This window comes from Actinomadura sp. NPDC048955 (assembly GCF_040649435.1).
GTDB lineage: Bacteria > Actinomycetota > Actinomycetes > Streptosporangiales > Streptosporangiaceae > Spirillospora > Spirillospora luteofluorescens.
This window is the reverse complement of sequence record NZ_JBEZJI010000018.1, coordinates 55,935-112,455: the sequence shown is the minus strand read 5'-3', so window position 1 is coordinate 112,455 and position 56,521 is coordinate 55,935. Positions and strand designations below refer to the sequence as shown.

General features: G+C 72.3%; 49 protein-coding genes (2 of these 49 only partly in view). 18 read left to right on the top strand and 31 right to left on the bottom strand.

From position 1 onward, the window contains the following. The 7 genes from AB0C84_RS19505 to AB0C84_RS19475 all read right to left on the bottom strand — a co-directional run. On the bottom strand, positions 1 to 286 hold the 5' portion of the coding sequence (locus tag AB0C84_RS19505; RefSeq protein ID WP_361067930.1) for a hypothetical protein. 302 nt of this gene lie to the left of the window's left edge; the window shows 286 of its 588 coding nt (coding positions 1-286); it begins with the start codon at positions 284 to 286; the stop codon falls past the left edge of the window. Between the two features lie 4 nt (positions 287 to 290). Beyond that, positions 291 to 2,078, bottom strand: coding sequence for a tetratricopeptide repeat protein (locus AB0C84_RS19500; protein WP_361067927.1), 1,788 nt, complete (start codon positions 2,076 to 2,078; stop codon positions 291 to 293). An 85-nt stretch (positions 2,079 to 2,163) separates the two neighbouring features. After that, complete coding sequence (locus tag AB0C84_RS19495) at positions 2,164 to 2,910, bottom strand: arginase family protein (protein ID WP_361067924.1); 747 nt, start codon at positions 2,908 to 2,910, stop codon at positions 2,164 to 2,166. A 72-nt stretch (positions 2,911 to 2,982) separates the two neighbouring features. After that, positions 2,983 to 3,735: a succinate dehydrogenase/fumarate reductase iron-sulfur subunit gene (locus AB0C84_RS19490; RefSeq protein WP_179843866.1), complete on the bottom strand. Its 753-nt coding sequence runs from the start codon at positions 3,733 to 3,735 to the stop codon at positions 2,983 to 2,985. A gap of 2 nt (positions 3,736 to 3,737) precedes the next feature. Next, positions 3,738 to 5,690 carry a fumarate reductase/succinate dehydrogenase flavoprotein subunit gene (locus AB0C84_RS19485; RefSeq protein WP_361067921.1) on the bottom strand — a complete coding sequence of 651 codons (1,953 nt, stop codon included), beginning with the start codon at positions 5,688 to 5,690 and terminating at the stop codon, positions 3,738 to 3,740. Positions 5,691 to 5,693: 3 nt separating this feature from the next. Further along, the gene (locus AB0C84_RS19480; RefSeq protein ID WP_179843865.1) at positions 5,694 to 6,383 is read right to left on the bottom strand and encodes a succinate dehydrogenase cytochrome b subunit; all 690 of its coding nucleotides are present in this window, start codon (positions 6,381 to 6,383) and stop codon (positions 5,694 to 5,696) included. A 201-nt stretch (positions 6,384 to 6,584) separates the two neighbouring features. Further along, a complete protein-coding gene (locus AB0C84_RS19475) occupies positions 6,585 to 7,817 on the bottom strand; it encodes a SpoIIE family protein phosphatase (RefSeq protein WP_361067917.1) in 1,233 nt (410 codons plus the stop codon). A gap of 303 nt (positions 7,818 to 8,120) precedes the next feature. On the opposite strand from AB0C84_RS19475, the gene AB0C84_RS19470 reads away from it, so the two are divergent. Then, positions 8,121 to 9,875: an ABC transporter ATP-binding protein gene (locus tag AB0C84_RS19470; RefSeq protein WP_361067914.1), complete on the top strand. Its 1,755-nt coding sequence runs from the start codon at positions 8,121 to 8,123 to the stop codon at positions 9,873 to 9,875. Then, positions 9,872 to 11,596: an ABC transporter ATP-binding protein gene (locus AB0C84_RS19465; RefSeq protein ID WP_361067911.1), complete on the top strand. Its 1,725-nt coding sequence runs from the start codon at positions 9,872 to 9,874 to the stop codon at positions 11,594 to 11,596. The genes AB0C84_RS19470 and AB0C84_RS19465 overlap by 4 nt, the downstream gene beginning before the upstream one ends. A 14-nt stretch (positions 11,597 to 11,610) precedes the next feature. Here the strand turns inward: AB0C84_RS19465 and AB0C84_RS19460 are convergent, their stop codons facing one another. Continuing rightward, positions 11,611 to 13,695 carry a prolyl oligopeptidase family serine peptidase gene (locus AB0C84_RS19460; RefSeq protein ID WP_361067908.1) on the bottom strand — a complete coding sequence of 695 codons (2,085 nt, stop codon included), beginning with the start codon at positions 13,693 to 13,695 and terminating at the stop codon, positions 11,611 to 11,613. Positions 13,696 to 13,866: 171 nt separating this feature from the next. On the opposite strand from AB0C84_RS19460, the gene AB0C84_RS19455 reads away from it, so the two are divergent. The 3 genes from AB0C84_RS19455 (at position 13,867) to AB0C84_RS19445 (ending at position 16,925) form a co-directional block, all read left to right on the top strand. Continuing rightward, positions 13,867 to 15,330 carry a serine/threonine-protein kinase gene (locus AB0C84_RS19455; RefSeq protein ID WP_361067905.1) on the top strand — a complete coding sequence of 488 codons (1,464 nt, stop codon included), beginning with the start codon at positions 13,867 to 13,869 and terminating at the stop codon, positions 15,328 to 15,330. A gap of 84 nt (positions 15,331 to 15,414) precedes the next feature. After that, positions 15,415 to 16,314 carry an N-acetyl-1-D-myo-inositol-2-amino-2-deoxy-alpha-D-glucopyranoside deacetylase gene (gene mshB, locus AB0C84_RS19450; RefSeq protein ID WP_361067902.1) on the top strand — a complete coding sequence of 300 codons (900 nt, stop codon included), beginning with the start codon at positions 15,415 to 15,417 and terminating at the stop codon, positions 16,312 to 16,314. 23 nt (positions 16,315 to 16,337) lie between these two features. Beyond that, positions 16,338 to 16,925 (top strand): DUF6113 family protein, encoded by a 588-nt coding sequence (locus AB0C84_RS19445; RefSeq protein ID WP_361067899.1) that lies wholly within the window; start codon positions 16,338 to 16,340, stop codon positions 16,923 to 16,925. 7 nt (positions 16,926 to 16,932) lie between these two features. On the opposite strand, the gene AB0C84_RS19440 is transcribed toward AB0C84_RS19445, so the two are convergent. The 4 genes from AB0C84_RS19440 to rocD form a co-directional block, all read right to left on the bottom strand. Next, on the bottom strand, positions 16,933 to 18,546 hold the full coding sequence (locus tag AB0C84_RS19440; protein ID WP_361067896.1) for a DHA2 family efflux MFS transporter permease subunit: 1,614 nt from the start codon (positions 18,544 to 18,546) through the stop codon (positions 16,933 to 16,935). Next, complete coding sequence (locus tag AB0C84_RS19435) at positions 18,546 to 19,172, bottom strand: PadR family transcriptional regulator (RefSeq protein WP_179843857.1); 627 nt, start codon at positions 19,170 to 19,172, stop codon at positions 18,546 to 18,548. The genes AB0C84_RS19440 and AB0C84_RS19435 overlap by 1 nt, the downstream gene beginning before the upstream one ends. Before the next feature lie 99 nt (positions 19,173 to 19,271). After that, a complete protein-coding gene (locus tag AB0C84_RS19430; RefSeq protein ID WP_361067893.1) occupies positions 19,272 to 20,240 on the bottom strand; it encodes an LCP family protein in 969 nt (322 codons plus the stop codon). A gap of 168 nt (positions 20,241 to 20,408) precedes the next feature. Continuing rightward, positions 20,409 to 21,575, bottom strand: coding sequence for an ornithine--oxo-acid transaminase (gene rocD / locus AB0C84_RS19425; protein ID WP_179849343.1), 1,167 nt, complete (start codon positions 21,573 to 21,575; stop codon positions 20,409 to 20,411). 207 nt (positions 21,576 to 21,782) lie between these two features. On the opposite strand from rocD, the gene AB0C84_RS19420 reads away from it, so the two are divergent. From AB0C84_RS19420 to AB0C84_RS19405, 4 genes are all read left to right on the top strand, one after another. Beyond that, a complete protein-coding gene (locus tag AB0C84_RS19420) occupies positions 21,783 to 22,238 on the top strand; it encodes an Lrp/AsnC family transcriptional regulator (protein ID WP_179843855.1) in 456 nt (151 codons plus the stop codon). 27 nt (positions 22,239 to 22,265) lie between these two features. Beyond that, on the top strand, positions 22,266 to 22,748 hold the full coding sequence (gene rraA / locus AB0C84_RS19415; RefSeq protein WP_361067889.1) for a ribonuclease E activity regulator RraA: 483 nt from the start codon (positions 22,266 to 22,268) through the stop codon (positions 22,746 to 22,748). Positions 22,749 to 22,867: 119 nt separating this feature from the next. Continuing rightward, positions 22,868 to 24,934, top strand: a complete 2,067-nt coding sequence (locus AB0C84_RS19410) for a M6 family metalloprotease domain-containing protein (protein WP_361067886.1) — start codon at positions 22,868 to 22,870, stop codon at positions 24,932 to 24,934. Positions 24,935 to 25,109: 175 nt separating this feature from the next. After that, the gene (locus AB0C84_RS19405; protein ID WP_361067883.1) at positions 25,110 to 26,348 is read left to right on the top strand and encodes a hypothetical protein; all 1,239 of its coding nucleotides are present in this window, start codon (positions 25,110 to 25,112) and stop codon (positions 26,346 to 26,348) included. A 12-nt stretch (positions 26,349 to 26,360) separates the two neighbouring features. Here the strand turns inward: AB0C84_RS19405 and AB0C84_RS19400 are convergent, their stop codons facing one another. From AB0C84_RS19400 to AB0C84_RS19375, 6 genes are all read right to left on the bottom strand, one after another. Next, the gene (locus AB0C84_RS19400) at positions 26,361 to 27,560 is read right to left on the bottom strand and encodes a Cmx/CmrA family chloramphenicol efflux MFS transporter (RefSeq protein WP_361067880.1); all 1,200 of its coding nucleotides are present in this window, start codon (positions 27,558 to 27,560) and stop codon (positions 26,361 to 26,363) included. 71 nt (positions 27,561 to 27,631) lie between these two features. Then, positions 27,632 to 28,207: a TetR/AcrR family transcriptional regulator gene (locus tag AB0C84_RS19395; RefSeq protein WP_361067877.1), complete on the bottom strand. Its 576-nt coding sequence runs from the start codon at positions 28,205 to 28,207 to the stop codon at positions 27,632 to 27,634. Positions 28,208 to 28,246: 39 nt separating this feature from the next. Then, positions 28,247 to 32,890, bottom strand: coding sequence for an SAV_2336 N-terminal domain-related protein (locus AB0C84_RS19390; protein WP_361067874.1), 4,644 nt, complete (start codon positions 32,888 to 32,890; stop codon positions 28,247 to 28,249). After that, on the bottom strand, positions 32,880 to 33,866 hold the full coding sequence (locus AB0C84_RS19385) for a MoxR family ATPase (RefSeq protein WP_361067871.1): 987 nt from the start codon (positions 33,864 to 33,866) through the stop codon (positions 32,880 to 32,882). The genes AB0C84_RS19390 and AB0C84_RS19385 overlap by 11 nt, the downstream gene beginning before the upstream one ends. Then, the gene (locus tag AB0C84_RS19380) at positions 33,867 to 35,537 is read right to left on the bottom strand and encodes a trypsin-like peptidase domain-containing protein (RefSeq protein WP_361067868.1); all 1,671 of its coding nucleotides are present in this window, start codon (positions 35,535 to 35,537) and stop codon (positions 33,867 to 33,869) included. Positions 35,538 to 35,544: 7 nt separating this feature from the next. Next, positions 35,545 to 35,877, bottom strand: coding sequence for a CU044_2847 family protein (locus tag AB0C84_RS19375; RefSeq protein ID WP_361067865.1), 333 nt, complete (start codon positions 35,875 to 35,877; stop codon positions 35,545 to 35,547). Positions 35,878 to 35,947: 70 nt separating this feature from the next. Between AB0C84_RS19375 and AB0C84_RS19370 the strand changes: the two genes are divergently transcribed. Further along, positions 35,948 to 36,298 (top strand): MmcQ/YjbR family DNA-binding protein, encoded by a 351-nt coding sequence (locus tag AB0C84_RS19370; protein ID WP_179843846.1) that lies wholly within the window; start codon positions 35,948 to 35,950, stop codon positions 36,296 to 36,298. A 10-nt stretch (positions 36,299 to 36,308) separates the two neighbouring features. On the opposite strand, the gene AB0C84_RS19365 is transcribed toward AB0C84_RS19370, so the two are convergent. Together AB0C84_RS19365 and AB0C84_RS19360 are read right to left on the bottom strand one after the other, a co-directional pair. Continuing rightward, a complete protein-coding gene (locus AB0C84_RS19365; RefSeq protein WP_361067862.1) occupies positions 36,309 to 37,046 on the bottom strand; it encodes a hypothetical protein in 738 nt (245 codons plus the stop codon). A 59-nt stretch (positions 37,047 to 37,105) separates the two neighbouring features. Beyond that, a complete protein-coding gene (locus AB0C84_RS19360; protein WP_361067859.1) occupies positions 37,106 to 38,545 on the bottom strand; it encodes a hypothetical protein in 1,440 nt (479 codons plus the stop codon). Between the two features lie 402 nt (positions 38,546 to 38,947). Here AB0C84_RS19360 and AB0C84_RS19355 point away from each other — a divergent pair, with 402 nt between their 5' ends. Next, positions 38,948 to 39,253 carry a hypothetical protein gene (locus AB0C84_RS19355; protein WP_361067856.1) on the top strand — a complete coding sequence of 102 codons (306 nt, stop codon included), beginning with the start codon at positions 38,948 to 38,950 and terminating at the stop codon, positions 39,251 to 39,253. A 24-nt stretch (positions 39,254 to 39,277) separates the two neighbouring features. On the opposite strand, the gene AB0C84_RS19350 is transcribed toward AB0C84_RS19355, so the two are convergent. Further along, complete coding sequence (locus AB0C84_RS19350) at positions 39,278 to 40,561, bottom strand: erythromycin esterase family protein (RefSeq protein ID WP_361067853.1); 1,284 nt, start codon at positions 40,559 to 40,561, stop codon at positions 39,278 to 39,280. A 44-nt stretch (positions 40,562 to 40,605) separates the two neighbouring features. After that, complete coding sequence (locus AB0C84_RS19345; protein ID WP_361067850.1) at positions 40,606 to 41,253, bottom strand: CatB-related O-acetyltransferase; 648 nt, start codon at positions 41,251 to 41,253, stop codon at positions 40,606 to 40,608. Between the two features lie 105 nt (positions 41,254 to 41,358). On the opposite strand from AB0C84_RS19345, the gene AB0C84_RS19340 reads away from it, so the two are divergent. Beyond that, positions 41,359 to 41,988, top strand: a complete 630-nt coding sequence (locus AB0C84_RS19340; RefSeq protein WP_361067847.1) for a TetR/AcrR family transcriptional regulator — start codon at positions 41,359 to 41,361, stop codon at positions 41,986 to 41,988. A 7-nt stretch (positions 41,989 to 41,995) separates the two neighbouring features. On the opposite strand, the gene AB0C84_RS19335 is transcribed toward AB0C84_RS19340, so the two are convergent. Next, positions 41,996 to 43,195: a HAMP domain-containing sensor histidine kinase gene (locus tag AB0C84_RS19335; protein ID WP_361067844.1), complete on the bottom strand. Its 1,200-nt coding sequence runs from the start codon at positions 43,193 to 43,195 to the stop codon at positions 41,996 to 41,998. A gap of 194 nt (positions 43,196 to 43,389) precedes the next feature. Between AB0C84_RS19335 and AB0C84_RS19330 the strand changes: the two genes are divergently transcribed. Together AB0C84_RS19330 and AB0C84_RS19325 are read left to right on the top strand one after the other, a co-directional pair. Next, the gene (locus AB0C84_RS19330) at positions 43,390 to 44,478 is read left to right on the top strand and encodes an endonuclease/exonuclease/phosphatase family protein (RefSeq protein ID WP_361067840.1); all 1,089 of its coding nucleotides are present in this window, start codon (positions 43,390 to 43,392) and stop codon (positions 44,476 to 44,478) included. Between the two features lie 96 nt (positions 44,479 to 44,574). Next, positions 44,575 to 45,831 carry a serine hydrolase domain-containing protein gene (locus AB0C84_RS19325; RefSeq protein WP_361067837.1) on the top strand — a complete coding sequence of 419 codons (1,257 nt, stop codon included), beginning with the start codon at positions 44,575 to 44,577 and terminating at the stop codon, positions 45,829 to 45,831. A 5-nt stretch (positions 45,832 to 45,836) separates the two neighbouring features. On the opposite strand, the gene AB0C84_RS19320 is transcribed toward AB0C84_RS19325, so the two are convergent. Both AB0C84_RS19320 and AB0C84_RS19315 read right to left on the bottom strand, forming a co-directional pair. Continuing rightward, complete coding sequence (locus AB0C84_RS19320; RefSeq protein ID WP_361067834.1) at positions 45,837 to 49,862, bottom strand: hypothetical protein; 4,026 nt, start codon at positions 49,860 to 49,862, stop codon at positions 45,837 to 45,839. A gap of 211 nt (positions 49,863 to 50,073) precedes the next feature. Further along, complete coding sequence (locus AB0C84_RS19315) at positions 50,074 to 50,892, bottom strand: NAD(P)H-binding protein (protein ID WP_361067831.1); 819 nt, start codon at positions 50,890 to 50,892, stop codon at positions 50,074 to 50,076. A gap of 87 nt (positions 50,893 to 50,979) precedes the next feature. On the opposite strand from AB0C84_RS19315, the gene AB0C84_RS19310 reads away from it, so the two are divergent. Further along, positions 50,980 to 51,402 carry a helix-turn-helix domain-containing protein gene (locus tag AB0C84_RS19310; RefSeq protein WP_361067827.1) on the top strand — a complete coding sequence of 141 codons (423 nt, stop codon included), beginning with the start codon at positions 50,980 to 50,982 and terminating at the stop codon, positions 51,400 to 51,402. Positions 51,403 to 51,445: 43 nt separating this feature from the next. Here the strand turns inward: AB0C84_RS19310 and AB0C84_RS19305 are convergent, their stop codons facing one another. After that, positions 51,446 to 51,898 carry a pyridoxamine 5'-phosphate oxidase family protein gene (locus tag AB0C84_RS19305; RefSeq protein WP_361067824.1) on the bottom strand — a complete coding sequence of 151 codons (453 nt, stop codon included), beginning with the start codon at positions 51,896 to 51,898 and terminating at the stop codon, positions 51,446 to 51,448. On the opposite strand from AB0C84_RS19305, the gene AB0C84_RS19300 reads away from it, so the two are divergent. Beyond that, complete coding sequence (locus AB0C84_RS19300; RefSeq protein WP_361067821.1) at positions 51,897 to 52,184, top strand: ACT domain-containing protein; 288 nt, start codon at positions 51,897 to 51,899, stop codon at positions 52,182 to 52,184. The two genes, AB0C84_RS19305 and AB0C84_RS19300, sit on opposite strands and share 2 nt — an antisense overlap. A gap of 314 nt (positions 52,185 to 52,498) precedes the next feature. Here the strand turns inward: AB0C84_RS19300 and AB0C84_RS19295 are convergent, their stop codons facing one another. Beyond that, positions 52,499 to 52,888, bottom strand: coding sequence for a hypothetical protein (locus AB0C84_RS19295; RefSeq protein WP_361067818.1), 390 nt, complete (start codon positions 52,886 to 52,888; stop codon positions 52,499 to 52,501). Between the two features lie 258 nt (positions 52,889 to 53,146). On the opposite strand from AB0C84_RS19295, the gene AB0C84_RS19290 reads away from it, so the two are divergent. Continuing rightward, a complete protein-coding gene (locus AB0C84_RS19290) occupies positions 53,147 to 53,542 on the top strand; it encodes a GNAT family N-acetyltransferase (RefSeq protein WP_361067815.1) in 396 nt (131 codons plus the stop codon). A gap of 102 nt (positions 53,543 to 53,644) precedes the next feature. Here AB0C84_RS19290 and AB0C84_RS19285 read toward each other — a convergent pair whose 3' ends face one another. Both AB0C84_RS19285 and AB0C84_RS19280 read right to left on the bottom strand, forming a co-directional pair. Next, positions 53,645 to 53,815, bottom strand: a complete 171-nt coding sequence (locus AB0C84_RS19285; protein ID WP_361068016.1) for a DUF397 domain-containing protein — start codon at positions 53,813 to 53,815, stop codon at positions 53,645 to 53,647. Continuing rightward, positions 53,812 to 54,594, bottom strand: a complete 783-nt coding sequence (locus tag AB0C84_RS19280) for a helix-turn-helix transcriptional regulator (protein WP_361067812.1) — start codon at positions 54,592 to 54,594, stop codon at positions 53,812 to 53,814. The genes AB0C84_RS19285 and AB0C84_RS19280 overlap by 4 nt, the downstream gene beginning before the upstream one ends. A gap of 137 nt (positions 54,595 to 54,731) precedes the next feature. Here AB0C84_RS19280 and AB0C84_RS19275 point away from each other — a divergent pair, with 137 nt between their 5' ends. After that, positions 54,732 to 55,112, top strand: a complete 381-nt coding sequence (locus AB0C84_RS19275; RefSeq protein ID WP_361067809.1) for an ATP-binding protein — start codon at positions 54,732 to 54,734, stop codon at positions 55,110 to 55,112. Between the two features lie 606 nt (positions 55,113 to 55,718). Here the strand turns inward: AB0C84_RS19275 and AB0C84_RS19270 are convergent. Further along, the gene (locus tag AB0C84_RS19270; RefSeq protein WP_361067806.1) at positions 55,719 to 55,877 is read right to left on the bottom strand and encodes a hypothetical protein; all 159 of its coding nucleotides are present in this window, start codon (positions 55,875 to 55,877) and stop codon (positions 55,719 to 55,721) included. Positions 55,878 to 56,319: 442 nt separating this feature from the next. Then, positions 56,320 to 56,521 carry the 3' portion of a hypothetical protein gene (locus AB0C84_RS19265; RefSeq protein ID WP_361067803.1) on the bottom strand. It continues 29 nt past the right edge of the window, so 202 of the gene's 231 nt are visible here — the last part of the coding sequence; its start codon lies off the right edge, out of view; its stop codon occupies positions 56,320 to 56,322.

Sequence of the window (56,521 nt, the reverse complement as noted above, 5' to 3'; positions counted from 1 at the left end):
GGTGGTGGCCCGCCGGGGCTGACTCCTCCAGCAGCATGTAGGCGTAGCTCCACCGCACCTCCAGCGGGTCCGCGGAGGAGCCTTCGAGGTTCTGCCGGACGTTGCTCTCGGTGTTGTAGCCGATCGCCATGTACGGGTCGTAGGGGTAGTCCCAGAGTTCGTTGACGGTCGAGAACTCGCCGTGCGAGATCCGGAGCGAGATGACGTAGATGTCGGGGCGGAGGGCCTCGGGGAACGCGTGCAGGGAGTCCTCGGCGGCCCGGCGCATGTGCTGCTGGAGGGTCATCCCTTCATGATCGCGGATCGAGGGAGCGCAGGCGCGCGAGGACGCCGGCGGTGTGCGGGGTCTGGAGGTCCTCGAAGATGGCGAGGGCGCGCAGCCAGCAGTCGCGGGCGGCGTCCGGGCGGGACATCTGCATGTGGGCGCGGCCGAGGTTGTAGAGGGTCTCGCCCTGGCCGGAGCGGTCGCCGAACTCGCGGAAGACGTCCAGCGCCTTCTCGTAGTGGACGATGGCGGTGTGCAGGCGGCGCAGGCCGTGGTGGGCGTAGCCGAGGCCGTGCAGGGTCCAGCCGAGGGTCCGCCCGTCGGCCTCCAGCGCGATGCCGTGGGCCTGCTCGAAGTGGTCGAGGGACGAGCCGAAGTCGGAGAGCCCGGCGTAGGCGTAGCCGAGGGCCGTCAGGGCGCGCCCGGTGTTGCGGCGGTCGCCCACCGCGGCGGCCAGCAGCACCGACCGGCGGTGGTGGGCGACGGCCTCGCGGTACCGCTGGAGGCGGCGGCAGGCGTAGCCGAGCCCGTGCAGGGCCCATGCCTCGCCCCGGACGTCGCCGAGCCGGGAGAACACCTCGCACGCCGTGGTGAACAGCTCGGCGGACTCTTGGAAACGCCACCGGTTCTGGCTGGCGTAGCCGAGGCCGCCGAGCACGTAGGCGATGCCGCGCTCGTCGCCGAGGAGGCGCGCGGACGCCAGGCCGCTGCGCAGCGCCTCGCTCCAGTCGGTCCGGGGGCCGCGGAGGAAGAAGAACGCCCACAGGGCGAGGGGGAGCCGCCAGGCGATGTCGTGGTGGCCTTCGGCCGCGGCGGCGCGGGCGGCGGCGACGAGGTTGAGCCGCTCGGTCTCGCACCAGTGCCGGGCCTCGTCGGCGGTGGCGAACCGGAGGGCGCGGCGCGGTCCGTCCGGCAGCGGCGGGGCGGTGATGCGGTCGGGGCAGAGCAGGCGGCGCGCGTTGTCGGCGGTGCCGAGATACCAGCCGAGGAGGCGGCGGACGGCGGCCGAGCGCTCCTGCGGCGCGAGCCCCGAGCCGGGGTCTGGGTCGGGCACGCCGTACCGGCCCTCGGCGCGTTCCACCACGCCGAGGTCGCCGAGCAGGAGCCGCGCCTCGGCGTCGGGGACGTCCATGAGGGCGGCCGCGGCGGGGACGGAGATCTCCGCGCCGGGGTGCAGGGCGAGCAGCCGGAGGGCGCGGGCGGTGTCCTCTTGCGGCCAGGTGTCCGGCGGCCGCATCCAGGCCCGCTCCCGGAGCTCCTTGACCGCGACCTGCGCGGGACGGAAGGCGGCCGCGCGGCACGCGGGGTTCTGCCGCACGACCTCCTCGAAGAACCAGCCGGAGGTGATCAGCGCGAGGACGCCGGGGGAGGTGCGCAGCGCGTCCCTGAGGGGGTCGGCGGCCAGCAGCCGGAACGCCGTGTTGATCGCGGTTCCGGCGACGCCGTGGTCGTCGTGGTGGATCTCGCCGGCGTGCACGGCGACGCGGACCCTGATGCGGGCGTCCGGCGGGGCGCCGCCGTTGTGCCGCTCCAGCAGGGCGGCCAGCCGCGCCGGGAACCGGCCGGCCACCCGTTCCTTCGGCACGTCCGGCCGGATGAGGATCATGGCCCCGTCGCCCCGGTCCTCGCAGTAGCAGGAGGCCGCGGGCACGCCGGACTCGTCGAGGGCCCGCCGCAGGGCGCGGTATAAGCCCGCGCGGACGGCGAGCTGGTCCCCGTTCGTGCGGCGCCCGTAGCCCTCGACGTCCAGGCACAGGATCGTCCGGTGCACCGCCGGGCCGGCGCCGCCTGCACAGTGCATTAGCTCGTGCATATGCACCCCCTCATGCATGTGCGGCGCATGTTACGGCAAGATCAGCACCTGTCGAAGCGCTTGAGCGGACCGGCCGGCGGCCGGATCAGGCGGTCAGGAGATCCTTGAGCAGCCGGGCGCGGACGGCGTCGTCGCCGTCCCGCGGCGGATGCCAGGGGCAGGCGACGTCCAGGGCGGCCACGCGGCCGGTGGCCATGATCCGGCGGACGGACGCGACGACCGCGTCAAGGGACGGCCCGCCGCCGACGGGGAACTTCAGCCCGGGCAGCTCCGCGGCGTCGATGACGTCCACGTCGATGTGCAGCAGCAGGGGCCCCGGAGGCAGCTCGACGTCGTCGACCGGGCAGCGCCCCACCTGCGAGGACGCGAGGAACTCCGCCTCGGCCGGGTCGAGGTCGCGGGCGTCCACCAGGACGGCGCGCTCCTCCGGCAGCGTGCGCAGGCCCAGCCGGTCGGGCAGGAGCGCGGCGTCGGCGCCGAGGATCTGCCGGAGCGGCATCCCGCCGATGTAGCCGGACGTCGAGCTGTCCACCGTGTGGACGTCGCCGTGCGCGTCGAACCACACCACGGAGGCGTCCACCCCGGCCTTCTGCACGCCCGCGAGGACGGCCTCGGCGGTCAGGCAGTCGCCCGACACCACGCGCGGCATCGAACCGCCGTCGATCTGGCGGGCGACCTCGTCGACGACCGGCGCGAACAGCGCCGCGACGCGCTGCCACACGTCGCCGCCGGGGAGCTCCGGCGTGACGGCGACGACGTCGAGGCCGGAGAGGGGGAAGGACGCGCCGGGGAGGCGTTCGTCCTGGTGGTAGGGCAGGAGTGTGACCGTCATGCGGACACATTAGAACGGTCCCGCCCGGTACTCCGGGCGGGACCGAGAACAAGGGGTGCCCGCGGGCGCCTTCTACCGCTTCTTCCCTCCGGCGGTCGCCTTCAGGTAGTCGTGGTTCAGCCGTCCGATGACGTCCAGCGGAATGCCCTTCGGGCACGCGACGGTGCACTCGCCGGTGTTGGTGCAGCCGCCGAAGCCCTCCTCGTCATGGGTGTCCAGCATGGACACGACGCGGTCCCAGCGCTCGGGCTGGCCCTGCGGCATCAGGCCGAGGTGGGTGACCTTGGCGCCGAGGAACAGGGCGGCCGAGCCGTTCGGGCAGGCCGCGACGCAGGCGCCGCAGCCGATGCACTCGGCGGCCTCGAACGCCCGGTCGGCGTCGGGCTTCGGGACGGGCGTCGCGTGCGCCTCGGGGGCGGTGCCGGTCGGCGCGGTGATGTAGCCGCCCGCCTGGATCATCCGGTCGAACGCCGACCGGTCGACGACCAGGTCCTTGACGACCGGGAACGCCTTGGCCCGCCACGGCTCGACGTCGATGACCTCGCCGTCCTTGAACTTGCGCATGTGGAGCTGGCACGTGGTGGTGGCGCGCTCCGGGCCGTGCGGGGTGCCGTTGATGACCAGCGAGCACATGCCGCAGATGCCCTCGCGGCAGTCGTGGTCGAACGCGACCGGCTCCTCGCCGGACGCGATGAGCTTCTCGTTGAGGACGTCCAGCATCTCCAGGAACGAGGCGTCGGGGGAGACGTCGTCGAGCTTGTACTCGACCATCCCGCCCTTGTCCTGCGGGCCGCTCTGGCGCCAGACGCGCAGTGTGAGCTTCATGATTACTTGTACGACCTCTGCGTGGGCTTGACGTACTCGAAGTTGAGGGCCTCCTTGTGGAGGACGGGCTGCGCGTCCTCCCCGGCCCATTCCCAGGCGGCGACGTAGCCGAAGTTGTCGTCGTCGCGCTTGGCCTCGCCGTCCTCGTCCTGGCTCTCGGCCCGGAAGTGGCCGCCGCAGGACTCGGCGCGGTGCAGCGCGTCGACGACCATCAGCTCGGCCAGCTCGAAGAAGTCGGCGACGCGGCCCGCCTTCTCCAGCTGCTGGTTCAGCTCCTCGCCCTTGCCGGTGACCTTGACGCGCGTCCAGAACTCCTCGCGCAGCGCCGGGATGAGGTCCAGCGCCTTGCGCAGCCCCTCCTCGGTGCGCTCCATGCCGCAGTACTCCCACATGATGTGGCCGAGCTCGCGGTGGAAGGAGTCGACGGAGCGGTCGCCGTCGATCGACAGCAGCCGCTCGATGCGCGTCCGCACCCGCTCCCGCGCCTCGCCGATCGCCGTCTCGGCGACCGGGGGGAGGCTGTTGCGGGCGATGTAGTCGCCGATGGTGTTCGGCAGGACGAAGTAGCCGTCGGCCAGGCCCTGCATCAGCGCGGAGGCGCCCAGCCGGTTCGCGCCGTGGTCGGAGAAGTTCGCCTCGCCGATGACGAACAGGCCCGGGACCGTGGACTCCAGGTCGTAGTCCACCCACAGGCCGCCCATCGTGTAGTGGACGGCGGGGTAGATGCGCATCGGCGTGTCGTAGGGGTTCTCGCCGGTGATGCGCTCGTACATCTCGAAGAGGTTGCCGTACTTGGCCTCGACCTTGTCCCGGCCGAGGCGCGCGATCGCGTCGGCGAAGTCGAGGTAGACGCCGAGGCCGCCGGGGCCGACGCCGCGCCCCTCGTCGCACACGTTCTTGGCCGCGCGGGAGGCGATGTCGCGCGGGACGAGGTTGCCGAACGACGGGTAGATGCGCTCCAGGTAGTAGTCGCGCTCGTCCTCGGGGATGTCGTAGGGCCTGCGGGTGTCGCCGGCCTTCTTCGGCACCCACACGCGGCCGTCGTTGCGCAGCGACTCCGACATCAGCGTCAGCTTCGACTGGTGGTCGCCGCTGACCGGGATGCACGTCGGGTGGATCTGGGTGTAGCAGGGGTTGGCGAACAGGGCGCCGTGCCGGTGGGCGCGCCAGGACGCGGTGACGTTCGAGCCCATCGCGTTCGTGGACAGGAAGTACACGTTGCCGTAGCCGCCGGACGCCAGCACCACCGCGTCCGCCGTGTAGTGCTTGATCTCGCCGTCGATGAGGTTCCGGACGACGACGCCGCGCGCCCGCCCGTCCTCCATGATCAGGTCGAGCATCTCGTGCCGCGGGTACAGCTCCACGTTCCCGGCGTCCACCTGCCGCATCAGCGCCTGGTAGGCGCCGAGGAGCAGCTGCTGGCCCGTCTGGCCGCGCGCGTAGAAGGTCCGGGAGACCTGCGTGCCGCCGAAGGAGCGGTTGTCGAGCAGGCCGCCGTACTCGCGGGCGAACGGGACGCCCTGCGCGACGCACTGGTCGATGATCTGCCGGGAGATGTCGGCGAGCCGGTACACGTTGGACTCGCGGGACCGGAAGTCGCCGCCCTTGACCGTCTCGTAGAACAGCCGGTACACGCTGTCGCCGTCGTTGCGGTAGTTCTTGGCGGCGTTGATGCCGCCCTGCGCGGCGATCGAGTGGGCGCGGCGCGGGGAGTCCTGGAAGCAGAACTGCTGGACGTGGTAGCCGGCCTCGCCGAGGGTGGCCCCGGCCGAGCCGCCGGCCAGCCCCGTGCCGATGATGATGATCTTCTTCTTGCGCTTGTTGGCCGGGTTGACCTGCTTGGCCTCGAACTTGCGGGTCGTCCAGCGCTCCTCGATGGCGCCGGCCGGGGACTTGGCGTCGGCGATCGGCTCGCCGGAGGTGTAGTAGCCGTGGGTCATGTCGTCAGCTGCCATGGATCAGCTCACCCATCCGAACGTGATGGAGACGGGGACGGCGACGAAGCCGAGCGTGACGAGCGCGGCGGTGGTCGCGGCGAGGCCCCGCAGGGCGTTGTGGCTGCGCGGCGTGCGCAGTCCCAGCGTCTGGAAGGCGCTCCAGATGCCGTGGTTGAGGTGGAGGCCCACCAGCAGGATCGCGACGACGTACCAGACCGTGATGTACCAGCGGGACGGGTCGAAGTCGGCGACCATCCGCTCGTAGGGGGTGGCGTCGGCGCCCTTGGGGTTCAGGGCGAAGAACGTGAGGTCGAGCAGGTGCCAGATGATGTAGACGGCGATGATGATCCCGCCGTACCGCATCGTCCGGACGGCGTAGCCCTGCGCGTGCGACTTCTTCTTCGACTGGTACTTGACGGGGCGCGCGTGCGCCGCGCGCTTGCCGAGCGACACCGCCGACCACATGTGCAGGACGACCGAGACGCCGAGCACCAGCTCGATGACCGTCAGCACCGTCCGCCGCGGCACGGCGGGCTCGCCCATCGTGCGCAGCCACTCGGCGTAGTGGTTGAAATCCTCCGCGCCGAGGAAGATCTTCAGGTTCCCGATCATGTGCGCGACCAGGTACAGCACGAGGATGCCGCCGGTGACGGCCATCACGGCCTTCTTGCCGACGGTCGATCGGTAGATCGCAGGTATCGCTATAGCCACGGCCTGCACGCTATGTCCGGTTCGGCGATTCGTTCCAAGTCATGAGCGCACTTGTGGCGATAGCCGCAGGCTATGAACACATGCTGAGCGCGGCTTGTGTCCGTTCCGTGACACCACCGTGGGTGAGGGACTTCACAGGGGGTGCGGGAACTCTGCCTGGGAGTGACCCAGAAGACATTGACGGAGGTCAGGGGCCTGTGTTCAGCGCCCTGAACCGTCCGGCCCGGCCTGCCGCGACAGCAGCAGGACGGCGAGGTCGTCGGTCAGGGCGTCGCCGTTGAGGCGCTCCACCTCGGTCACCAGGGCGTCGATCAGCGACCGTCCGGCCGCGCCCCGGGTGCGGGCGGTGCGGGCCAGGCCGACCAGGCCGTCGGTGCCGAGCCGGTCCGAGCCCTCGCCGACCCGGCCCTCGATCAGGCCGTCGGTGTAGAGCATCAGGCCCCAGGACTCGCCGAGGTCGATCTCGGTGGTCGGCCACTCGGCGCCGGGCACCAGGCCGAGCGCCGGGCCGTGCGCGTAGTCGGGCAGCGCCGCGACCTCACCGCCCGCGCCCGGCGCCCCGCGGAACAGCAGCGGCGCGGGGTGCCCGGCGAGGTGCATCCGGGCGGTCCGCCGGGACGGCGCGATCGTGACCATGCAGAGGGTGGTGAAGATCTCCTCGCTGCGCCGCTCGTGCCCGAGGACGGTGTCGAGGGTGCCGAGCAGCTGCTCGCCGGTGTGCCCGGCGAGGACGAGCGTCCGCCACGCCATGCGGAGCTGGACGCCGAGGGCCGCCTCGTCGGGGCCGTGCCCGCAGACGTCCCCGATCATCAGGTGGACGGCGCCGCCCTCGGTCTGCACGGTGTCGTAGAAGTCGCCGCCGAGCAGCGCGCGCCGCCGGCCGGGCCGGTAGCGGGTGTGGTGCCGCAGCGTCGGGTCCTCGATCAGCGGGACCGGCAGCAGGCCGCGCTCCAGCCGGGCGTTCTCGCGGCCGAGGATGCGGGCCTCGACGAGCCGCCGCTCGGTCTCCTCCGAGCGCTTGCGCTCTATGGCATAGCGGATCGCGCGGGCCAGCAGCGGCCCGTCGATCTCCTGCTTGACCAGGTAGTCCTCGGCGCCCGCGGCGACCGCCTGCACGCCGAGGCGGCCGTCGTCCAGGCCGGTCAGCACGACGACGGCGGCCGGACCGGACAGCGCGAGCACCCGCCGCAGCCCCTCCAGCCGGTCGATGCCGGGCGTGGACAGGTCGACGATGATGCACTGCGTGCGCCGCGTCAGCATGCGCCTCGCGGCGTCCAGGTCGTGCGCGACCGTGATCCCCGCGTCCAGGCCGCTGTCGGCGAGCATCTTCTCCACCATGAGCACGTCGGTGGGGTCGTCGTCGATGAGGAGCAGCTCGATCCTGTCCTCGGTACCTGGCGTGAGGGGATGCGTCTGGTGACTGATGGTGCTCACAGGGCTTCCGGAATGTCGGGCTGGCGACGGCACTGGCAACGACCGCGTCGTCCCGCTCGTCCCTGCGGCCGCAGGGAGCGGTACGGGCCGTGCCGGGGCGGCGGCTCGGGCTCGGCCGCCACGTGTCCCGGCTCATGGAGCGGAGGAAGCGTCGCTCCGTACGGTGACGACCTTAGCGTGTCCCCACGTCCGGGCGCACCCCCTGCGCCCGCCTTTGTCGGCGTTTCCGGACGGACCGAAACTCGTTTCCGCTGCTGAAAAACCAGTCGTGCACAGAGGGTTCCGCTGCATAACCTTCGTCGGGTGAAGTCGTTGCCGGTGAAAGATCCTGGCGGCCCCGACCACGCTGCGCGAGGGCGAGCGACGTACCTCGACCCCTGGAGCGCCGCCCGCGGAGACGGCGGATCCCCCGCCCGCTACCTGCTGTCGCTGCTGCGCGTCCAGTGGCGCAGCGTGACCGCGGGCGCCCTCTTCGGCGTGGCCTGGATGCTCAGCCAGGCGCTGATGCCCGCCGCGCTCGGCCGCGCCATCGGCGACGGCGTCGCGGCGCGAGACGAGGGCGCCCTCGTGACGTGGGCCGCCGTCCTGCTCGGCCTCGGCGCCGCGCAGGCCGTGACGGGCGTGCTCCGGCACCGGTGCGCCGTGTTCAACTGGCTCTCCGCCGCGTACCGGACCGTCCAGCTCGTCACCCGGCAGGCCACCCGCCTCGGCTCGACGCTGCCGAAGCGGCTCAGCGCCGGCGAGGTGGTGAGCGTCGGGCTCTCCGACGTGTCGCACATCGGCGACACCGTCGACATCATCGCGCGCGGCTCGGGCGCCGTGGTCGCGATCGTCGTCGTGGCCGGCATCCTGCTGTCGACGTCGCCGCCGCTCGGCCTGATCGTGCTGGTCGGCGTCCCGCTGATCCTGGTGGCCGCGGCGCCGCTGCTGCGCCCCTACCGCGAGCGGGAGCAGGCGCACCGCGAGCTGGTCGGCGAGCTGGCCACGCACGCCACCGACCTGGTCGCGGGGCTGCGGGTGCTGCGCGGCATCGGCGGCGAGGCGCTGTTCTCCGGCCGCTACCGCGCGGAGTCGCAGCGGGTGCGCGCGGCCGGGGTGGCGGTCGCGCGGGCCGAGACGCGGATGAACGGCGCCGAGGTGCTGCTGCCCGGCCTGCTGATCGCGCTGGTCACCTGGGCCGGCGCCCGGTTCGCCGTGCGGGGGGCGATCGGCGTCGGCGAGCTGGTCGCCTTCTACGGGTACGCGGTGTTCCTGATCGTCCCGCTGAAGACCCTCGGCGAGGCCGCCAGCAAGATCACCAAGGGGCTGGTGGCGGCGGGCCGGGTCACCGCGCTGCTGCGGCTCGACCCGGAGCTGCCCGCCACCGGGACGGCCCGCCCGGCGGCGGACGCCGAGCTGGTCGACATCGCCTCGGGGCTGGTCGTGCGGCCGGGCCGGTTCACCGCGATCGCCGCCGCCGACCCGCGCGACGCGCAGGCCGTCGCCGACCGCCTCGGCCGGTACGAGGACGGCGAGGTCGACTTCGGCGGCGTCCCGCTGCGCGCGGTCGAGGACGTCCGCGGGCGGATCCTGGTCGCGGTCAACGAGGACCGGCTGTTCTCCGGCCCGCTGGCCGAGTCCCTCGCGCCGGGCGCCGGCGAGCCCGCGCTGCGGGCGGCGATCCACGCCGCCTGCGCCGAGGACGTCGTCGACTCGGTCGGGCTCGGCGCGCACGTGGCCGAGGCCGGACGGGAGTTCTCCGGCGGCCAGCAGCAGCGCCTCCGCCTGGCGAGGGCGCTCGCCGCCGACCCCGACGTCCTCGTCCTCGTGGAGCCGACCAGCGCGGTGGACGCGCACACCGAGGCGCGCATCGCCGAAAGGCTCGGCGAAGCGCGCGCGGGCCGCACCACCGTGGTGTGCACGACGAGCCCGCTGATGCTGGACCGTGCGGACCGCGTCGCCTTCGTGTGCGACGGCCTGGTCGTCGCGGAGGGAACGCACCGGGAACTGCTGGACGCAGAGCCCCGCTACGCGGCGACCGTCACCAGGGGCGAGGCGGCGGAAAGGGCTGGAACGTGAGCGCACAGATCCTGCCGGTCGCGACGCCCGCGCAGGTGCGGGCCTACGCGCGGCGGCTCGTCCTGCGGCACCCGCGCGACCTCGCCGGAGTGCTGGCCCTGCACGCGCTGGCCGCCCTGACCGGGCTCGTCACGCCGCGGCTGCTCGGCTCGCTCGTGGAGGGCGTCCGCGACGGCAGCGCCGACATCGACACCACCGGCCTGGCCATCGCCGGGTTCGTGATCGTCCAGGGCGTGCTGGTCCGGTACGCCTACCTGACGTCGGCGAAGCTGGGCGAGCGGGTGCTGGCCGAGCTCCGCGAGGAGTTCGTCGACCGCGTCATGGCGCTGCCGCTCTCCACGGTCGAGCGCGCGGGCACCGGCGACCTGGTCACCCGGGCCTCCCGCGACGTCGACACGCTGAGCACCTCCGTCCGCTACGCGATGCCGGAGACCCTCGTCGCCGTCGTCGTCGGCGGGTTCACCGTCGCCGCGCTGATGCTGAACGGCCCGCTCGTCGCGCTGCCCGCCCTGGTCGCGGTGCCGATGCTGGTCGCGGTGATGCGCTGGTACCTGCCCCGCGCCCACAAGGGCTACCTGCGGGAGAACGCGTCGTGGGCGCGTATCGCCGACGGGCTGACCGAGACCGTCCAGGGCGCCCGGACCGTGGAGGCCCTGGGCCTCGCCGGGCGCCGGCACGAGCGCGGCGACGCCGACATCGCGGCGTCCTACACGATCGAGCGGTACACGCTGCGGCTGCGCACGGTGCTGTTCCCGGTGATGGAGATGAGCTTCGTCCTGCCGGTCGTGTCGACGCTGCTCGTCGGCGGCCTGCTCTACATCAACGGCATGGCGACCCTCGCGCAGGTGACCGCCGCGACCCTCTACGCCCAGCAGCTCATCGAGCCGGTGGACACGCTCATGCAGTGGCTCGACGAGCTGCAGCTCGGCGGCGCCTCCCTGGCCCGGCTGCTCGGCGTCGGCAACGTCCCGCCCGACCGCACGCCGAACGGGGACCGGCCCACCGGCGAGCAGATCGCGGCGCGCGACGTCCACTACTCCTACCGCCGCGGCCACGACGTCCTGCACGGCGTGGACCTCGACCTGCGGCCGGGCGAGCGCCTGGCGATGGTCGGGCCCAGCGGCGCCGGCAAGTCGACGCTCGGCCGCCTGCTCGCCGGGGTCGACGGGCCGCGCGCGGGCGAGGTCACCGTGGGCGCCGGCGGCGGCGTCCCCCTGGTCGGGCTGCCCCTGGACGACCTGCGCGGCCACGTCGCGCTGGTCACCCAGGAGCACCACGTGTTCCGCGGCACCCTCCGCCAGAACCTCGTGATGGCCCGCGAGGGCGCCTCCGACGACGACGTCCGCCGGGTCCTGGCCGCCGTCGACTGGGACGGCCCCGACCTCGACACCGTCGTCGGCTCGGGCGGCGAGACCCTCTCACCCGCCCAGGCCCAGCAGCTCGCCCTGGCCCGGCTCGTCCTCGCCGACCCGCACACCCTCGTCCTGGACGAGGCGACGTCCCTGCTCGACCCGCGCGCCGCCCGCCGCCTCGAACGCTCGCTCGCCGCCGTCCTGGACGGCCGCACCGTCGTCGCCATAGCCCACCGCCTCCACACCGCCCACGACGCCGACCGCGTCGCCGTAGTCGAGAACGGCCGCATCACAGAGCTGGGCACCCACGAAGAGCTCCTGGCCACCCAAGGCTCCTACGCGGCCCTATGGGCCAGTTGGAGGAGCTGAGCCGCCTCACGCGACTACTGGCCGGCCAGCGCTTCCTTTAGGAAGTGGACCTGGATGTGGAGGAGGTTTTCGGCGACCACCTCTTGCGGGGTCATGTGGGTGACGCCTGAGAGGGGGAGGACGGTGTGCGGGCGGCCGGCGGCCAGGAGGGCCGAGGACAGGCGCAGGGTGTGGGCGGCCACCACGTTGTCGTCCGCCAGGCCGTGGATGATCATCAGTGGCCGCTTCAGGTCGGCGGCCATGCCGAGGAGGGAGTTGTCGGCGTAGTTCTCCGGCTCCTCGTCTGGGTGGCCCAGGTACCGCTCGGTGTAGTGGGTGTCGTACAGGCGCCAGTCGGTGACCGGGGCGCCGGCGACGGCCGCGTGGAAGACGTCCGGGCGCCGCATGACGGCCAGGGCCGCGAGCCAGCCGCCGAACGACCAGCCGCGGATGCCGACGCGGTCGAGGTCGAGGGCCGCGGGATGCTTGCGGGCCGCCTCGATCAGCGCGTTGATCTGGTCGTCCAGGACGGGCCCGACGAAGTCGCCGCGCACGGCGCGTTCCCAGGCGGGTCCGCGTCCGGGGGTGCCGCGGCCGTCCGCGATCACGACGGCGAAGCCCTGGTCGGCGAGCCACTGCGCCTCGCAGTACGAGCGCTGGACGGCGAGGACGCGCTGCGCGTGCGGGCCGCCGTAGGGGTCCATCAGGACGGGCAGGCGGCCGTGGCCCCGCTCCCAGCCGGTGGGCAGCACGACGGCGGTGCGCAGCTCGCGGTCGCCGGAGCGCAGCAGCTCCACCCGCGGCGTGATCACCGGGGTCTCGGCGAACGAGGCGACGGGGTGGACCGCGGCCGGCGTGCGCACCTCGGCCTGCGAGCCGAGGCGGTCCAGCCGCGCGCCCGAGACCACGGTGACGCCCCCGGACCGGGTGCCGCCGAAGACGCCCGGCCCCTCGCTGAGCCGGGTCACCTCGCCGCCCTCGTAGGAGTAGAGGTGGACCTCGGTGGGCTCCTCCCAGGCGGTGAACAGGATCGACTCGCCGTCCACGCCGAGCACGGAGCGCAGCTGGAGGCCGCCGGGCGTGACGGGACGTCCCGCGACGGTGAGCCGGCGGGTGTCGGTCTCCGCGTCCTCGGTGGCCCAGACGAGGTCGCCGCCGTGCGTGCGGACGGGCAGGCCGGGGATGACCTCGGTCCAGATCGGGTCGTGCTCGGTGTGCAGCAGCGCCGTCTCGCCATTGGTCGGATCGACCCGCAGCACACGCTGGGAGCGCTGGTCGCGGGACTGCACGACGATCAGCAGGCCGTGCCGGTCCCAGGTGGCGGTCACGAGGTAGGGGAACATGCCGCGGTCCCAGGCCACGGCGAGCCGCCCGCCGTCCACCTTCAGCAGCACCAGGGACACCAGGGCGTTCGGGGTGCCGGCCGCCGGGTAGGCGATCTCGGACGGCGGCCGGTCCGGGTTGGCCGGGTCGGCGATGTGCCAGCGCTGCACCGGGGTCTCGTCCACCCGCGCGACCAGCAGGGTCCCGCCGTCGGGCGACCACCAGTGGCCCCGCATCCGGCCCATCTCCTCCGCCGCGACGAACTCGGCCAGACCGTAGGAGACCTGGCCGGACTCGGGCTCCACGAGCGCGCGGTCCTCCCCGTCCTCCAGCTCGACGACCCGCAGCGTGCGGCCCGACACGTACGCGACGCGGCGGCCCGCCGGGTCGGGGCGCGGGTCGAAGACGGGCGGCCGGGCGGGCAGCTCCCGCACGAGCGCGGTGCCGAGGTCGACGGCGTACAGGCGCCCGCCCAGGGTGAAGACGGCCTGCCCCATGGCGCGGTCGGTCGCGTACCCGACGATGCCGCCCGCCTGCTCCCGGGCGCGCTCGCGCCGGGCCCGCTCCTCGGCGGGCAGGTCCTCCTCGCCCGGCACGTCCAGCGCGGCCGGGTCGGCGACGCACTCCTCCTCGCCGGTGGCGGTGTCCAGCGTCCACAGGCAGGTCACCGGATCGTCCCCCGCCCGGGTGCGCAGGAAGGCGACGCGCGTCCCGTCCGGCGCGATCTGGAAGGCGCGCGGGACGCCGAGGCTGAACCGTCGCGTGCGGGCGCTCTGCCGCGGATAGCTGATGCTCATGGCAGCCGAGTCTGCCAGGACGGTATGGAACTGCGGCGCACGGCGGCCTCCTGCCCTCTATGATCACGGGTCGTCGCGTGGTGGACGGGAATGTCCCGTGCCCGTGTCCGCGCTCGCGTAAGCTCAAAGCTTCCCCAAGCACTTTCGTCGTCGCGGGCTGAGGAGTTGTCAATGCCTGAGCTGCAGCCGGGAGACCCCCGGCGGCTCGGTTCCTACGAGATCGTCGACAGGCTCGGCGAGGGCGGTCAGGGCGTCGTCTACGGCGGGGTCGACGCCTCCGGGAACCGCGCCGCGATCAAGCTTCTGCGCGCCGACCTGGCGGGGGACACAATGGCGCGCAACCGGTTCGTCCGGGAGGCGCAGGCGGCCAAGCAGGTCGCCCGGTTCTGCACCGCGCAGGTCCTGGAGGCCGACGTCGCGGGCGACCAGCCCTACATCGCCAGCGAGTACGTGCCTGGGCCGTCGCTGTACAAGCAGGTCACCGAGACCGGCCCGATCAGCGGGGCGCCGCTGGACCGGCTCGCGATCGGCACCGCGACCGCTATGGTCGCGATCCACCAGGCCGGGATCGTGCACCGCGACTTCAAGCCGCACAACGTGATCATGGCGCCGGACGGCCCCCGGGTGATCGACTTCGGTATCGCGCGGGCCCTGGACACCGGGCAGACCAACGCGACCAAGGCGATCGGCACCCCGTCCTACATGGCGCCCGAGCAGGTGGCGGGCGCCACCCTCACCGAGGCCGTGGACGTGTGGGCCTGGGCCACCACGATCGTGTTCGCCGCGACCGGGCACCCCCCGTTCGGCGACGACACCGTCGTCGCGGTGATCAACCGGGTGATGCACGAGCCGCCGTCGCTGGACGGCGTGCCCCCCGACCTGCACCGGCTGATCGGGGCCTGCCTGGTCAAGGAGCCGGAGCGGCGGCCCACCGCGCAGCAGATCATGATGGCGCTGATCGGCAGCGGCCCGGGCGGCGCCGGGCAGACCCGCATGGACGACCCGGCCCAGGCCACCACGATGCTGGCGGAGGGGTCGACGCTCGCCGCGGGCGGTCTCGCCGGCGCCGGGATGATGGCGGGCGCCACCCAGCCGGGCCGCGGCGCGCCTCACGTCGCGCCCCGCGACTACACCGGGACCCTCCCACCGGCGGGGCCCCAGACCGGGGCCGGCCGCGCCCGGTACGACAACTGGGAGCCCGAGCGCAAGTCCAAGGCGCCGATCTTCGGCGCGGTCGCCGCGATCGCCGTGCTGGCGCTGGTCGTGGGCCTGTTCATGGCGGCCAAGGGCGACGGTGACGGCTCCTCGAACGACCCGGCCACCCCGGTGGTCACCGACTCCGGGACGGTCTCGGAGACGCCGACGACCGAGGAGCCCGAGGCCCCCGCTCCGACCCGCACCCGGACGCACCGGAACACGCCTCCGCCCCAGACGTCCCGGCCGACGCAGGAGCAGCCGACCACCGAGACCCCGACCGACACGCCGACCACCGAGACGCCGTCGACCACGCCCTCCGACCCCGGTGGCGGCGGTACGGGCGGCGGCGGTACCGGCGGCGGCGGTACGGGCGGCGGCGGCACCGGTGGCGGCGGTGACGGCGGCACCGGCGCGGGCGGCACCGGCACCGGCGGCTGACCGGGGCCCGGCGACGGCCCTCCGGGATGCGCGGGGCAGGGCGGTCATCGCCGCGATGCCGGGCCCTGAGTAGGCTCGTGGACTATGAAGGAGCCGCGGATCCTGTTCGTCCACGCCCATCCGGACGACGAGTCCATCGGGACCGGGGCGAGCATGGCCAAATACGCCGCCGAGGGCGCCCACGTCTGCCTCGTCACCTGCACGTTGGGCGAGGAGGGCGAGGTCATCCCCGAAGATCTGCGCCACCTGGCCTCCGACAAGGAGGACGCCCTCGGCGAGTACCGGATCGGCGAGCTCGCCGCGGCCTGCGAGGCGCTCGGCGTCCGGGACCACCGCTTCCTCGGCGGTCCGGGTCGCTGGCGCGACTCCGGCATGATGGGCGCCCCCACGAACGACGACCCGCGCTGCTTCTGGCAGGCGGACGTCACGACCGCCGCGCGCGACCTGGTGACCGTCATCCGGGAGGTCCGCCCGCAGGTGATCGTCACCTATGACGAGCGCGGCAACTACGGCCACCCCGACCACATCCAGGCGAACCGCGTCACGTGGCGGGCGTTCGAGCTGGCCGCCGACCCCGCCCACGAGGACGGCGCCGAGCCGTGGCGGGCGGCCAAGGTCTACGCCTACGCGGCCCCGCGCACGGTCCTCGCCCGCGCGATCGCGGTGATGCGGGAGGCCAGGCTGCCGTTCGCGCGCGTCGCCGGGCTGGAGGAGCTCGGCTCCGGCGTCCCGGACGGGGAGGTCACCACGGTCGTGGACGCGCGCGCCCACCTGCCCGCCAAGCTGGCCGCGCTGCGCGCCCACCACACCCAGATCACGGTCGCGCCCGAGCAGGTCGGGCCGTTCTTCGCGCTGTCGAACAACCTGGGGCAGCAGGCGTTCGGCACCGAGTACTTCATCCTCCAGGCGGGCGAGCTCGGCCCGGTCGGCCCCGGCCGCCGCGAGCGGGACCTGTTCGCCGGTCTGGCGAGCGCGGGGGACTGACGGGCCCCGGTACGCTGGCGACCGTGGACAAGGACGACCAGGCCCGGGTGCGGCTCGCCAAGGACGGCCTCCCGGCGGACGCCGATGCGCGGGACGCCGAGGCCCGGGCGGACGTCGCCGAGCCCGATGCCGCCCGGCCCGCCGACGCCGAGCCCGCGGAGGGGGAGGGCGCCGGCGCGTCGGCCCTGGAGCCGGGAGACGGCGAGGGGCCCGGTGACGCGTTCGTCTCCGGAGCCGCCTACGCGGCGCTCGGCATCCTCGGCGGGGTGTTCGGCGTGGTCGGCGCGTTCGCGCAGGACTGGTCCGTCGGCCCCGTCCCGCTCGTGTCGATCGTCCTGGTCGCGCTGGTCTTCCTGATGGCGTGGGCGTCGGGGAAGGCGATGGGCGGGCGGCTCGGCGCGTTCATCCCCGCGCTGGTCTGGGGCGTCGTGGTGTTCTTCCTGCAGCTGCGCCGCCCCGAGGGCGATCTCGTCGTCTCGGCGACGCTGCCCGGCTATCTGTTCGTCGTCGGCGGCATGATCGCCGCGGTGGTCGGGATCATGCTGGTGCCGCCGGCCCGCCCGCCGGGCGAATGGATGCTCGGCAGGGCGGGCCGTTCCCCTCGCGGTTAGCGGCGCCTCAGCTCGCCACGGAGGCGGGCTCGGCGTCCTTGTGGACGGGCGTGCCCGCGTTGTGGCCCTTGAGGGTGAGGCACGCGGCGGCGCTGAGCAGGACGACGCCGATCGGCAGCCACATCGTCGGCTTCATCGCGTGGACGAACCCGTGCGAGAACACCTGGCCGGCGAGCTCCTGGACGCGGTGCGCGACGCTCGGCGCGACGCCGGGCGGCATCTGCTGCCGGGCCCCGCTCTGCCCCGCGCCGACCTCCAGGCCGCCCTTGGCGGCGTCCGCGAAGCTCTGCACGAAGCCGCCGCGCACGTCGGGCGGGAGGGCCGCCGAACGGGTGGCCGCCTCGTCGCGCAGCGACGACGCGAGCCGGTTCTGCAGGACGGCGCCGACGGCCGCGCTGCCGAGCACCGACCCCACCTGCCGGATCGTGTTGTTGACGCCGGACGCGGCGCCCGCGAGGCGCGGTGGGACGTTCCGGGTCGCCTCGGTGGCCATCGGCGCGAACACGCCGCCGATGCCGAACCCGGACACCACGAGCGGGGCGATGAACGCGGTCCAGTCCGTGCCGACCTGCGCGAGGATCACCATCCACGCCATGCCGACGGCATAGAGGGTCAGGCCGGCCATCAGGATGAACTTGCCGCCGATGCGGTCCGACATCCGGCCCGCGACCGGGGCGAGGAGCATCGACACCAGCGACGACGGCGCCATGACGAGGCCCGCCTTGAGGGCGCTGAAGCCGAGCACCGACTGCAGGTAGATCGTCATCGGCAGGAAAAGGCCGATCATGCCGATCGAGACGGCCGCGCCGACGAGGTTGAGGATCGTGAAGTTGCGGTCCTTGAACAGCGAGAACGGCACGAGCGGCTCGCGGTCCTGGCGTCCCCGCTGGTAGACCACGAAGATCACGAACAGGGCGAGCCCGGCGGCGATCAGGCCCCAGATGCCCTCGTTCCACTGGTACTTCTGGCCCTCGGTGAGCGCGAACGTGAGGCAGAACAGCGCGGCGGAGGCCAGCAGCACGCCCGCCACGTCGAACCGGTGCCGGACGGTGCGGGTGTGGCCGGGCAGGATCGGCACGGCCATGGCCAGCACGAGGACGCCGATCGGCAGGTTCACGAAGAAGATCCACCGCCAGTCCAGGCTGGTGACCAGCAGCCCGCCGACGGTCGGCCCGGCGATGGTGGACACGCCCGCCACCGCGCCCCAGACGCCGAGCGCGGCGCCGCGCCGCTCCGGCGGGAACACGCTGATGATGATGGACATGGTCTGCGGCATCAGCAGCGCGGCGCCGAGCCCCTGCACGGCGCGGGCCGCGATCAGCTGCGCCGGGTCCTGGGAGATCCCGCACGCCAGGCTGGACAGCGTGAACAGCGCGACACCGGCGATGAACAGGTTCTTCTTGCCCCACAGGTCGCCGAGGCGGCCGGCGGTGATGAGCAGCACCGCCAGCACCAGGACGTAGGCGTTGACGACCCACAGGACCTCGTCCAGCGAGGCGTCAAGCTTGTCGATCATGCTCGGGATCGCGATGTTCACGATCGTCAGGTCGAGCAGCGTCATGAAGAATCCGAGGGAGAGCGTCAGCAGGATCGCCCAGGGATTTCCGCTCCATCTCTTCATCAGGCCCCCATCTCGTCGGTGCGTCGTGGCCGAGGCCGCGGGTGGCAGATGGCCCGCGGCTCGGTGTCGTTGAAGGTGAGCCGGCCGGACTCCAGGTCCCCGACGAGCGCCCGAACGTAGTCGAGCTCGCAGCGCAGGCGCGCGATCAGCCATTCCTGGTCGATCAGCTTGTAGCGTTCGATGCCCTGCTTGCGGAGCGAGTCGTGCGCGGTCTGGTGCCCCGCGACCGCCGCCTCCAGGGCGATGGCCCGGTTGCGCAGGAGCCGGGCGACCTCGTCCTCGGGGAGCAGGTTGATGAACGCCAGGGCGGTGCCGAACAGCGGGAACTCCTCCGCGGGGCGGACGAGCAGCTCGGCGAGCCGGAACTGCGCCGCGTCGCGCCCGGCGCTGGTGACGGCGTAGACGGTGCGCTCGGGCCGGCGGCCCTCCCGGCTGGTCTCCAGCGGCTCGATCAGCCCGCCCGCGGCGAGCCGCTCCACCGAGTGGTAGAGCGACCCGTGCGTGATCTTCACGGCCTGGTCGTAGGCGTGGTCGCGGATGCGCTGCTGCATCTCGTAGGGGTGCATGGGCCCGTCGCACAGCATGCGCAGCACGGTCAGCGCGAGCGGCGTGATGGGTCGGGACATACCTGAGGCCCTTATGGTCGAACTCGATTAGTCCACATAGACTAATCCACTCAGACCGTCTTCGCCATCTCTACGCGAAAAAGGGCATATCCGGGCAGGTCAGCGCACGGAGTCCACGGTGTTGGCGGCGCCGTTGCGGGACACGTAGTCGCCCACCCGGTCCTCCCGGACCGCGGTGAACAGCTCTCTGACGCCCTCGTCGTCGAGGAGGACGACGCTCTGCCCGTCGCGTTCGGCCGTCCGGTCGACGGGGGCCGTGAGGTACTCCATCAGCGACGTCCGGAGCAGCCGGTGCGCCAGCCCGCGCAGCGTACCGGCTGTGACCGAGTCGTCCACGGTTGCCGAGCGCGTCGCGGCCCGCACGAACCGGTCGATCTTGATCGGGTTGCGGGTGTCCAGCGCCTTGGCGGCGAGCGCGTGCAGGAACGCCTGCTGCCGCTTGATCCGGTCGAGGTCGCCGCCCGGCAGGTTCCAGCGCTGCCGGACGAAGTCGAGCGCCTCGACGCCGTCCAGGTGGTGCCGTCCGGCCTGCCAGGTCCGGTCGTGCATGGGGTCGTGGGTCGTCTTGGTGACGGTGACGTCCACGCCGCCGAGGGCGTCGGTCATCTTCACGAACCCGCCGAAGTCCAGGGCGGCGTAGTGGTCCACTCGGACGCGGGTGAGCTGCTCCACCGCCCGGATCAGCAGCGACGGCCCGCCGTAGGCGAACGCCGCGTTGATCTTGGTGGGGCCGTGCCCGGGGACGGGCACCCAGCCGTCCCGGGGAATGGCGATCACCGACACCCGGTCGCCGCGCCCGGACAGGTGCACCAGCATGATCGTGTCGGCGCGGGCGCCCATCGAGGGCATGTCGGCGCGCCGGTCGGACCCGATCAGCAGCCAGTTCTCGCCGCGCCCGCTGGAGGAGGGCCGCCCGCCGGCGGTCGGCAGTGCGCCCGCGACGCGCCTGACCTCGCCGTCGTAGAAGCGCTGCAGGACGTAGAGACCGCCCGCGAGCAGCAGCACGAGGCCGACGGCCAGCCCCCCGCATCCGATGATCACCCGGCGCCGACTCCTGTTCCGCAGCATCCCCTCACCCTCACGGTGGAGGGCGGCGGAGGCCCCCTCGCCGGGCGGGCACTGGCCGAGGCTTGGAGGAGACCCGGGTTTGCGATGACGGAAACGAGGGGTCGGCGGGGAGCGCCGCCGGGCGCCGTTGACCGGCGGTGCTCCCCGCCCTGTAGGGGGGTCCCGCGATCAGCCCTTGAGGGCGATCTCCAGCTGGTCGAGCGCCCAGTCGAGCTCGTCGCGCTCGATGACCAGCGGGGGAGCGAGACGCAGCGTGGTCTCGTGGGTCTCCTTGGCGAGGACGCCGAGCTCCATCAGCCGCTCGCTGACCGGACGGGCCTTGCCGTGCAGCTCCACGCCCGCCCAAAGGCCGCGGCCGCGCACCTCGCGGACGAGGTCGCCGGGCAGCCGCCCGAGCCGGTCGTGCAGGTGCGCGCCGAGCGTCCGGGAGCGCTCCTGGTACTCGCCGCTCTTGAGGATCGCGATGACCTCGCGGCCGATGGCGCAGGCGAGCGGGTTGCCGCCGAACGTCGAGCCGTGCTGGCCCGGCCTGAACACGCCGAGGACGTCCCGGTCGGCGACGACCGCGGACACCGGCATGATGCCGCCGCCGAGGGCCTTGCCGAGGATGTAGACGTCGGGCACGACGTCCTCGTGCTCGACCGCGAAGGTGGTGCCGGTGCGGCCGAGGCCCGACTGGATCTCGTCGGCGATCATCAGCGCGCCGCCCGCCGTGCACAGCTCGCGCACGGCCCGCAGGAACCCGCTCGGCGGGACGTTCACGCCGGCCTCGCCCTGGATCGGCTCGATCAGCACGCCGACCGTGTTGGCGTCCATCGCGGCCTTGAGCGCCTCGACGTCCCCGTACGGGACGGTCCGGAAGCCCGGCGTGTAGGGGCCGTAGGAGTCGTGGGCGTCGGGGTCGGTGGAGAAGCTGATGATGGTGGTCGTGCGGCCGTGGAAGTTGCCCTCGAACGCGATGATGTTCGCCTCGCCCGCGGGGACGCCCTTGACCTCGTAGCCCCACTTGCGGGCCGTCTTCAGGGCGGTCTCGACGGCCTCGGCGCCGCTGTTCATCGGCAGCACCATGTCCTTGCCGCACAGCTCGGCCAGCTCGGTGACGAACGGGCCGAACTGGTCGTGGTCGAACGCGCGGCTCACCAGCGTGACGCGGTCCAGCTGCCGGCGCGCAGCCTCGGTCAGCCGCGGGTTGCGGTGCCCGAAGTTGACGGCGGAGTAGGCGGCCAGCATGTCCAGGTAGCGGCGGCCCTCCGCGTCGGTCAGCCAGACGCCGTCGGCCTCGGCGACCACGATGGGAAGAGGGTGGTAGTTGTGCGCGCTGTGGTCCTCGGACATCGCTCGCAGCTGGTCGGTCGGCGTCACGACGCTCCTTCGCGGCTCGGCCCGGCCGGTCGGGCCGGGGCATGGCGGGGTCACCGGGCGCGCGCCCGGTGCCGAGGGGGAGGGGGCCGGCGGGATCGAGTGGCCGCCGGTCCGTACCCAGCGTATGTTCGGAATTGACTGCCGACCAATGACGAAAACCGACTCGGGGGGTGTTATTTGTTGCGTCTTGACGAGCTCGACCGGCGAATCGTTGCGCGTCTGCTGGAGGACGGGCGTGCCTCGTACGCGCAGATCGGCGACAAGGTGGGGCTGTCGGCCCCCGCGGTGAAGCGGCGCGTCGACCGGCTCCGCGCGGACGGTGTGATCAACGGCTTCGCGGCCGTGGTCGACCCGGCCGCGCTCGGCTGGACGACCGAGGCGTTCATCGAGATCTTCTGCACCGGGGCGACGTCCCCCGAGCAGATCTACTCCAGCGTGCGCGGCCATCCCGAGGTCGTCGCGGCGTACACGATCAGCGGGGACGCCAGCGCGCTCGTGCACGTGCGGGCCCGCGACATCCAGCATCTGGAGCAGGCCCTCGAACGGCTGCGCCGCGAGGACAACATCACCGCGACGAAGACGGCGATCGTGCTGTCCCGGCTCATCGGCCGCCCGACCGACGCGCCGTCGGCCTGAGCCATTACCGGCCAGTAGGCTGCCGCCATGGACTTCGCGACCGCTGACCTCATCGACGACTTCGGGGACGAGCTGCGCAGCTGCGAGACGCAGTTCCGGCAGTACGGCGCGCGGACGGCGTTCGCCGGTCCGGTCGCGACCGTCCGCTGCCACCGCGACAACGGCCTGGTGAAGCGGCGGCTGGGCACTCCGGGGGAGGGCCGGGTGCTGGTCGTGGACGGCGCCGCGTCGCTGGCGTCCGCGCTGATGGGCGACATGATCGCCGCCTCGGCGGTGGCGGGCGGCTGGGCCGGGGTCGTGATCAACGGCGCGGTCCGGGACGTGGCGGCGCTGCGCGGGATGGACCTCGGCGTGAAGGCCCTCGGGTCGAACCCGCGCAAGAGCGCCAAGGACGGCGCGGGCGAGACCGACGTCCCGGTGGCGTTCGGCGGGGTGGAGTTCCGTCCGGGCGACTGGCTCTACAGCGACGAGGACGGCATCGTCGTCGCGGAGCGAGAACTCCCGCTCTGACCTGCGCCCATGGCGTGAAATGACAGGGTGTCCGGCGCAAGATCGTATATCTCGGCCGTAGCCGGGAGGAACCGCCCGTCCATAGCGTCTCTCCGCAACCCACCTGAGGTAGGGGAGACATGCGCGCCAAGAAGATTCTGCTGGTGCCCGCGGCGGTGATGGGGCTGGTCATGGGACTCGCGGCCGTCCCGGCCGCCGCGCAGCCGGGGCCCCGGATCCCGAAACCGACCGCGAACCCCTGGCAGATGCGGCACTGGCCGCAGACGCAGCCGTGGCAGCGGGCGCAGCCGTCCGCCCAGGCGTTCGCGGCGGGCGCCCCACGCCCGATCGACCCCCAGAACTACGAGCTTCCCGACACGATGACCTGGGACGACTACACCGCGATCCCGGGCACCTCGTGGGCGGACCCGGCCCGCAAGGGGTCGGTGCGCAACTTCAACGTCGCGGTCGTCCTCGCCGACTACGCGAACCAGCCGTTCGAGGTCACGCAGCCGGTGAACTCGTCGGTCTTCGGCAACCCGGTCAAGGTCGGCGACGTGCCGCGCGCGCAGGTGGCGAAGTTCTACCAGGACTTCCTCAACAAGCCGCAGGACCTGAACCACGGCCACACCCTCCACGAGTACTGGATGGAGGACTCCGGCGGCCGGTTCGGCGTGAACCTCACGGGGTTCGGCGCCTACCAGATGCCCGCCAAGGACCACGAGTACGGCGTGGACGGCATGCAGGGCGGAACGGGATGCCCGGCCGGCGACACCTGCAACCGCGACCTGCGCAAGGACGCGCGGGACGCGTGGGTCGCCGACGTCGGCGAGGAGGCGGCGGGCAGGTTCGACTTCGTCTTCTTCCTCAGCGCCGGGCAGGACGAGTCGTCCACCTGGCAGGAGTTCGGCGAGATGAAGTTCGGCACGAAGGAGCAGGTGCCGGACGAGTGGGGGCCGGGCGACCCGGGCCTGACGAACTGGGTGAAGACCCGGTACGTCCCCTGGACGTCCTGGCAGGCAGGCTCGACGATCTGGCCGAACGCCATCCCGGGCGTCTCCTCGACGCAGGCCGAGAGCTCCGGCATGTCGGTGTACGCCCACGAGTTCAGCCACATCCTCGGCATCGGCGACAACTACAACAACCCCTACGGCGACCCGCCGCGCCGCGCCTACAGCGGCCCGTGGGACATGCTCAGCCGCGGCACGTTCAACGGGCCGGGCGGCCCGCACAGCCGGTGGACGATCCCCGCGACGGGCGGCGGGTCCATGGGCGCGCAGCACATGCTCCGCAACAAGCTGAAGCTCGGCATGGTGGACGGCGGCAACGTGCTCCAGCTCAGCCGGGACGCGCTCGCCGCGTCCGGGATGGTCGTGGCCAACGTGACCGCCCGGTCGGTCGACCCGGGCAAGGGCGGCCTCACCGGCATCAACGTCAAGCTCGGCGAGGGCGGCGACAAGAGCCCCAAGTGCGACACCGGCACCGACCCGCTGTGCGACGGCGGCGGCTACGACAACTACACCCTCGAAGTCGTCGACCGGATGGGCACCGACTCCTTCACGCCCGACTCCGGCGTCCTGCTCGCCAAGACCAAGGACCAGGACCGCGCCCCGTTCATCTGGGTCGAGGACGCCAACCCGCAGGACATCGACAAGGTCGACTTCGTCCTGCCCGACGGCACCCCGAAGAAGATGACGATCGGCGACTACCGGCAGCTCTCGGACGCGCTCTACCACGCGGGGACGAACTCCGGCAGCGAGTACGAGTACGTCGACCAGGCGAACCGGCTGCACTTCTACGTCCTGAACCTCAGGCGTGACCGCAAGGGCGTCCTGTCCTACACGGTCGCGGTCGGCTCGCTGGACGGTGCCGGGCCTCAGAGGCGCGGCGTGCGCGTCGACTCCGGCCCCGCCCGGCCGACCGGCGCGGGCTGGACGAAGTGCACGATGGCGCTCACCAACACGGGCCGGGGCGGCGACGGCCGCCAGGGCTCCGACGTGTTCCGCCTCAAGGCGGCCGTGTCCGGTGACGGCTGGACGACGTGGCTGCCGAACGAGCTGGCCACCGCCCCGGCGAACGGCCGCACGATGGTCGAGGTCTGGGCGAAGGCGAAGCCGGGCGCGGCCCGCCACGCGCGGCTCAGCCTGACCGGGACCTCGGAGAGCGACCCGTCGAAGTCCGACTCGGGGACGTGCGCCCTGCGCTGACCGACCCCGGACGGGACGGTCCTCCAGGCGGGGGCCGTCCCGTCCGCGACGCCGGGGCGGCGCGCGGGTTGACGCCGCCGAAGTAATGGGCCGCGCAACATAAGTTGTCCCTCCCTAGGTGATGTCGGGGTCGTCCGGGGCGTCCCGCCTGGGTAGATGCCGAACTGTGATGATCATGCGACGCACAGTGACGGCGGTCCGGTGGCCGGGGACGGCGGCCGTCGCCGCGGGTGTCCTGGCGGCGGCCACCCCCGGCATCGCTCACGCGGTGCCCGCACCAGCGGAGCCGAGGGCGGGGACCGTGGCGCAGGCGTGGACCGTGGCGGCGCCGCTGAACCCGCGCGACTTCGATCTGCGGCGCGGCACCGACCGGAGCGGGACGGTCAGGGCGCTGGGCGGCAGGCTCCGCAGGACCGGCGTCGCCGCACTGCTCCGCTCGTCCGGCGGCGCCAGGCTCGGCGGCGGCTGCGGCCGGGCGGCCGGGGTGCCCGCGGGCTCGCTCGTCTACTGCTTCGACGGGGCGGACAGCACCACCAGGAACTGGGTCCCGCAGGGCGTCACGACCGTCTCGGACGCGGCGGCGCGCGAGGGATGGGCGGGCGGAGTCAGGCCGATCCTCGTGTCCTGGCACAACGGCGGCCGGGTCAGGCTCACGTTCGTCGACCCCGACCGGCGCGCGTACCGGCACGTCCTGCTCGTCGCGCCGGAGATGCGGGACGGGCGGCCCACCTACACCGACGTCGGCATCCACGCGGGCGGCATCGCCTGGTACGGCGACAAGCTGTACGTCGCCGACACCCGGCACGGGCTGCGCGAGTTCGACATGCGGCAGATCTTCGACCTGACCGCGGGCAACGCGGGCTCGACACGCCACGCCGACCGGATCGGGCTGTACGGCGGCACCTACTACGCCCACGGATTCCGGTACGTGATGGCCCAGACGAGCAGCTGGCACTTCGCCCGCGGCCGGGTCGGCGCCAAGTGCAGGGGCTCGGGCCCTCTGCGCATGTCGTGGACGGCGGTCGACCGCACCACGTGGCCGCACGTCCTCATCGCGGGCGAGTACTGCCGCCCGAACTGGCCGCGGGGACGGGTGGTCTCCTGGCCGCTGGCGTCACTGGCCGGAGGCGGCCTCGCGAGCGCCGACGGAGGCGCGCGGCTCCCCGTGGACAGGGTCCAGGGCGCCGTCAGGACGCACGGGCAGTGGTGGTTCACCCAGAGCCGCAGCGGCAAGCGCGGCCGGCTCTTCTCGACCCGCTACACCGGGCGCGGCTGGGCCCCCGTGCGGAGCCGCACGGTCTCCTACGGACCGGAGGACCTGTCCTGCCACCGGGGCCGCCACCGCATCTTCACCCTGGCGGAACACCCGGGCCGGCGCGCCCTGTGGGCGTTTCGCGCGGCCTCCTGCTCCTGACCACCGGCCCCCTCACGCGCTGATCGTGGGCCTGGCCGGCTCGGCCTCCCCTGCGGAGCGCCTCCGGTCCCCGCCGCGCGTGCGGGCGCCGATCGCCACGGTGCCGATCGCCGCGGCACCGAGGGCCGCCCCGATCCAGGCCGTGGACGGGTAACCCCTCCCCGCGCCGATCGCGAGCCCGCCGAGCCACGGGCCCACCGTGATGCCGATGTTGAACGCGACGACGTTCCCGGCCGCGACCAGCGTCGACGCGCCGTCCACCAGCCCGAACGCCCGCGAGTTGAGGGTCGGGTTCGTCCCGAATCCGACGAACCCGAGGAGGAACACCAGGACCACCACGGGCAGCGGCGACCTCGCCGTCAGGGCGAGCAGCACGGACACGACGGTGAGTCCGGCGAAGCCCGCGTACAGCGTCTGGACGCCCCACCGGTTGGCCGTCCGCCCGCCGAGCGTGATCCCGATGAGCGCGCCGGCTCCGTAGAGCGCCAGCACGCCGGGGACCCACGCCTCCGCGATGCCCGTCGTCTCCGTCAGGAACGCGCCCAGGTAGCCGAAGACGGCGAGGAGGCCGCTCGTGGCCACGGCCGTCGTCCCGTACAGCAGCCACAGGCGGGGGACGGCCATCGCGCGCACCTCGTCCCGCACCCGGGGCGGCGCGGCGTCCGGCCGCGCGGCGGGGATCGTCGCGACCACGCCCGCCATCGCGGCGGCCGACATCGCCGCCACCGCCCAGAACGCCGCCCGCCAGCCGAGATGCTGCCCGACCACCGTCCCGGCGGGCAGTCCCACGATCGCCGCGACCGTGAGGCCGCCCGCGACGACGCCCATCGCCTTCCCGCGCGCGTCGCGCGGCACGAGGTTCACGGCGGTCGCCGCCGCCACCGCCCAGAACCCCGCGTAGACGATCGCGCCGACGATCCGCATCGCGAACAGCGTCCAGTACCCCGGCGTGAGCGCGCTGACCACGTGCGTCAGCGCGAACACCGCGAGGTACGCCAGCATCGCCCGCCGGTGCGGCCAGCGCAGCGTCAGGACGGCGAGCGGCGGCGCCCCGGCCAGCATCCCGATCGCGAACGCCGAGATCAGCCACCCGGCGGCCGGCACGGACACGCCGAGGTCGTGCGCCATGCCCGGCAGCAGCCCCGCCAGCATCAGCTCCGAGGTGCCCTGCGCGAAGATCGCCATCCCCAGCACGTAGACGGCCAGTGGCATCGGTCCTCCTGTATTGGATAGATCAGTACAAAATCGGGGCGTGAAAAAGGGCGGCCCGCCGGCCGCCCGGATCAGAGGGAGAGCATCGCGGTGTCCGCGACGGCCCTGAGGGCGTCGGGGCCGGCGCCGCCCCGCGCGGCCACCTGGATGCCGCTGATCGTCGAGATCATGAAGTGCGCCAGCGCGCCCGCGTCCTTCGCGGCGTCGATCTCCCCGGCGCGCATCCCGTCCTCGATCGCCGCCTTGAGCGTGGCGAACCGCCGCCGCCGGTCCCGTTCGAGCCGCTCGGCGATGTCGGGATCGTGCGGGCCGAGCTCCACCGTCGCGTTCACGACCAGGCACCCGGACGGGTCGTCCCCGTCGGGTTCGGCGGCCCAGTCCATGACCGCCCGGAGACGCTCGCGCACCGTCCCCTCGCCGCCCTGCAGATGGTCGACGAGCCGGGTGGTCCGCACGTCCATGTAGTGGGTCAGCGCCTTGACGAACAGGTCCCGCTTGCTGGCGAACGTGTTGTAGATGCTGCTGCGCCCGAGCCCGGTCGCCACGCACAACTCCTGCGTCGACGTCGCCTCGTACCCGTCCGCCCAGAAGGCCCGCATGGCCGCCTCCACGGCCAGCCCCTCATCGAACTTCCTCGGCCGTGCCATGGCATCACCGTAACACGTTATGGACAGCTCGATCCAATATCATCCGGCCGGATCGCCGAGCCGCACCAGCCGCTGCCGCCCGGGATGCACCAGCAGCGCGTCACCCGCCTCCAGCGGCCCCTGCATCGAGGAGGGCACGTCCCAGAGCCCCGCCTCCTGACCGCCTACGTACCTGGTCAGCAGGGCGGGCGCGCCGAGCTCCCGGAGAAGGGTGACCATGGGGTCGAGCGACTCGCCGAACGTGAACTGGTGCCGGGCGAGGATGAGGTGGACGCCGTGCTCACGCATCGTCTGCAGATCGGGAATCGCGGCGGCGAGGGGGTCGTCTCCGAGCAGGCGGGGGCGGTGCGACACCACCAGGAAGATCGATGGCCCCCTGCCTCGGAGCACGCGGACACGGGTGCTCCACCTGGCTTCGGTCAACATCCCGCCGAACTCCTCCGGCGACGACGTGTGCCGAACGCCCGCCCGTCCCCATGCCTCCCCGCGCGCCATGTCGCGCGGGCTCATGTGCATGTCCAGGAAGTAGATGAGCCGATCCCTCTCGGTGCCGCTCGACGCGAGCTCGTCAACGATCCCGCGCACCAGCGTCGCCTTCCCGGAACCGGACGGGCCGCTGATGAGCAGATGCCGATCGACGTCGAAGTCGAGGTGCACCGGCTCGCCCGTGTCCGCATCCCTCCCGAGCCGCACGCTCCGGCTGCGCGAGGGCCGGACGGTACTCGCCGGGGTGCCGGCGTCGAAGGCGTGCACCCGCCTGAAGTGCCGGGCGAGATCGGGAATGGACTCGAGCAGAACCTCGAAGGGGCTCGGCTCCCCGCAGACGATGATCAGGGTGTCATCGCGCTCGTCCCGAATCAACGAGCTCAGATTCCTCATCGTCTCCGAGTGCAGATATCCGTTCACCAGGGCCCGTCGTGGAGCGTCTCGCACGACGATCACGCCTCCCTGGAACGACCGGAAGAACTCGGTGATCTGGGTGATGTGGTCGGATTCATATTCTGGTGACCCGACGTACCCGGGCGTGAGGACGTTCTGGTTTCCGCCCGGCAGCACGCCGAGCTCGGTCAGGATCTCTCCGTAGAGCTTCGCCGTCACGCCCATCTCCGGCCTGAACCGGCCCGGAAAGAGCAGGTGGCGGATCGGGCGGAGTCCGCCGGAACGAGCGGCCTCGGCATCGAACCGGAGAATTTCCCGGAGGGCCGCCCCCACCAGGGAGAGGTCGACGGGCCCGCCCTCGACCGCGTGTGTTTCGCGTCCGATCCTTTCGTCCAGGTCGGCGAGCAAGCGGTCGATCTCCTCCGGCCCCGGCGCCGCTGGTGCGGTCTCCGCCGCAGGGGCCTGCGGGAGCTCGCGTGTGCGCTGAAAGAAGCCTTCGACAGCATCGCGAGGAGGTTCCGGTGCCACGGTGAAGCTTTGGGGGGAGCCGCCTCCGGCGAGGAGGTAGGCCGTTGGTTCGTCGTCCGGGAACTGGAGGTTCGCCTGGCCGAGGACGCGCTGGAGCTGGTCGGGCGGCAGGCGGTCCGCCGCGATGCGCCAGCCGAGGAGGGGCAGGAAGCGATCCCAGATGGTGGTGTTCTCGACGGTGGACGAAGTGATCAGCAGTTGGACGTCGAGCGCTCTGCCTCGCTGCGCCAGAGAGAGGAGCGTCTCGCCCACCTCGCGCCTGCTGGCCGGGAACGTGAGCGACAGGTCGACCACGACGAACAGGCGCGGCAGCGTCTCGGGCGGCGGGGGCGGTAGAGCGGCGTGTTGTTCGCCCGGCTGGTAGTCCTCGAAGAAGTCCCACCAGGCTCGGCTGACCGAATGGGGGTCCTGGCGGAACCGCTCGTACATCTCGTCGAGCGTGAACTCGTCGGCGTCGAGATTCCAAGGCCTCGACACGTCCTGCGGCGGGCTCGCGGAGCGGGCTTCAAGCTCGTCGGACAGGAACTCGAAGAACCGCCGGAGTCTCTCCGGCGAACCCAGCAGTTCTTCTTCGGAGTAGAGGATGTGCGGAAGGTCTATGGGCTCGCCGAGAGGATGCTGACCCAGCCCGGCGAAGACGAATTGCAGGTCTGCCGGAGAGTGTCCTGCGGCGAGGGCAAGGGTGATGGCCCGCACGACCTTCTGGCGGGCTTCCGGGCTGCCGACGACCAGGCCGTGCGGAATGCCGGAGGAGCGGTCGAGCGGATAGAGGCTGAGGGGATGGCCGCCCGGCCCGTACCCGATCGCCGGATCGCGCGGGGTGTCGCTGGGAAGCGCCCACGTCTCATGGAACATCCCGCTCGGCCCGACGCCGTTCAACCGCAGCACGTCGAACTCGGGTACGGCCGTGGGGCGGGCCGGAGACTCCGCTGCCGGAGTCGCGGGTTCCACGGACACGCTAGGCCAGGGGATTTCGCGCGCCTTCGGGCCGCGCCGCCGCATCAGGGCCATGGCCGGGTCGGCCGCCTGGAGGGAGATGCGTGCGGGCTCGAAAGCGGGACGGACCTCCTGCGCGAAGATGTGAACGAAGGCGAGGTGCTCGCCCATCCGGCTGGGGAAGCCGACGTTCCAGCCGGCGTACCCGGACACGCCCGGTGGCGTGGGCGCGTCGTTCGGGGAGCAGAAGAGGAATCTGAGCCCCTGAGCCGGTCCCGCCTCGCAGAGCTCCGCCAGAGGATTGAGGAGTTCGGGCCGCGCATGCAGCAACGGTCCGGCGTCGTCGATGATCACGACGAGGGCGGGCAGGGGGTCGAGCGGCCGGCCTGCGGCGATGGCCGCCTGGTACTCGTCCCAGGTGGTGGCCCCGGCGGCCTGGAGTACGGTTTCGCGCCGCCGCCGCTCGGTTTCCAGGACCTCTGGGAGCCCGCCCAGCAGCGGCGCGTCCGCCGACGCGGCGTTGAGGCTCGCCGCGAGGTGGGGGAGGTTCAGGTTGACGAAGGACGCGCCCCGGCTGTGGTCGGCGAACACGAAGTTGAGCATGTTCGGCGAGTGGGTGAGCGCCAGGCCCATGACGAGGGTTCGCAGCAGCGCGTCCCGGGACGCCCGGGGGCCGTTGATCAGGCCGTGCGGCAGGTCGGGGTTGCCGTGCAGGACGTCCACCGACACGAGGTCGTCGCCGTCCACGCCGATCACCGTGGGGCGGGCGCCGCGGTCCCAGCCGTCGCCGATCAGTTCCTCGGCCGGGGCGCCGAGAAGCTCCAGCAGGTCCGGGCCCGTCTGCACGTCCGGGACCGGGGGGCCGGGGGCGAGGTGGGAGCGGGCCTGGGGGGTGAGGAGGGCGAAGTGGTCGGTTTCGGCGGTGAGGACGACGGGGCCGCCGTCGGCCGGGAGGAGGGCGCGGAACGTTTCGGCGGACGTTCCGGCGCGGCGCTCGATCTCGGCGGAGACGGCTTCCAGGACGTGGCGGGTGTGCAGGGCCTCGGGGCGCGGGAGGGTGTCGAGGAGGGCCTCGCGGGCGCCTGGGACGAACTCGTAGCGCACGCCGCCGGCGGGGCGGAGCAGGCCGCTCAGCAGCACCTCGGCGAGCTGGCCGGGGCCGGAGCCGCCGAGGATCCGGTGCTGGATCAGGCGCATCACCGGCAGCGACGGGACGGACACCGCGACGTGGGCGGCGAGTTCGGCGGCGTCGGGGGACGCGGTGGCGAGGAAGCGGCGGACGCGCTCGGCGATCGGGAGTTCCCGCTCGCGCCGCACCGGCGCCGCGCCGGACGGGCGGTCCGGCAGCATCGCGACGGCGGCGGGTTGCGGGTCGGAGCCGGAGACCAGCCGGGCCCACGCGCCGAACCAGCGCGGCGCGATCTCCAGGACGGGGACGGGCACGCCGGGCCCTGCGGCGCCGTCGTAGGGGGCGAAGCGCAGGTCGGTGTTCGGGGCGCCGGGGCGGGGGAGGGCGGCGAGGCCGGGCGAGGTCGGGGCGGCGGTGCGGCGCCAGAGGCGTTCGGCGAGCGGCTGGACGATCGCGGTCGGCCCGGTCTGTGCCCAGCGGCGCACGGCCCGCACGGCGCGTCCGTTCCACCAGTGGGGGCCCGAGCAGTCGCTGAGGACGAGGACGGCCCGCCGCCCGGAGGCGTCCAGGAGTGTCCCCGGGTCCTGGGGTGGCGCGTCGGGCGTGGAGGCGATGTGGCCTTTCTCGCCGAGGTAGCTGAGGTGGACGTCCTGGAAGGCGCCCTGGCGGAGCAGCGTCTCGGCCAGTTCGCGGGCGAGGGGACGCCACAGCCGCATGGTGGGGCCGGTGTCGACGACCAGGCTGAGGCCGAGCCAGCGCTCGGGCGACGGGACGAGGACGGGCGCCCACAGGCGGGTGTCGGCGATGCGCGCGGCGGTGGCGTCCTCGTCCAGCTCGGCGCGGTGCCGGGACGGGACGCGCCGCTTCAACGGGCGCAGCGCCCGCTGGACGCCGAGGGGGTCGGCCAGCATCGGCGCGGTCGGGACGAGCACCTCGGACGCGCGGCCCACCGGTTCCGCTCCGGGGGCCGGGCGCGGGTGGAGTTCGGTCAGCGGTTCGTGCGGGCGCGGGGCGGCGGGTTCCGGCGGCTTGAGCGGGCCGGGGGAGTCCACGGGTTCGTCCACGGCCGGTGACGGGACCGGCGGAACGGCGGGGGGTTGTTCCCCGGACGGGGAGATGTGGCAGGCGAGCCACAGCATCTCGCTCAGTTCGCGGGCGTCCGGCGGCGGCCCGATCGCGGACAGCACGTCCCGGAGCCGGTTAATCGTCATCGACGGGTCCGGTCAGGTAGGGCATGATGCGGTCGGCCAGGGCGCGGCGGTCCTCGGTGTCGGCGTGGCGGCACAGGTAGACGGCGTTGAGGAGCTGGTCGGTCGCCAGCGTGCCGGACGCGGAGCGCTCGAAGAAGCGGCGGACGAGGTCGTCGCTCTGGTCGGCGAGCGGCCCGAGGTGCTCGCGGACGATCGCCGCCAGCTCGGCCTCGCCCGTCGGCTGCCGCAGCTCCACGGTCACGCAGCGCCGCAGGAAGGCGGGCGGGAACTCGCGCTCGCCGTTGCTGGTCATCACGACCAGCGGGAACGCGCGGCAGCGGACGGTCCCGTCGGTGACGGCGACCCGCGCGCCCGGCCCGTCGGCGGTCATGACCTCGGCGACCGGATCGGCCCGCCGGGTCAGTTCGGGCAGCTCGTACTCGCCCTTCTCGAAGATGGTGAGCAGGTCGTTGGGCAGGTCGATGTCGCTCTTGTCGATCTCGTCGACCAGCAGGACGCGCGGCCGCCGGTAGGGCAGCAGCGCCGTGCCGAGGGGGCCGAGGCGGATGTAGCGGCCGATGTCCTCCTCGCGCGCCGCGTCCCGTCCGGCCGCGTCGTGCCGTCCGGCCGCGTACAGGCGGGTGAGCGGGTCGTACTGGTAGAGGCCGTCGCGGAGCGTGGTCCGGCTGGTGATGGGCCAGTGCAGGACGGGGCCGAGTCCCAGTTCGTGGGCGACGGCGTACGCGAGCGTCGACTTCCCGGTGCCGGGCGGCCCGGTCACCAGCAGCGGGCGGCGCAGGTACAGGGCGGCGTTGACCTGCTGCACGGCGTCGTCGGACGGACGGTACGTGGTCGCGAGGTGCTCGCTGCCGGAGCCGCCGGACGGGGGCTCCAGGGCGGGCCCGCCGTCGAACGCGCGCCAGGGCGGCGGCGGGGGCAGCCGGTCGACGCCGTCGTGCGTGCGCCGGCTCCCTGTGTAGAGCAGCCAGTCGGGCACCTATACCTCCATCGCGAGCGGGGGGTCGGGGAGCCGGGACGGATCGTCCCAGAGCAGCGTCAGCTCGCGCCCGCAGTGCGGCGCGCCCTTGGGGGCGACGAGCGCGGCCTTGCGCAGCGCGAGCGCCAGCTGGGGAAGGTCGCCGGGGTGCCGGTCCCCGACCGCCGCGGTCAGCTCGTCGAGGACGCGGTGCCCACGGCAGTCCCCGTGCGACGACGCGTCGCACGGGGTGCGCGTCCACATCATGACGGGGATGCCGTTGTTGAGCGCGGCCGTCAGCCAGCTCTTCACCGGCCGCGATCCGTACACCAGGACGCAGAAGTCGATGTTGGCCTCCAGCCAGTCCTGGAAGTCGCTGCCCTTGCGCGGCGCGTCGCACGCGATGGGACGCGGGTCGCTGCGGCCGCGCTCGTTCAGCAGCCGCCAGCGGTGGTGGGCCTGGTCGCGGCGGAACGAGTCGGGCCGCAGCCGCTCCACGTCCCGCACCACCACCGGGTACCTGCGCATGGGGATCTTGTTGCGCGGGTCGACGTGCCACTGCTCGAACGGCTTGCCGAGCCAGCCCTCCGGCACCGCGAACTCGATCATCCAGTCGCGGCCGAACAGCGCGGGCGCGAGCGCCGCCACGCCCGCCTCGACCGCCGGCCGCACCCGCCGGTCCGGGACGCGTTCGGTCGGCCGCCCGGGCCCCTCGGCGCCGTCGATCCAGGTGTGCACGGTCACGTCGAAGGCGTTGTCGAACGTGGCCCGCTCCAGCCGGACGATCACCGACGCGGGTCCCTGGCGCGGGGCGGCGGGCGCGGCGCCGGGCAGGTGCCGCGCGGACCACGCGGCGAGCCGCGGGCGGGCGGGGGCGGGCAGGTGCCGCCCGAGCGCCGCCACGTACCGGACGAGCCGGTCCTGCGTCCAGCCCTCGGCCACGTAGCGCACCGACCCCCAGGCCGACCGGAAACCGCCGAACGCGCACCGGCCGGTGATCCGTTCGAGGTCGGCGGCGAGCGGGTCGGTGTAGCGGACGCCGTCCAGGAGTTCCCGCAGCTCGCGGCGGGCCTCGGGGGTGAGCCACCGGAGCGGCAGCAGGTCGTCCAGTTCCTCCCAGTAGGTACGGATTTGTCCGATGGGCAGCATCCAGCCGAGGTCGGCCCGGCCCCCCTGCCGCAGCTCGGCGTTCGTCACCATGCCGATGACCTCGCCCGTCGCGGGGTCGTAGACGGCGGACCCGCTGTAGCCCTCCTCCAGCCAGTCGCCCTGGCCGGTCTTCAGCTCCCACCACTCGCGCCGCATCCGGCGATGCGGGAACGTCGTCACGGACGCGTGCCGCTCGTTCTGGTCGGGACGGCGGGGGAAACCGCACACCCCGAACGTCCGCCCGCCGAGGCTCCCCTCGTCCAGGCCGTCCGGCGCGGCCAGCGTGGCGGGGGTCAGCGCGACGGGCTCGCGCAGTTCCAGGACGGCGACGTCGCCGGGGTCGCCCGGCTGCTCCCAGCCGCCGCGCCGCACGACCCTGGCGGGCAGGTCCTCCAGCAGGCCGGGGAACCCGACGCGCGCCTCCGCCAGGCCGTGGACGGTGTGGGCGCAGGTCAGCAGCCGCGTCGCGGTGACGAGGAACGCCGCGCCGAGCTTGCCGCCGGACGGCGGGCCGACCCAGGCGCGCCACTGCCAGTCGTCCACGATGCGGCTACGCCTCCTCCTCGGTCCGCGGCCGCCCCCACGTCATCTTGACCTTCAGGTGGGCCTCGGCGGTCGTCTTCGCGATGACGGCCCCGGCCGCCGCGTTGAGCTTGACGCCGAACTCCAGCTCGATCGCGTCGGGGTTCAGGTCGCCTCCGCGCAGCGACGAGAGCGCCGTCTGCGCCGCGTCCCGGACGTTCTGGAACGCGTCCTCCAGCTTGCCCGCCGCATCGTGGATCAGGTCGCCGGCGCGGGACACCGACTGGAACCCCGGCTCCAGGTCGTCGGTCTCCACGACGATGGTCCCGTTCTCGGTCTGCCAGCGCACCAGTTCGTTCACCCGGCAAATCTAACAAGATCACCCGTTCCGGGGTGCTTTGCTGGGAGGACCGCGGCCACAGGAGGACAGGATGATCACCGTCGAGCAGGTGCGGGCCCTCGCGGCGACGCTGCCCCGCACGTCCGAGCACCTGATCAGGGACCGGGTGAAGTTCCGCGTCGGCTCCATCGTCTACATCGCCTTCTCGCGCGACGAGACGGTCATGGGCTTCGCGTTCCCCAAGGAGGAGCGGCTCGCCCTCGTCGAATCCGAGCCGGACAAGTTCCACCTGCCAGGTGAATCCGACATGCGTTTCAACTGGGTGCACGCGTGGACGGCGGCGCTCGACGAGGCCGAGATGGAGGAACTCGTCATCGACGCATGGCGCATGGTCGTCCCGAAGAAGGTCGCCGCCGCCCGCCTCGGCCCCCAGGACGGATGACGCCGCGGACTCAGTGCGGCGGCGGAAGGGGGTCGATGGCGTTGCCGGCGCTGCAACCGGCCTCACCCGCCGTCCGCTGCACGCGGGGCGGCGTCCACACGCTGGTCCGGCCGGGCGCGACGCGGGCCAGGACGCAGTCGAACACGTCCGACCCGTAGGGCTTCACGCTGAGGACCACGCCGACCACGTCGCCCTGGGTCCCGAACTCGCGCCGGATCGCCGGGTCGAGACGCAACGACCCGACCGCCGCGCGGACCTTCGCCTCGTCCGCCCTGCCTCCCTTCGGGACGCGGGGCAGGGCCTCGCGCAGCCGCTCGGACGGGATCTCCGGTGTCTTCGGCCACGGCCCGAACGCGAGCGGCCCCCCGGCCGGGCACGCCACCTGCCGGGTCCCGTACCGCTGCCATTCGGTGCTGGTCGAGAACCGCAGCTCGAAGCAGCGCCGCACGGTGATCGTCGAGGTCGCGAACCAGCCGCCGTCGGGCGCCGTCCCGGACGTCCGGAGCACGAGCCGCACCCCGTCCCCGGCGGTCGAGACGCCGGTCACCCGCATGACCTCCACGCCGTCGAGGTCCGCCGCTCGGTGCCCCATGTCCCGCGCGGGCCGCACCCGGGAGTCGTAGACGCGGTCCCCGGCCCGCTCGGCGGCCTTGCGCGCGTCGTCGGCGGCCACGTCCTCGGAGCTCCGGCCCACCTGTCCGCAGCCGGCGGCGAGCAGGACGACCAGCGGGATCACGAAACGGCGCATGCCCCCCATGATTCCGGCGGGCGACGTCCGCCGGTATCCGCTCTCGTACTCATCCCAGGTCAAGCGTCCGCCGGCTGTACCTCGGGCGCCGCCTCGACCGGGCCGGCCTCCGGCGCGGCCGCGGCCGGGACCGGACGGCGGCCCCACGCCAGCGCGGCCGCGAAACACGCGAACGGCAGGGCGGGCAGCATGTAGCGGTAGTCGAAGTCGACCGTGATCGGAGGGATGGCCAGGAGGGCGACACCGGACGTCCAGAACAGCGCCGTCCGCGCCCGCGCCCGCCGCCACACGATCCCGGCCGCGCCCGCGAGCAGCACCGCGCCGAGCACCGTCCCGGGCACGCTCACATGCCTCTGGTAGCCGCGCAGCACACCGGCGTACGGCTCGACGACGTGCGTGCGGCCCGTTCCGTGCGAGTACTCGTCCACGACCGTCCCCCGGTCGCCGCCCCCGTAGACGGGCAGCTCCGGCTTGCGCGCCGTCGGCCGCGTGGGGAAGTGGTACCTGGCCTCGGTGCCCACGGTCGGGTAACGCGTCCGGTGCCACGAGAACGTCCGGACGAAGAAGTCGTAGGAGACCACGCGCAGGTAGTCGAGCGGCTGGTTCTTGATCGCCCACAGCGCGAACCGCTGCGCCTTCGCGTTCGTCTCCTCGTCGAACGCCTGCCCGTTGGACCAGCCGGTCGGCGAGTTGTCCTCCCAGATCTGGTGGGACGAGGCGGGCCGGTCGTCCTTGGCGCCGTAGGGGCACAGCCGCGCCAGATCCGGAGGGGGCGTGAACGCGTCGCAGTCGGCGAACGCCGCCGTCCGCCCCCACAGGAAGATGCCGTCCACGCCCGTCATCTGGAACCGGCCGTGCTCCTGCTGGAACCACGTCGCGTACGCCCCGACGGGCAGCGCGAACGTCACGGCGAGCGCCGCGTACACCGGCCACCGCGTCCGCCTGAGCAGCAGGTAGAGGACGGCGATCAGGAAAAGCGGCACCCCCACGGTCCGCGTGACGGCCGCCACGCCGAGCAGCGCCCCGACCAGCGCGGCCCGCCGCCACCCGGCCTCACCCGGCTTGGCCAGCAGCAGCATCGCGCCGAACACCAGGACGGTGAACAGGGTGTCCGACAGCAGCAGATGTTCGAGTTCGACCTGGAAGGAGTCGAGCAGCACCGGCGCGACCGCCAGCGCCGCCCACGTGCGCCGCACCTCGAAGTCGCGGACGAGCATCCGGTACCCGAGCGCCGCCAGCCCGAGGATCGCCGCGTGCTGCAGAACCGTCACCAGCGCCAGGCTGTGGAACGGCTTCAGCGCCCACAGGAACAGCCCGTACCCGGACGGCCTCAGCGGGTGGGGGAACGGTCCGTCCGCGATCCGGACGAAGTCGTAGCTGTCGTTGAACCACAGCACGCTCCGGAAACCCACCATGGCGAGCACCCGCAGCACGACGCCCACGAGCAGCGCCGCGCAGAACAGCCAGTTGCGGCGGACGGCCGAAAGAGAGAGCGACACCGGGAACCTAACTGTGGGACGTGCGGGCGGACGGAATCCTGCGCCGCTCCGGTACCGGCGGCGTCACGCCGGGGCGGGCCACCATGTCACTCACTACCGCCCACGTATCGGCCGAGAGCCTACCAGCGCCCCCCTCGCCCCTCCGTGCACTCCGCCGCAGATGGCCAGGTGGCGACGTCATCGGGCCGCTTCCCGCCGTCGCCGTCGCGGCCGGGGAATTGTGCCACCTTCTACTGGCGCGTTAGTGTCGGGCGCGGGGGGTGCAAGTCTCCCTTCCAGGAAGGAACGGCCATGCGTGGTGCTTTCCCGGCTGTCGGCATCGTGGTGTTACTCCTCGCCATGGCGGGATGCTCTGACGCCACGGGCAAGGCCTCGGCTCCTCCCGTGGCCAGTGCACCCCCGGTGTCTGCGACGCCTCCGCCGTCGGTCGCCGAGGAGTCTCCCTTCTTCGCCTGCCTGCGCCGGAACGGTGTCCGGCTGCCCGAGGACGAGCGTCCTGGCGGCGACGAGCAGCGCATGCTTCGGGGCGTTGAGAACTGCGCATCCGTCCTGGACGTGCGACGGCCCGTCCGGATACCGGTGACCAAGGGGGATCGTTTCCAGGCGTGCCTGGCCGAACACGGAGTCGAACTGCCTGAGCCCGGCCGGTGGCTCGTCCTGGAGCGCGGAAAGACCCGGACCATGGACTCCGCCCTGCAGCAGTGCTGACGCCGAACACGAAGTCGGTGTCCTTCACGTGGTTCCGAGGTCGGTGACGGTGGAGGTCGGGATGCTGATGACAGCGTCGAACGCGTCGAGGACGGGGGTTTCCAGGTAGGCGCTCTGAATACGGATGCGGTCGGGGCCGGGGCCACCGGACTCCTGTGCACGTATCTGTCCGAGGTCGGCGATGCTCAGCCCCAGCCCGGCCTCGGCGAAGGCGGCCTCGACACTGCCCGGCTCGGGGGGCTGCAGCGCGGTCGCGTCGACGGCGAAACCGAAGCGGGCGTTCTCGTCCGGGCGCATGTCGGCGGTGTGTCCGGTGACGCTGGTCAGGGCGAGGGCGACGTAGTCATCGCCCATGGCGTCGTGCAGATGCTGCCCCATGGGGAGGCCCGTGAGTTGGCCGTTGAAGGAGACCGGCGTCTTCTGGATGTGGGCGTTGTGGGCCGCCAGCACGATGCGCGTCCCGGGCCCGAAGCGCTCCAGGTGCCACCGGACCGACCCGGCCATGTAGACGTCACGGGCCGAAGTGTCGGCGGTCAGGCCGCTGCCCGCGTACAGGCCGGCCATGGCGCGGAAGCCGTAGTCGGCGTGGCAGGCCGCCTCGACGCGACGCAGGGCGACGTCGTAACTGTGCTGGTCACCACGGGACAGGTACAGCGGCGCGACGGCACGGAACCGGATGAGCACGCGCATCAGGAGCGCGCTGAGAGCGTCCTGCTCGGCCGCGTCCAGGCGCGTCCAGGCCGGTGCGGCCGCGGCCGCCGAGGCGCCGGCGAACGACCCGGCGATCCGCATGGCCTCCTGGATCACCGGAAGCATCTCGGGGTCGACCTGGCGCAGGTAGTCGGCGACCGGCGTCAGGGCGGGCAGCAGGGATCCTCCTGCCGCCGGGATGTCGATCCCGGCGAAACGCACCGGCGCCTCGGCCGTGGCGTTGTGCCGGCGCATCCAGCGCAGGGGCTCTCCCACCCCTACGGGGATCGCTTCGGCCAGAAGGGCGGACAGATCATCGTCCGTGCCCTTCCCCTGCGCCCAGTCGTCCAGCGGGAAGCCTTCGCTGAAGCCGTACTCGAAGGCCAGGACGGTGAATCCGCAGCGTTCGGCGAGGAACCGCAGGATCCGCTGGCGCATGAGCGAGAACTCGGTGATGAAGTGGGAGTTCTCACCGACCGCGACCACGCGCGCGTCGCCGACGATGCCGCGCAGCGGCTCCAGGTCGTCCAACGGGGCCTCGGGATCGAGGTGGGTGAGCGGGACTGCGTCGCCGCCGAGCCAGTCGGCGAACGAGGCGGGAGAGGACGGAGCAGGCATCCTGGCGGCTCGATTCCGGGTCGGAAGGTGGAGGGACGGCGGGCTCACTTCATCTGGGGTGCTGCCGCCTCCAGGGCGTCGATGCCGCCGGACATGATCGTACGGACGTGCTCGGTGATGTGGTCCAGGGGCCAGTCCCACCAGGCCAGCGCCAGCAGGCGGTCGACGTCGGCGTCGCTGTAGCGGCGGCGGATGAGCCTGGCCGGGTTGCCGCCGACGATGCCGTAGTCGGGGACGTCGTCGACGACGACGGAGCCGGACGCGACGATCGCCCCATGGCCGATGCGGACGCCGGGCATCACCGTGGCCCGGTAGCCGAACCAGACGTCGTGGCCGATCACGGTGTCGCCGCGTCCGGGCAGGCCGGTGATGAGGTCGAAGTGCTCGGACCAGGAGCCCCCCATGATCGGGAAGGGGAAGGTCGACGGCCCGTCCATGCGGTGGTTGGCGCCGTTCATGATGAACCGGACGCCCTCGCCCAGGGCGCAGAACCTCCCGATCACCAGCCGTTCCGGGCCGTAGTGGTACAGCACGTTGCGGGTCTCGAAAGCGGTCGGATCGTCCGGGTCGTCGTAGTAGGAGAACTCCCCGACCTCGATCAGCGGCGAGGTGACCAGCGGTTTCAGCAGCACCACCCGCGGCTGCTCGGGCATCGGATGCACCACGGTCGGGTCCGCGGGGACGAGTGGCACGGCGATTCGCCTCCTTACCGGAGAGGTCTGTCTCCACTAATGCGACAAGTGTTACATTAGGATCCTGTCATGACGTCGCCCGACCGAGCAACCGGACCACCTGCGATGACTTCCGGAGACGCGCCGCCGGAGGACGCCGGACCCGTGCCGCGGGCCCGCCCCGGCGGCCGGACCGCCCGCACCCGCGCGCAGGTGCTCGACGCGGTTCGCGCCGAACTGGGCGAACACGGTTATGACGGGCTCACCATGGAGGCCGTCGCCGCCCGCGCGGGCGTGCACCGCGCCACGGTCTACCGGCGCTGGGGCGACGTCGGCGGCCTGCTCGCCGACGTCCTCGACGCGGCCGGCGACGACGACTGGCGCCCCCCGGACACCGGCTCGCTGGAAGGCGATCTGGCGGCGCTGAACGAGGAGATCCAGACGGCCATGGCCGCGGAGCCGCCGGTCATGGCGGCCCTGATCGCCGCCTCGTTCCGCTCCGGGAAGGCCGCCCGGGCCCAGCGGCGGCTCTGGGAGGACCGCTACACCCGCTGCGAGATCGTCGTCGGCCGGGCCGTCCAGCGCGGCGAGCTGCCACCGCGCACCGACGCCCGGCGCCTGCTCGTCGCCGCCACCGCGCCGCTGTACCACGAGCTGGTGCTCCTGCGCACGCCGCCCGACCCGCGCCTGCCCGGCCAGGCGGCCAGAGCCGCCGCCCTGGCCGCCGCCGCCGGCGCCTTCACCGGGCCCCCGTAGGCGATCCTCAACGGATCTTGCCGGCCCCGTTCGCGGACGGCGCCTGGTGGGACGCCCCCGCGTGCCCCCCAGGAAGCCGGACCGTCACGAGGAGGCCGCCGGTGGGGCGGGGGGTGAGGTCGAGGGTCCCGTCGTGGGCCCGGACGATGCTGTGCACGATCGCCAGCCCGAGGCCGACGCCCGCGTGCCCGTCGGCGCGCGTGCGCTGCGTTCCGCGCTGGAAGGGTTCGGTGATGGTCGGCAGCAGGTCCGGCGGGACCGGCCGGCCCGTGTTCTCGACCCGCAGCACGCTCGCGTCGTGCAGCGCTTCGGTGTGGACCGTGACCGTGCCCCCGTCCGGGAGGTTGTGGACGACGGCGTTCTGGACGAGGTTGGTCACCAGCCGCAGGATCAGCTCCCCGGAGCCGAGGGCCTGGGCCTTCTCGCCGGTGACGTCGAGCGTGATCCGGCGCTGCTCGGCGAGGGGGAGCAGCGTCTCGGCGGCCTCTTCGGCGACGAGGGACAGGTCGACCGCCTCGCGGGTGAAGCTCTTGCGGTCGGCGCGGCTGAGCAGCAGGAGCGCCTCGGTGAGGTTGATCGCCCGCGTGTTGACGGACTGGAGGCGTTCGATGAACTCGCCCTGGTCCCGCGCGGGATCGTCGCGGGCGGCGTCGAGGAGCGTCTGGGAGATGGCCAGCGGGGTGCGCAGCTCGTGGGACGCGTTCGCGGCGAACCTCTGGTGCTCGGCGACATGCGATTCGAGTTGTTCGAGCATGTTGTCGAACACGTCGGCGAGTTCGCGGAACTCGTCCTTGCGGCCCTGCAACCGGATCCGGTGCGACAGTGACCCGTCCGAGGCCATCCGTGCCGCGTCCGCGATCCGCGTGAGGGGCGCGAGCATCCGGCCGGAGAGGAACCACCCGCCGAGAAGGCCGAACACCAGGAGGAAGCCCATCGCCGCGGCCGCGGCGGGGTAGAAGCCGCTCAGGAGTTGGGAGCGGTCGGGCCCGAGCACGATCACGATGCCGGCCCTCCTCTGGATGGCTCCGGCGTCGACATCGCGCATCCAGCGCAGCACGAACACCCAGACCACGGCCAGCAGGAGAGCGCCGCCCAGCAGAAGGAACCCGGCATAGCTGATGGTGAGCTTGAGCCGGGCGCTGAGCCCCGGGCGCCTGTCCAGGAGCTCTGCCAGTGCGGGTTCGTCCTCGACGGTCGACACACCCATGCTCGCGATGCTACGAGCCGGTGCATATCGTCGGCATATCGAAAACCGCATACGCGCTGGCAACACCGTGCCGCCTTGACTGGCGGCATGGCTCGAACCCCACCATCGGCACGAACGACGTCCCACCGGAATCGCCGGCTCCTCGCCGTCGGCCTGAAAGCCGACCACCACGACCAGGCCCCGGTGACGCAGCCGTGACCATCAGTGAGCAGGGGCAGACGATGACGCCGGTGGACACGGTGGAGAGCGGGGAGGCCGACCCCGGGCCCTCCTGGCGCGCGGGGATCCGGCGGGCGATCCGCATCGTCTCCCGGCCGGGGCCCTGGAAGCGCGGCCCGGTGCTCGCGGCGCTGGCGCTGCTGCTCGGCCTCCTCATGCTGCTGCACGCGGAGATCCCGAACCGGATCGGGAACCTCGGCAGCCTGGTGGAGACGTTCCTGCCGTGGTTCGGCCTGTTCGTCCCCGTCCTGCTGGCCGGGGCGCTGTGGCGCCGCTCCGCCTCCGGGGTGGCCGCGCTGCTGCTGCCGGTCCTGGTGTGGCTGAACCTCTTCGGCGGGCTGCTCGGCGACAGGTCCCACCCGGGCGGCGACCTCACCGTGGTCAGCCACAACGTCGGCGCCGAGAACCCCGACCCCTCCGGCACCGTCCGCGACCTCATCGCCTCCGGCGCGGACGTGCTGGCGCTGGAGGAGCTGTCCGAGCAGGCCAGGGGCACGTACGAGAGGGAGCTGGCCGGGGCGTACCCGCACCACACGGTGCAGGGCACGGTCGGGCTGTGGAGCAGGCTGCCGCTGTCGGACGTCCGGCCGGTCGACATCAAGACGGACGTCGGGCCGCTGGGGGCCACCAAGCCGGCCGACGTCAAGCTGCACGACAACCGGGCGCTGCGCGCCACGGTCGCCACGGAACGCGGACCGCTGGCGGTGTACGTGGCCCACCTGGGCTCCGTCCGCGTGAATCCCAGAGCGGGCTTCTGGACGACTCACCGGGACAGGGGCGCGCAGGCGCTCGCCGAGGCCGTCGCCGCCGAGAAGAACGAGCGGGTGGTGCTGCTCGGCGACCTGAACGGCACCGGCGACGACCGCGCATTCGCCGGTATCACCGCGCGGCTCCGCTCGGCGCAGCGCGAGGCCGGGGACGGCTTCGGGTTCAGCTGGCCGGCGGCGTTCCCGATGGCGCGGATCGACCAGATCCTGGTCCGCGGCGTGAAGCCGCGGAGCTCGTGGGTTCTGCCGGCCACCGGCAGCGACCACCTGCCGGTGGCGGCCCGGATCAGCGGGTGAACACCGCGCCGGAGCGACGCTCCGGCCTCCAGCGAAAGAACGAACCGCGGCGCGGCACTGTCGGCGCCGGATATTCGACCGGAAAGGACCGTGGGCATGGACTCGGATTCGGTGCGTGGAATCGGGCGGAGACGGCTGGTCAAGTGGAGCGGGTTGACCGCCGCCGGCCTGGTGGCGGCCGGCGTGCCGTCGATGAGCGCCGCGACCGGCCACGCCGCCTCGCCCCCGACCGGTCCGTCCGAGAACGACCGGATCCCACCGGACACCCTCCCCGGCGGAGCCTATGACCGGTACGTGGCGAAGCTGGCTGCCGAGGGCAAGTTCTCCGGCGCGATCCTGCTCTCGCACCGGGGCCGGACGGTGTTGTCCCGCAGCTACGGCATGGCCGACGAGAAGAAAGGGATCCGCAACCAGGAGGGCACGGCGTTCACCCTCAGTTCGGCGGGCAAACCGTTCTTCGCGGTGGCCATGCTGCAACTGGCCCAGCAGGGCAGGCTGCGGCTGACGGACACGGTGGGCGCCCACCTGACCGGCTTCGCCGACGACGTCGCCGAGCGGGTGAACATCCACCATCTCCTGTCCGGCACCTCCGGCCTGGACGCGCCGGACGAGGACGTGCGACGTGTCTTCAAGAGCCGCGACGAGGTGCACGAGTACTACGAGCGGCGGGCCCGGCAGGCGAGACTGGTGGGCGTCCCGGGCACTCCGAACACCGCCCACGCCGAACCGGAGGTCACCATCTCCGCGCTGATCGTGGAGGCCGTCGCCGGCACGACGTACTGGGACTACGTCCAGGAGAACGTCTTCAAGCGCTGCGGCATGACCGGCTCCGGTTTCTTCACCCGGCCGCAGTGGCTGACCGACGAGCACATCGCGCACCCGTACATGAAGGTGGACGGCGGCAGCGTGGTGGACGCCCTCCACAACCTGGACAAGGGCAGCTCGAACCCGTACGTGCTCGGCAAGAACCCGGGCCGCGCCTTCATCGACGCCCCCGGTGACGGCGGCTTCGCCACCGCGCCGGACCTGGCCCGGTTCGCGCACGCCCTGGGCGACGGCACGGTGCTCGACCGCCCCTGGGCCGACGTGCTCACCTCGGCCAAGATCCCCCACGGACCGGCGTCGTTCGGCGCGTACGGGATCCCGATCAGCATCGTCAACGGCCAGTGGATGTACCAGCGCGCCGGCGGCAATCCCGGTGTCGGCGCCAACTGGAGCATCTACCCGGACACCGGCTGGGTCGGCGTCATCCTCACCAACCGCGACGTCGACGGCGGGTCGCTGGTCGACATCATGGGCCAGGAGATGAAGGCCGTCACCGGCGCCGAACCGGACCCCGGCTCAGGCGGCTGACCGGCCTACCGCAGCCCGCGGGGCTGCGCGTCCCTCCACGCGCGGTCGAACAGGACGGGGACGGGCCCGGACGGGACGGCGGCCATGTTCGCCAGGGAGCGGCGCTCGTCCGCCATCGGCAGCAGGCGGATCTTCGGCACCTCGATGGGAAGGCGCGGCGCCTTGTGCTCCCGCCAGGCGCCGTGCACGAACAGCGAGCGTCCGGCACGCGCCCTGGTGGTGCTCAGCACGAGGCCCGTACCGCCGAGTTCGGCGGCCGCCGCCTTGAACCGGGCGGGCTTCCAGCCGGTCCACTCCTTCACGTTGCGGTCGGACGGGTCGGGCAGGGCGAGCAGCATCAGGTACAGGGCCGCCGCGTCCTCGCCCAGCCGGTGGGTCTCCGCGCATTCCTCCACCAGCTGCGGCACCGAGCGTGCCGGGTGCTGCTCCCAGCCCGGCGCCAGGTCCGCGTCGCCGGCCAGGTGCGCGCCGAGCGCGGCGAAGTCGTCGCTGAGCAGGAGACGCAGGTCGGCCAGTGCGGGAAGCCCGGAACCGCCGGGCACCACCTGGGACGGCAGGGTCGCGTCGTAGTAGTCGTCGAGGATGTCGAGGAGCGGGTCGTCCGGCCCCTTCACCGCGGCCGGATCCACCCGCAGATGGCGGAGGCGCAGGACGTCGTCCTCGACGAGCGTCACCGCCGGATGGGCGGTGAGCACGTCGGTGGGCGGCGGGTCGCCCATGAGGTGGTTGCTCTGCAGCGAGAACAGGGTGCGCGGACCGGAGGCCTCGCGCAGCCGGGAGATCGCGGCTCCGACCGCGGGCCGCAGCGGATCGCCGGCCGGGGTCCGGTAGGCGAGCCAGGCGGCGACGCGCGGCAGGGCGAGCGGGTCCGGCTCTCCGGCGAAGGCCGAGCCGTCCGCGAGGCAGTCCGCGCCGGCGGCGACACGGCCGATGAGCACCCACGGCCGCAGCGGTGCCCGGCCGCTCCGCCACGGCCACGGGGCGTTCAGGCCCGCGCGCGGCACCGGAACCTCGCCCTTGGGCTGCGTGATCTCCTTGAGCGCGCGGGGCAGCAGCCCGGCGGGCACGGGGAACGGGGCCCCCGACCGCTCCGAGCACCACGCGAGCGCGCGGTCGACCGCCGGGCCCGACGTCCACAGCTCCTCCGGGTCGTCCGGCAGGAGCCGCTCGTAGAGCCTGGTGTAGAACTCGGGCGGCCGCAGCGCCCTGAGGCCCTCCCTCACCTGGTCCGTCTCCGAGTTCCACCCCGAACCGAAGTGGACCAGCCGGACGGGGTCGTCCTCACCCAGCTGGTACGGCGCGGACGAGACCGCCCCCTGGAGCACGACGGCCGCCTCGGTCTCCGACAGGCCCGTCTTCTCCGCGAACGCGGCCGTCAGTTCAGGGCTGATCTGAGGACGGTCCCGTTCGCGCCAGAGCTCACTGAAACGCGCGAACCAGTCGCGGGAGCGCACCGGCTCCAGCACGCAGGCGTCGAGCAGGCGCGCACCGGCCGCCGCCAGCGGGCCCTCCTCGGCGAACTTCCCCTCGGGCGCGTACTCCAGGAGCAGCCGTTCCGGGGGCACCCCGTACTTGGCGCTCACCACCAGGGCGACGGACGTGGGCGTGCGGAACGCCATCCCTGGCATGGCCATGCCGCCCTTCGTGTCCTCGGGCAGTTCGCAGCGCACCACCCGCCAGCGGCCGGGCTCGCCCGACACGAAGGGGTAGGACGCGTAGGCGGCCGGCCTCCGGTACGAACGCGCCCTCGACCTTGAGGGGACGCCGGTGTGCACGGCGGTGTTGATGTGGTTCGGCCGGAGTTCCAGTCCGATCAGGTTGCCGTCGAACTTGCCGCTCGGCGTGCCCATGTCGCCGTCCCAGACGGGCGCGCCGGAGCCCGCCAGGTCCATGAGCCAGCCGCACTGCCGCACGACCGGGTCGGCCTTCTCCTTCGGGGCCTCCTTCGCCTCCTCTCCGGGGGTGAAGCGGCGGACGAGGCGTTCCAGCCCCACCCGGCAGTTGACCGCCGTGACCAGCGAGAACGCGACCCTGTCGAAGGTCTCCCTGTCCTGCTCCTTCAGCTCCGGCAGCGCCTCGGAGAGGGCGATGAAGTTCGGCCCCGCCACCGAGCGGCTGATGTAGTGGGGCACCAGGAGCTTCATCAGCTCCTCGACCCGCTCGCGGGTGAACTTCTCCGGCAGGTCGGCCATGAGCAGCGCCATGACGTCCACCGCCGCGAACTCCCGCGCCGTCTCGGCGTCCTTGAGCAGCAGATCCACGGCCACGCCCACGTGCACGAACCGGGCCAGCAGCATCCGCAGCCCGTATAGGTCGACGCCCTCGCGCAGCAGGGCGCGCTCGCGGGCGCACCACGCGCGCACCTCCTCGTGCCCGATCGGGTTGTCGAACAGCACCGGGATCTTGCCCCAGCCCTTGGTCTCGTGCGGCTCGTACCAGGTGTTGGACGCGCTGTCCCCGACGGTCATGTCGAGGTCGCCCCGCGCCCGGGCGCGCAGCTCCCGCGCGAACCGCTCGTCCGCCAGCACGTGCCGCAGCCCGGGGCGGCGGTCGATCACCAGGTCGGGCAGGAACGCGGGGCCGAGCCGCTCCGGCGGGTCGGCGACGGGGACGCCGTGCTCCAGCAGCATGTCGATCATGTCCAGGGGCGTCCGGCTGCGGCCGGTCTCGTCGAGCCGCCAGAAACGGAACGCCACCGGCACCCCGTCGGACGCGAGCCGCGGGGCGATCCGCTCGGCCACCTCGTACAGCTCGCCGAACGGGTCCCTCCACTGACGTCGCTGCACGCAGGCGACCAGCCAGGCGGCGGCGTCCCCGCGCTGGAGGCCGGGTGTCTCCCCGGCCAGCATCGCCAGGGCGCCGCTGCGGTCGAGCAGCTTCAGCCACAGCGGCCCCTGGGCCGGATATCCCGGACGCAGCTCCAGCGCCCGCCGCGCCGCCTCCGGCCCGGACACCAGGTCCATGGCGCGGCCCTTCAGCGCGTCGTTCCAGAACGCGTCGTCGCTCAGCGACACCTCGTCCGCGTCGAAGAGGGACCGCAGGAACTCCGCGAGCTCCTCCTCGGGATCCAGCCCCGCGGCCTTGGCGATCTTCCGGAGGTCGGAGGCGAGCTGCGGGTAGACGTCGCCGCCGGCCTCGACCCGCCACACCATCACCTCGCGGAAGCGGGCGAGGCCCTCCGGCGTGGCCGCGCCCTTGGCGCCCAGGTCGCGCGCCCACGCCCGCAGGATCGTCGCCGACACCACCTCCGCGTGCTCCTCGTAGCGGTCGGCCAGCCACTCCGGATCGGGATGACGCGCCAGCGTCCGCTCCAGCTTGCGCGCGCGGCCGAACCAGGCCGCGGCCAGGTTCGGCTCGGGGGTGAGGGCGGCATCGGCCACCTCGTCCAGGAGAGTGATCAGGAGGGCGGGCGCCGACTCCTCCAGGCCCGACAGGGTCTCCTCCACGGCCGGCTTGTAGAAGGAGCGCCAGCGCCCGGTCCGGACCTCCAAGGTGTGGATCTTCTCCACCGCGAGCCGCTCCGCTTCGGGATGCGCCTCGATGATGCGCTCGGGGAAGGGCACCACGCCGGCGTAGGGGGCGGGCACGCCGGTCTCGAACAGGCACTCCGGCTCCCACCCGTCCACCGCCATCAGCATGTCGCGGTAGCGGACGGCCGACTCCCCGAGCACCTGCGTGAACCTGCGGTCGTCAGGGCCCACGTAGGTCCGCGCGCACAGCCCGCCTTCGACCGGCCCGGTGGTGAGCGTGACCCCCGCCTCGTCGAGCGCCTCCGCCCAGAACGGGTCGGCGTCCGCCAGCGCGCGGGGGACGCTCACCCCGTCGGCCGCCCACGAGCGCGCCGCCTCGCCGCACTGCTCCTCATGGCGCTTCAGGTACCGCCGCACCACGAACATCGCGGACAGACCGGGCGTGCCTCCCAGCTGCTCGGGAGCCTGCTGGAGCCTCCGCCCCCGGGGATTGCGGTAGACGACCTCCAGATCGTCCGTGAACTCCGCCGTGTACCCGTCGGCCTCGATCCGCCACCCCATAAGCCCCGCGGCCCCCCATCTCGATCTTGACGCGCCAGCGTACGCACGATGACCGACATCGGCCACCGGAGCATCGCCACCGCCCGCGACGTCGACGGCGGGTCACCGGTCGACGTCCCGGGCCGGGAGATGAAGCGCGACGACGCACATGAGTCCTCCCAGGAGGGCCCCGGGAGGACTCGTGCCGGCGCGGAGGACATGCTCGCCGTCGTTATCCGGCTGCTCCCGGTCTCACGGCGGAGGCGGCCGCGACGGCCGTGGCCAGAGGATCGCTCGCGGGGCGGCCGAGGACGTCGGCGAGGTCAGGGCCGGTGCCGTCGAGGAAGCCGTGCCGGACGCCCGTCGCGATCGAGATGAGCATGGGCGGCTGGAACGGCAGCAGTTCCGGCACGTTCAGGAGCCGGTGCCGGTACTCGCCCAGGCCGATCGTGCGGTGGGGGACTCCGAGCCGTCCGGCCACCTGCGCCGCCGTGATCGGCGTGCCGGTCAGCTCGTAGGTGCGCCCGCCGTGCCGTGCCGGATCCTCCGCGATGATCGCCGCGGCCTCGGCGAGGTCCGCACGGGCGACCGCGGCCAGGGCGCCGTCGCCGAACGCGGACTCCACGCCGTCGCCGGTCCACATCAGCAGACCGCCGAACAGTTCGGCGTACAGGCCGTTGCGCAGGATCGTCCACCGCATGCCGCAGGCGCGCACGAGCCGTTCGGTCGCGCGATGCGCGAGTGCGAAGCCGAGATGGTCGCCCCCGCCGGACAGGCTCGTGTAGATGACATGGCGGACGCCATCACGGGCGGCGGCGTCCAGGACGGCCGCGTGCCGCTGGACGACCTGGTCGTCCTCGGCGTAGCCGGCGGAGACCAGCACCAGGGTCGACACCCCGGCGAGGTCGATGCCGCCGGGGTCGTCGAAATCGAGGCGCCGCATCCCGTCCTTGGGCGTGCGGCTGCCGCCTGTCGCGCTCGCGCCGCGGGCGTGCAGCGCCGCGAGAGTCGCCGAGCCGAGGCTCCCGTTCGCTCCGGTCACCAAGATCATGTGTGTCACGGTCTTCCGTAGTGGTTCTCTTCGGTAACTACGCTTGATCTTGATTCGCCCGCGCGCCGGCCACAAGGAGGCAGTTTCATGTCACCCACGCACACCGGGGTAACCGCCGCACCAGCCGCCCTCGATCCCTGCGGGCGCGCGGACCACCCGGACTGCGGGATCCGCGAAGTCCTGGACCGCATCGGCGACAAGTGGTCGGTACTCGTGGTCGTCGAACTCGCCGGCGGGCCGCGCCGCTTCCGGGAACTGCAGCGCGCGATCGACGGTATCTCCCAGCGCATGCTCACCCTCACCGTGCGCAGGCTGGAACGCGACGGACTCGTCCTCCGCACCGTGTATCCGGCCGTCCCGGCCCAGGTCGACTACCGCCTGACCGAGACCGGCGACAGCCTCACCCACCTGGTCAAAGCACTCGCCGACTGGTCTCTCACCCATCGCGACGCCATCGCCGAGGCCCGGCACCGATACGACCAGACCAACCCCGACCACGACATCCGCTAACGGGCCCCGCAGCCGCCGCACACGCCGCCTGCCGGAGCGGTGGCTAGTCGAGCCATGTCCCGGCGCGCATGATGACCCTGCCGCGTAGTTCCGGCTCGCCGCGCCAGGCGCGCACGGTCTCCGGCACTACGCGCACGTAGACGAAGGGGTCGACCTCCGTACGTGGGTCCCATCCGAACTTGGCGGCGAAGGCCTCTGCCGCGTCATCGGGCACCTCCTGGTCCGGGAAGCACTCCGCCTTGCCTTGGAGGAGCACCACGTCGAAGGTGTCCGGCAGTGCCAGGCGCACGCGCGGCTCATCGCGGGCGTTCCGCACGGTCGCGGAATCGGCGCCGGTGCACACCCACACCGCTCGCCCGTCCCACAAGAACCACAGCGGCACCTGATGCGGGCCGTGATCAGGATGCGCTGTCGACACCCACACATCCCGTTCGCCGACAAGCCGTTCCAGGGTGTGGCGCCTACGCTCCGCCACCTGGCGGCGAACAACTTCCATGAGCGCCGACCCTAGCCAGCAGATTCAAAGCGCACATGGGGCGCGAGACCTACTCCCAGCGACCGACACGGCCGAGGACGGATGGGCGGCGCTGTGGAACGGCGATGACGCGCACGACCCGGAAGCGACGGGGATGCTCAGCGCCATCGTCGCACCCCTCGCCGCCGGCGAGCTCCCCGTCTGGACCGCCGCGACCTACGACGGCGACCTGGTGCTCGTCCCCTCCGACCGCCTTGAGGAAGCCGGCACCGTACTTCGCCGCGCCGGCCACCAGGTGGCCGTATGACTGGACGCGCTGGAGTTCCGGGAGAGCGGACGGGCCCTCAGCCTGAAACGCCTGAAGCAGCAGCACGGTGCCCTCCGCATTGCGCCGCACAGGCTCACCATTCAACGAGAGCGCGGGTGGGACACGTACCTCCTCACGTACCGTCCGTTCAGGAGTGGTCCATCCCTCCGCCCTGAAGCGGACCGATCACGCCTGCTCGCCCCGTCCCCGGACGGATTCGGCCAGAGCGCGGGTGCCGTGCACGGAGACTCAGCTCCAGTGATTAACGGGCAACCGTTTTCCGCCCCCCGGACCCGCTCGCCTGACGCGGCCGCTCAGATCATGGTGAGTACCTGGTGGCGGCGGACGTAGTAAACGCGTGGGTTGTGGTTATGGGGGCCGTAACCGGTGGTTCCGACGAGGAGAAGGTAGGTTCCGGCGGGGATGCTGGGCCAGTCGTGAAACCACGCGTCCTGGCGGTTGCCGGTGGCGTCCCAGACGATGATTGCCTTGGCGCCCGTCCTGGCACGCTGGTAGACGTGCTCGACAAAGGCGAGATGGCCGTCTCGCCCATCTCGAAAGCGGAGTTCCTGGACGGCCTGCTGCCGAAGGGCCAGGCGCTCGGCCTGCCGCGCCGAGTGGCCGCGCAGTGCCCTCCCACCGAGCCAGACGAGTGAGACGATGACCGCGACCAGCAGGGCGAAGGCGATCAGCGACGCTACCAAGGAGCACGCCTCCCAGCCGTGTCGGTCCGGGCGCTGCGTGGAGAACGTCTGATCCAGCCCACGGCAGGTCAGTCAAACGGTTCCCGCCCCCGCCTCGCAACCAAATCCCCACCTCCGTCCCATTCTGGACGCGAGAGCCGACGGCGCGACAACCAAGCTCTTCCCGGACCATCGGACGGTCATGACGCCCCCGCGAGGGTCGTGGTGCTTCTGAGGGGCGTCACTGCCGATGCCCCTCGCCCCCGTCATACTTCCGCGATGACGATCACCTACGAATGGCGAGGCGACTTTGAGAACGCAGCGGTCAATGCGCTGCATGCCGAGGGTTTCGGCCACCGGGTCATGGATGTCGACTGGCTCACTCAAGTACAGCGGCACAGCCTGGGCTGGGTCTGTGCGCGCCGCGACGGTGAACTCGTCGGCTTCGTCAACGTCGCGTGGGACGGCGGTGTCCACGCTTTCATCTTGGACACGATGGTCGATGGGGGCCACCGCCGCTCGGGTATCGGAGCGGGACTCGTCGCTGAGGCCGCCCGGCAGGCCCGTGCGGCCGACTGCGAGTGGCTGCACGTCGACTTCGACGACGACTTGAAGGCCTTCTACTTCGACGCTTGTGGCTTCGAACCGACGATGGCGGGTCTGATCGCGCTCTGATACTCCAGCCGTAAACCGTGATCTTGCTGATGAGGCCCCGAGCGGGGGCAGGGGGCCGGCCACCGGGACTCACCGGACAGGGCCTAGGGCTCCCGCCTGGCCTTACTGCTGCTTAAGGTCCGTGAGCAGCGCGCGGAACGCGACCGGGGCGAGCAGGAGCTTCGGCCCGTCCGGGTCTTTGGAGTCTCGCACCCCAATCCCTTCGACGAGAGTCGCCAACTCCACGCACGCTCCCTCTTGGTCGTTGCTCCGCCGCGACTTGCGCCAGGTCACATCGTCCACCGGTCAATCGCCTTTCGTATGAATTCGCTAGTGTCGCCGACACTCATGGAACGCGCCTGCAACTCCGCAAACGCACCGATGACGTGCAAGATATCCTGTGGTTCGTCGGATGTGATCCCTCCGGGCGAAGTCTCCAGATAGACGAGTTCTTCGCGGGTGGGCTGCGTGGCGATGTTGAAAGATCCGGAGATGCCGCGGTAGTAAGCGATCGGCGCAATCTGGAGGGTGACGTTCTTCTGTTGCGACACCTTCAGCAAGTGCTCACACTGTCCACGCATCACCTCAGGGCCGCCGACATCGCGCACGAGGACACTCTCATCCATAACGACTATAAGCCTGGGTGGGGTCTCGCGGGAGAGGATCTGTTGCCTGAGGAGACGCCGCTCGACGGCGGCCTCGCTCGGGAGGAGGGCCTGAGCGTACTCCTTCGTCTGAAAGAGCCCAGGCACGAAGGTTGCCTCGTAGGCGCGGAGGAGGTCGGCTGTTGCTTCGGCCTCGGAGTAGTTGGCGAAGAACTTAGGGTAGGCCGCCGCGCGCAGATGCTTGGTCCAGACCGTCGTGAGTTGCTCGCCGGTGCCTAACGCCTGGTCTAGGCGCTGAGCGAAGTCTTTGCGGCAGCGGGTGTTGCCGCTTTCGACCTGCGAGACGTACGAGGGCGTCACCGATAGACGGTTGGCGAGTTCTGTCCGGGTGATGCCGACGTCCTCCCGCAGGCGTCTGACTTCCGCGCCGAAAGCCCTCAGCGCGGGGGACGGCTTGCGCTTGGCCATGACGAGACCTCCAGTGGCTCTGAACTGGAATTAAGTGATTTTGAGTCCTCGGTGTGCGTCTCGGGGCTTCCGTCTTCACATTACGCCTTGGAGTGGATTCTGTGCGGGGAGTTACCGGAAGTCGGAGGTGATCGTTCATGGAGTGCCCCGCGGAGATCGTGGTGCCGGTTCGGGCCGAGTCGGTAAAGGTGGCCCGGGATTGGGTCGAGGCCGTCCTGGGGACGTGGGGCCAGGACGCCTATGTGGCGAAAGTCGTGGTGTCCGAACTGGTCACGAACGTCTTGCAGCACACCAGAAGCGCGACCACGACCGTACGGGTCGTCCAGGCGGACAAGGGAACGGTCGTGGAAGTCTTCGACTCCTCCAACGCCCTGCCGATGGCGGGCTCGGCGCACCTTCTGAGCGAGGGTGGACGTGGGCTGGCGATGCTGGACGTCCTCGTCAAGGAATGGGGTACGCAACCACTCGGCGGCGGTGGAAAGGCCGTATGGGCGCTGCTCCCTGAAAGCACGTCGTGAACGACGCCGACGCACTGGTTTCCCTACGCGAGCGTTACTCGTCCTGGGAAATCTCCCTGAACCATGGCATGTGGCAGGCCAGGGGGCGCGTTCTCATCCGTTCGTCTTCCCCGAGCCTCTTGCAAGCGGCGATGGACGGCGAGCCTCCATTTCCGTCACGCCTTGCGAAGGACCGAGTCCGGGTAGCGGCGAACGGATCCTCAACGCCGCAACCGGAGGCGCCATACGGAGCGCCTGAACCAGGATGCGGTCGATGGTGGCGCGGCGCTCTGCGGGTAGTGCGTGCAGCCGTCCGGAAGCGGCGGGGAAGGCACCTTGGTGTCACTGCCTGAAGGGGCGGTCAGCGGCGTCCTGCGTGGGTCAGGGCGTGCTCGGCCTGGGCGGCCATGGTGTGGACGAGGTCCTCTGCGGAGGGCAGGCCGCTGATCAGATCGACGCCCTCGCCAACCCAGTCTTGGGGCGACGGGTGTCGAGATCAAGGGAGTGAGGTTTTTGCAGCGGGTCTATGCCGTGACGCGAAAGAAGGGCGGCCGGTGCGGTGAGCACCGGTCGCCCCTCGAAATGTGGTTCCACAGCCGCCAGGGCTAGGGCAGGTTCACCCTGCCGTCACCCCTGGTCGGGCATGGTCGTCTTCTGCTCGAAGGCGCGTTGCTGACGCTCCGCCGCCTGCTGGTCGGTTTCCGGCTGCCGCGTGCCCGGCCGCTGCTGGCTGCGCTCCTCGTCGTCGCCGAGGTCCGGCGGGTCGAAGTTGAAAAGATTCGCCATCGTCTCTTCCTCCTCTTGTTCGCTTCCTACGGTCGGCGCTAAGTGCCGACACCGATAATCGTCCGGGGTGGGTCGCGAATGTCCAGTGAGACGCGTCACGGTGGGCAGATGGGATATCCCGGTGAACAGTTACCCGGTGGTGAGATCTCGGTGCGTCCTCGTGGACGTCTGGACGAGACTGCCGAAAGGACGGGGGGCCCGCCGGACGGCAAGAGTTCGAGCGCCAAGAGGCCGGCCGTCGCGCGTGGCGTTGCGGGTCAGCGGCTGCCGACGAAGTCCGGAGGAGCGAGATACGGCTTCGGGCAGCCAGCAGCCGTCCGCGTCGTCGCTACGGAAGGCTGTGGTCCCGGAGGCCGGATGCGGGTCAGTCGTGGGTGACGCCGCCCGATCCGCCTGCGCCGTTCCTCCGCCGCGGTCCAGCGACAGGAGGACTTCGACAGGCTCAGCTGTCGGGATGAACGTTGTTGATCACGATGGTCTCGCCCATGACCAGGTAGTACACCGTCATGTCGTCTCGGGTGACCACATAGTGGGCGTGATCGAGCTCCTCGATGCCGAGAGGTTTGGCGTCGGGCGGCACCGGGTCAGTGAGCAAGGACATGATCACCAGTTGGACTGCGGTGCGGTAGTGCGGTGCCATCGCG

Bases quoted from the DNA above. Each gene is read 5' to 3' on its own strand.
- AB0C84_RS19500 (WP_361067927.1), bottom strand. From the start codon at position 2,078: ATGCACGAGCTAATGCACTGTGCAGGCGGCGCCGGCCCGGCGGTGCAC.
- AB0C84_RS19495 (WP_361067924.1), bottom strand. From the start codon at position 2,910: ATGACGGTCACACTCCTGCCCTACCACCAGGACGAACGCCTCCCCGGC.
- AB0C84_RS19490 (WP_179843866.1), bottom strand. From the start codon at position 3,735: ATGAAGCTCACACTGCGCGTCTGGCGCCAGAGCGGCCCGCAGGACAAG.
- AB0C84_RS19485 (WP_361067921.1), bottom strand. From the start codon at position 5,690: ATGGCAGCTGACGACATGACCCACGGCTACTACACCTCCGGCGAGCCG.
- AB0C84_RS19460 (WP_361067908.1), bottom strand. From the start codon at position 13,695: ATGAGCATCAGCTATCCGCGGCAGAGCGCCCGCACGCGACGGTTCAGC.
- AB0C84_RS19455 (WP_361067905.1), top strand. From the start codon at position 13,867: ATGCCTGAGCTGCAGCCGGGAGACCCCCGGCGGCTCGGTTCCTACGAG.
- mshB (WP_361067902.1), top strand. From the start codon at position 15,415: ATGAAGGAGCCGCGGATCCTGTTCGTCCACGCCCATCCGGACGACGAG.
- AB0C84_RS19440 (WP_361067896.1), bottom strand. From the start codon at position 18,546: ATGAAGAGATGGAGCGGAAATCCCTGGGCGATCCTGCTGACGCTCTCC.
- AB0C84_RS19435 (WP_179843857.1), bottom strand. From the start codon at position 19,172: ATGTCCCGACCCATCACGCCGCTCGCGCTGACCGTGCTGCGCATGCTG.
- AB0C84_RS19430 (WP_361067893.1), bottom strand. From the start codon at position 20,240: ATGCTGCGGAACAGGAGTCGGCGCCGGGTGATCATCGGATGCGGGGGG.
- rocD (WP_179849343.1), bottom strand. From the start codon at position 21,575: ATGTCCGAGGACCACAGCGCGCACAACTACCACCCTCTTCCCATCGTG.
- rraA (WP_361067889.1), top strand. From the start codon at position 22,266: ATGGACTTCGCGACCGCTGACCTCATCGACGACTTCGGGGACGAGCTG.
- AB0C84_RS19410 (WP_361067886.1), top strand. From the start codon at position 22,868: ATGCGCGCCAAGAAGATTCTGCTGGTGCCCGCGGCGGTGATGGGGCTG.
- AB0C84_RS19405 (WP_361067883.1), top strand. From the start codon at position 25,110: ATGCGACGCACAGTGACGGCGGTCCGGTGGCCGGGGACGGCGGCCGTC.
- AB0C84_RS19400 (WP_361067880.1), bottom strand. From the start codon at position 27,560: ATGCCACTGGCCGTCTACGTGCTGGGGATGGCGATCTTCGCGCAGGGC.
- AB0C84_RS19395 (WP_361067877.1), bottom strand. From the start codon at position 28,207: ATGGCACGGCCGAGGAAGTTCGATGAGGGGCTGGCCGTGGAGGCGGCC.
- AB0C84_RS19390 (WP_361067874.1), bottom strand. From the start codon at position 32,890: ATGACGATTAACCGGCTCCGGGACGTGCTGTCCGCGATCGGGCCGCCG.
- AB0C84_RS19370 (WP_179843846.1), top strand. From the start codon at position 35,948: ATGATCACCGTCGAGCAGGTGCGGGCCCTCGCGGCGACGCTGCCCCGC.
- AB0C84_RS19365 (WP_361067862.1), bottom strand. From the start codon at position 37,046: ATGCGCCGTTTCGTGATCCCGCTGGTCGTCCTGCTCGCCGCCGGCTGC.
- AB0C84_RS19350 (WP_361067853.1), bottom strand. From the start codon at position 40,561: ATGCCTGCTCCGTCCTCTCCCGCCTCGTTCGCCGACTGGCTCGGCGGC.
- AB0C84_RS19340 (WP_361067847.1), top strand. From the start codon at position 41,359: ATGACTTCCGGAGACGCGCCGCCGGAGGACGCCGGACCCGTGCCGCGG.
- AB0C84_RS19335 (WP_361067844.1), bottom strand. From the start codon at position 43,195: ATGGGTGTGTCGACCGTCGAGGACGAACCCGCACTGGCAGAGCTCCTG.
- AB0C84_RS19325 (WP_361067837.1), top strand. From the start codon at position 44,575: ATGGACTCGGATTCGGTGCGTGGAATCGGGCGGAGACGGCTGGTCAAG.
- AB0C84_RS19320 (WP_361067834.1), bottom strand. From the start codon at position 49,862: ATGGGGTGGCGGATCGAGGCCGACGGGTACACGGCGGAGTTCACGGAC.
- AB0C84_RS19315 (WP_361067831.1), bottom strand. From the start codon at position 50,892: ATGATCTTGGTGACCGGAGCGAACGGGAGCCTCGGCTCGGCGACTCTC.
- AB0C84_RS19310 (WP_361067827.1), top strand. From the start codon at position 50,980: ATGTCACCCACGCACACCGGGGTAACCGCCGCACCAGCCGCCCTCGAT.
- AB0C84_RS19300 (WP_361067821.1), top strand. From the start codon at position 51,897: ATGAGCGCCGACCCTAGCCAGCAGATTCAAAGCGCACATGGGGCGCGA.
- AB0C84_RS19305 (WP_361067824.1), bottom strand. From the start codon at position 51,898: ATGGAAGTTGTTCGCCGCCAGGTGGCGGAGCGTAGGCGCCACACCCTG.
- AB0C84_RS19290 (WP_361067815.1), top strand. From the start codon at position 53,147: ATGACGATCACCTACGAATGGCGAGGCGACTTTGAGAACGCAGCGGTC.
- AB0C84_RS19280 (WP_361067812.1), bottom strand. From the start codon at position 54,594: ATGGCCAAGCGCAAGCCGTCCCCCGCGCTGAGGGCTTTCGGCGCGGAA.
- AB0C84_RS19275 (WP_361067809.1), top strand. From the start codon at position 54,732: ATGGAGTGCCCCGCGGAGATCGTGGTGCCGGTTCGGGCCGAGTCGGTA.
- AB0C84_RS19270 (WP_361067806.1), bottom strand. From the start codon at position 55,877: ATGGCGAATCTTTTCAACTTCGACCCGCCGGACCTCGGCGACGACGAG.